This window comes from Paenibacillus sp. 2TAB19 (assembly GCF_052115185.1).
Classification (GTDB): domain Bacteria; phylum Bacillota; class Bacilli; order Paenibacillales; family Paenibacillaceae; genus Pristimantibacillus.
The window spans coordinates 1-42,890 of the sequence record NZ_JBFRGE010000060.1; the positions used below are offsets into that span (position 1 = coordinate 1).

Annotated in this window: 32 protein-coding genes; 7 read left to right on the forward strand and 25 right to left on the reverse strand. The window is 52.4% G+C overall.

Going from position 1 to position 42,890, the window contains the following annotated elements:
* Nucleotides 1-537 (reverse strand): peptidoglycan-binding domain-containing protein (locus tag AB4Z33_RS22510; protein WP_442052032.1); only part of this gene is annotated, 537 nt, incomplete at its 3' end.
* A 386-nt stretch (nucleotides 538-923) separates the two neighbouring features.
* Nucleotides 924-2,342 (reverse strand): pyruvate kinase, encoded by a 1,419-nt coding sequence (pyk, locus tag AB4Z33_RS22515; RefSeq protein ID WP_442052033.1) that lies wholly within the window; start codon nucleotides 2,340-2,342, stop codon nucleotides 924-926.
* A 125-nt stretch (nucleotides 2,343-2,467) separates the two neighbouring features.
* Here pyk and AB4Z33_RS22520 point away from each other — a divergent pair, with 125 nt between their 5' ends.
* The 3 genes from AB4Z33_RS22520 to AB4Z33_RS22530 all read left to right on the forward strand — a co-directional run bounded on the left by AB4Z33_RS22520 (nucleotide 2,468) and on the right by AB4Z33_RS22530 (nucleotide 5,582).
* Nucleotides 2,468-3,247, forward strand: coding sequence for a helix-turn-helix domain-containing protein (locus tag AB4Z33_RS22520; RefSeq protein ID WP_442052034.1), 780 nt, complete (start codon nucleotides 2,468-2,470; stop codon nucleotides 3,245-3,247).
* A gap of 122 nt (nucleotides 3,248-3,369) precedes the next feature.
* Nucleotides 3,370-4,062: a response regulator transcription factor gene (locus AB4Z33_RS22525; protein WP_442052035.1), complete on the forward strand. Its 693-nt coding sequence runs from the start codon at nucleotides 3,370-3,372 to the stop codon at nucleotides 4,060-4,062.
* A gap of 23 nt (nucleotides 4,063-4,085) precedes the next feature.
* Entirely contained in the window at nucleotides 4,086-5,582 is a 1,497-nt protein-coding gene (locus tag AB4Z33_RS22530) for a sensor histidine kinase (RefSeq protein ID WP_442052036.1), read from the forward strand.
* Nucleotides 5,583-5,760: 178 nt separating this feature from the next.
* Here the strand turns inward: AB4Z33_RS22530 and AB4Z33_RS22535 are convergent, their stop codons facing one another.
* Nucleotides 5,761-7,008: a metallophosphoesterase gene (locus tag AB4Z33_RS22535; protein WP_442052037.1), complete on the reverse strand. Its 1,248-nt coding sequence runs from the start codon at nucleotides 7,006-7,008 to the stop codon at nucleotides 5,761-5,763.
* 163 nt (nucleotides 7,009-7,171) lie between these two features.
* On the opposite strand from AB4Z33_RS22535, the gene AB4Z33_RS22540 reads away from it, so the two are divergent.
* Genes AB4Z33_RS22540 through AB4Z33_RS22550 form a run of 3 tightly spaced genes read left to right on the forward strand, consistent with a single transcriptional unit; the run spans nucleotide 7,172 to nucleotide 10,182 of the window.
* Nucleotides 7,172-7,885: a polyphosphate polymerase domain-containing protein gene (locus AB4Z33_RS22540; RefSeq protein WP_442052038.1), complete on the forward strand. Its 714-nt coding sequence runs from the start codon at nucleotides 7,172-7,174 to the stop codon at nucleotides 7,883-7,885.
* A gap of 2 nt (nucleotides 7,886-7,887) precedes the next feature.
* Nucleotides 7,888-8,595: a DUF4956 domain-containing protein gene (locus tag AB4Z33_RS22545; protein WP_442052039.1), complete on the forward strand. Its 708-nt coding sequence runs from the start codon at nucleotides 7,888-7,890 to the stop codon at nucleotides 8,593-8,595.
* A 24-nt stretch (nucleotides 8,596-8,619) separates the two neighbouring features.
* Nucleotides 8,620-10,182 (forward strand): CotH kinase family protein, encoded by a 1,563-nt coding sequence (locus AB4Z33_RS22550; RefSeq protein ID WP_442052040.1) that lies wholly within the window; start codon nucleotides 8,620-8,622, stop codon nucleotides 10,180-10,182.
* 88 nt (nucleotides 10,183-10,270) lie between these two features.
* Here AB4Z33_RS22550 and AB4Z33_RS22555 read toward each other — a convergent pair whose 3' ends face one another.
* The 17 genes from AB4Z33_RS22555 to AB4Z33_RS22635 form a co-directional block, all read right to left on the reverse strand.
* Nucleotides 10,271-11,692, reverse strand: coding sequence for a response regulator transcription factor (locus AB4Z33_RS22555; RefSeq protein ID WP_442052041.1), 1,422 nt, complete (start codon nucleotides 11,690-11,692; stop codon nucleotides 10,271-10,273).
* Between the two features lie 173 nt (nucleotides 11,693-11,865).
* A complete protein-coding gene (locus AB4Z33_RS22560; RefSeq protein ID WP_442052042.1) occupies nucleotides 11,866-13,662 on the reverse strand; it encodes an extracellular solute-binding protein in 1,797 nt (598 codons plus the stop codon).
* Between the two features lie 116 nt (nucleotides 13,663-13,778).
* Nucleotides 13,779-14,678, reverse strand: a complete 900-nt coding sequence (locus tag AB4Z33_RS22565; protein WP_337099401.1) for a carbohydrate ABC transporter permease — start codon at nucleotides 14,676-14,678, stop codon at nucleotides 13,779-13,781.
* A 19-nt stretch (nucleotides 14,679-14,697) separates the two neighbouring features.
* Nucleotides 14,698-15,651, reverse strand: coding sequence for an ABC transporter permease (locus tag AB4Z33_RS22570; protein ID WP_442052043.1), 954 nt, complete (start codon nucleotides 15,649-15,651; stop codon nucleotides 14,698-14,700).
* Between the two features lie 571 nt (nucleotides 15,652-16,222).
* Nucleotides 16,223-17,215, reverse strand: coding sequence for a carbohydrate kinase family protein (locus AB4Z33_RS22575; protein WP_442052044.1), 993 nt, complete (start codon nucleotides 17,213-17,215; stop codon nucleotides 16,223-16,225).
* Entirely contained in the window at nucleotides 17,206-18,702 is a 1,497-nt protein-coding gene (locus tag AB4Z33_RS22580; RefSeq protein WP_442052045.1) for a glycoside hydrolase family 32 protein, read from the reverse strand. Before AB4Z33_RS22580 ends, AB4Z33_RS22575 begins: the two co-directional genes overlap by 10 nt.
* Nucleotides 18,703-18,712: 10 nt before the next feature.
* Nucleotides 18,713-20,188 carry a glycoside hydrolase family 32 protein gene (locus tag AB4Z33_RS22585; RefSeq protein ID WP_442052046.1) on the reverse strand — a complete coding sequence of 492 codons (1,476 nt, stop codon included), beginning with the start codon at nucleotides 20,186-20,188 and terminating at the stop codon, nucleotides 18,713-18,715.
* 22 nt (nucleotides 20,189-20,210) lie between these two features.
* Nucleotides 20,211-21,785, reverse strand: a complete 1,575-nt coding sequence (locus AB4Z33_RS22590; protein WP_442052047.1) for a family 43 glycosylhydrolase — start codon at nucleotides 21,783-21,785, stop codon at nucleotides 20,211-20,213.
* 86 nt (nucleotides 21,786-21,871) lie between these two features.
* Nucleotides 21,872-23,227, reverse strand: a complete 1,356-nt coding sequence (locus AB4Z33_RS22595) for an ABC transporter substrate-binding protein (RefSeq protein WP_442052048.1) — start codon at nucleotides 23,225-23,227, stop codon at nucleotides 21,872-21,874.
* Nucleotides 23,228-23,334: 107 nt separating this feature from the next.
* Nucleotides 23,335-24,282, reverse strand: a complete 948-nt coding sequence (locus AB4Z33_RS22600) for a carbohydrate ABC transporter permease (protein WP_442052049.1) — start codon at nucleotides 24,280-24,282, stop codon at nucleotides 23,335-23,337.
* Nucleotides 24,283-24,314: 32 nt separating this feature from the next.
* A complete protein-coding gene (locus AB4Z33_RS22605) occupies nucleotides 24,315-25,217 on the reverse strand; it encodes a carbohydrate ABC transporter permease (protein ID WP_442052050.1) in 903 nt (300 codons plus the stop codon).
* A gap of 15 nt (nucleotides 25,218-25,232) precedes the next feature.
* Entirely contained in the window at nucleotides 25,233-27,461 is a 2,229-nt protein-coding gene (locus AB4Z33_RS22610; protein WP_442052051.1) for a DUF5696 domain-containing protein, read from the reverse strand.
* Between the two features lie 31 nt (nucleotides 27,462-27,492).
* Complete coding sequence (locus tag AB4Z33_RS22615; protein WP_442052052.1) at nucleotides 27,493-28,128, reverse strand: Yip1 family protein; 636 nt, start codon at nucleotides 28,126-28,128, stop codon at nucleotides 27,493-27,495.
* The gene (locus AB4Z33_RS22620; protein ID WP_442052053.1) at nucleotides 28,125-29,597 is read right to left on the reverse strand and encodes a hypothetical protein; all 1,473 of its coding nucleotides are present in this window, start codon (nucleotides 29,595-29,597) and stop codon (nucleotides 28,125-28,127) included. Before AB4Z33_RS22620 ends, AB4Z33_RS22615 begins: the two co-directional genes overlap by 4 nt.
* A gap of 20 nt (nucleotides 29,598-29,617) precedes the next feature.
* Nucleotides 29,618-30,487 (reverse strand): carbohydrate ABC transporter permease, encoded by an 870-nt coding sequence (locus AB4Z33_RS22625; RefSeq protein WP_442052054.1) that lies wholly within the window; start codon nucleotides 30,485-30,487, stop codon nucleotides 29,618-29,620.
* 16 nt (nucleotides 30,488-30,503) lie between these two features.
* Nucleotides 30,504-31,403 (reverse strand): carbohydrate ABC transporter permease, encoded by a 900-nt coding sequence (locus tag AB4Z33_RS22630; protein ID WP_442052055.1) that lies wholly within the window; start codon nucleotides 31,401-31,403, stop codon nucleotides 30,504-30,506.
* A complete protein-coding gene (locus tag AB4Z33_RS22635; protein WP_442052056.1) occupies nucleotides 31,400-34,261 on the reverse strand; it encodes an extracellular solute-binding protein in 2,862 nt (953 codons plus the stop codon). Before AB4Z33_RS22635 ends, AB4Z33_RS22630 begins: the two co-directional genes overlap by 4 nt.
* Nucleotides 34,262-34,678: 417 nt before the next feature.
* Here AB4Z33_RS22635 and AB4Z33_RS22640 point away from each other — a divergent pair, with 417 nt between their 5' ends.
* Nucleotides 34,679-35,215 carry a hypothetical protein gene (locus AB4Z33_RS22640; protein WP_442052057.1) on the forward strand — a complete coding sequence of 179 codons (537 nt, stop codon included), beginning with the start codon at nucleotides 34,679-34,681 and terminating at the stop codon, nucleotides 35,213-35,215.
* 10 nt (nucleotides 35,216-35,225) lie between these two features.
* Here the strand turns inward: AB4Z33_RS22640 and AB4Z33_RS22645 are convergent, their stop codons facing one another.
* From AB4Z33_RS22645 to AB4Z33_RS22665, 5 genes are all read right to left on the reverse strand, one after another.
* Entirely contained in the window at nucleotides 35,226-36,842 is a 1,617-nt protein-coding gene (locus AB4Z33_RS22645) for a response regulator transcription factor (RefSeq protein WP_442052058.1), read from the reverse strand.
* A gap of 7 nt (nucleotides 36,843-36,849) precedes the next feature.
* Nucleotides 36,850-38,616, reverse strand: a complete 1,767-nt coding sequence (locus tag AB4Z33_RS22650; RefSeq protein ID WP_442052059.1) for a cache domain-containing sensor histidine kinase — start codon at nucleotides 38,614-38,616, stop codon at nucleotides 36,850-36,852.
* Nucleotides 38,617-38,676: 60 nt separating this feature from the next.
* Complete coding sequence (locus AB4Z33_RS22655; protein WP_442052060.1) at nucleotides 38,677-40,029, reverse strand: ABC transporter substrate-binding protein; 1,353 nt, start codon at nucleotides 40,027-40,029, stop codon at nucleotides 38,677-38,679.
* A 184-nt stretch (nucleotides 40,030-40,213) separates the two neighbouring features.
* Nucleotides 40,214-41,713, reverse strand: a complete 1,500-nt coding sequence (locus AB4Z33_RS22660) for a malate:quinone oxidoreductase (RefSeq protein ID WP_442052061.1) — start codon at nucleotides 41,711-41,713, stop codon at nucleotides 40,214-40,216.
* 254 nt (nucleotides 41,714-41,967) lie between these two features.
* Entirely contained in the window at nucleotides 41,968-42,519 is a 552-nt protein-coding gene (locus AB4Z33_RS22665; RefSeq protein WP_442052062.1) for a guanylate kinase, read from the reverse strand.
* Nucleotides 42,520-42,890 lie beyond the last annotated feature (371 nt).

Consider the following 42,890-nt stretch of genomic DNA (forward strand, 5'->3'; position numbering starts at 1 on the left):
AGCTCCGCCGCCTGCGCCACCACCAGCTCCGCCGCCTGCGCCGCCTCCAGCTCCGCCGCCTGCGCCACCACCAGCTCCGCCGCCTGCGCCGCCACCAGCTCCGCCGCCTGCGCCGCCACCAGCACCGTTACCTGCGCCGCTGCCGTTTCCGATCGACTTCGCTTTGCTTTGCGATTTGCTCTTCGATTTGCTAGGCGACTTCAATGTCGTATAAGAGTAAGTAATGGAGTTGAGCGTCTTCGCGTCAACCGCACCAGTTACAGGCAGTCCATGCTTCTTCTGAAAATACTTAACGCCGCGAACCGTGTCTGCGTTATAGTATCCATTAATTTTGCCGCTGTAGCTCCCCAATGACTTCAGCATCCCTTGGATGACGTATACTTCCGGCCCTTTGGCGTTTTTGCCAACCGCGAGACCCGTATGCGGCATACTGAACGTCAAGGTAACCCCAAGAAGCGCTGCCCCCAAAAACTTGCCTATGTTCCGGCCAAATGTACCCTTTTTGCGCGGACGGGCCGCTTCCTCATGATGTTGCATCCAACTAGACACCTTCCTTTTTGTGAAATTATTTCTCGTGATCCCTCAATTACTATCCCCAATAATTCAAAATGCTTGCATGGATCGATAACTATTTTCAAAATAAAAAATACGATCTAAGCAACGAATCTCAGACATCTTAATGTCCATTTTTCACCCCTATTAACGTCGATAAGGAACCCAGACATTCTTATTTCCCTCAAATTCATGAATCCCACCGACATCGCGATGACATAACAATACTACGATTCGTTACATAGCAATTCACCTTTGAAATTCATGAATAAGCATGTCTAGATTCGTTAGGCGAGAGATAATGCCTATGAGCTGCCAAACAAAAAAACGAGAAAGCATCCGCCCTCCCGTTTTCCCTCAACCTTATATAATTAGTCCGCTTGTACGATCTTGATCAAGTTAGTAGCACCGGTCTTGCCGATCGGTACGCCTGCTGCAATGACCGCAAAATCTCCGGATTCAAGCAATCCGCCTTGGCGCCCCTTCTCAAGCGAAGATTGGAACAACTCATCCGTAGATGCTGGACGATTGCCCTTCACCGGTATAACGCCCCATACGAGCGAAAGCTTATGCAGCGTCTTCTCATCCGTCGCAATCGCCATAATCGGCGCTTCAGGACGGTACTTCGATACCATGCGCGCCGTGAAGCCGCTCTCCGTAGGAGCGATGATCGCTTTCGCACCCAACTCGCGAGAGGAGCTGACAGCCGCTTGCGAGATCACTTCAGTAATCGAAGTTGCTTGGCGTTCCGCTTGCTTTTGGAAATGGCTGGAGTAATCGAAAATGCTCTCCGCGCGTTCGGCAATGGATGCCATCTTCATCACCGACTCAATCGGATATTTGCCGGCAGCCGTCTCGCCCGACAGCATAATCGCATCCGTGCCTTGCAATACGGCACTTGCAACGTCGCTTACTTCCGCGCGCGTAGGGCGCGGGTTCACTTGCATCGAATCAAGCATTTGCGTCGCTACGATTACCGGCTTGCCTGCACGATTGCTTTTCTCGATCATTTCGCGCTGGATAAGCGGCACGTCTTCGACCGGAATTTCTACGCCGAGATCGCCGCGGGCAACCATGATACCGTCCGAAGCTTCGATAATCGCGTCAAGATTGATGACGCCCTCTTCATTCTCGATTTTCGAAAGCACTTGAATGTGGCTCGCTCCCGATTCTTCTAGAATTTGCTTGATCTCATATATATCTTCTGCTTTGCGAACGAACGAAGCGGCGATCATATCGACGCCTTGCTCGATCCCGAAGTTAATGTGTATAATGTCGCGTTCCGTAACGCCTGGAAGCGTAGTGCGTACGCCTGGAAGGTTAACGCCTTTTCTCGGCTTAATGATGCCGCCGTTGATGATCGTGCAGACGATTTCGGTCCCTTCCACCGATTCGATCTCGAGTTCGATCAAACCGTCATCGAGAAGGATTTTGCCGCCAATGCTTACGACCAAAGGCAGTTCCGAGTAATTAACCGAGATGCGCTCGGCTGTGCCGAGAATCTCTTCTGTTGTCAGCGTCAGCTTATTGCCTTTGACAAGCTCGTACGAGTCGCCTTGCAGCTTGCCGATGCGAACCTCAGGTCCTTTAATATCCATCATGATGGAAACGACGCTGCCCGTAGCTTCCGCTGCTGCGCGAATCGTTCTAATCCGTTCACTGTGATCTTCAAGCTCGCCGTGTGCCATATTGAGCCGGGCAACGTTCATTCCCGCTTTGATCATTTGTTGCATGACTTCGCCGGATTGGCAGGCTGGTCCCATTGTGCATACAATTTTTGTTTTTCTCATCTGTCTATCCTTTCAAGTTCACGTAGTTTTTTATTTAATTATAAAAGGATAGGTATCCCATTGAAATAAACTATAGTACACTACATGTAATATAGTATTGTATCCGAAAGAAGGTTAGCGTGCCGATGCTTGAGCTACAGACCGTACGTCGCGACCAAGGCATGGACTGGTATGAGGATTATAACGGCGTGGAGTCCTCGTTCTCCATCGTGCTCGTTACTTATGGCAAAGTTGTGTACTGGATCGAAGATGAGAAGGTCATCGTCGAGAAGGGCGAAATGCTTCTGCTGCCCGCGGGCATCCGTTATTACGGCAAAACAATCCCAACCGTCTTCCATGAAAAATATGTCGTTCGATTCAACACGCTGGCTGATGAAGAAGCAAAGCTTCCAATACTAGCTGGCAGACAGCGGCTGAAATCCAAAGTAGGTTATTACGAGCTCATCCTTGATCTGCTCAAAGTAACTTATACCGAGTGGATAGAGGAGCTGCCCTATGCCGCGATTAGAGGTCAAGCGAAAGTAACAGAGCTGCTTGCCCTTTGGAGCAGAGAGCTGGAGCAAAGCGCCTCCTCCTTGGGCGCCAAGGCTAATGTCGAGCGAATGAAGACTTACATCGCCGAACACTATCGCGAGAAAATAACGAAGGAGCAGCTGGGCGCCTGCATCCGTGTAACGCCTAACTACGCCGCCACCCTGTTCAGCAAAATGACGGGCCAAACCATCAGTGAATACGTCCATTCGGTACGCATCCGCACGGCGATCTACATGCTGAACGAGTCATTGCTTAACGTGAGCGAGGTCGCGGCTTATTTGGGCTATAACGACGTATCCTATTTTCATAAATTGTTCAAAAAAACGACCGGAAGCACACCTGCGCAATTCGCGCATAACCGTCCAAACTGATCGCGCTTATAGCCGGCCGTACTCACACACCTTAAAGTTTGCTGAAAGAACAACGAAAAAGATGCAACAATCGTCCACATATTCGATAATGATCTTAGGTCCTTGGAAAGGGGTATTGATCGATGCCTGCTGCGAATAAGAAAGGAATCAGGATTTTGCTCGTCGATGACGAACCGCATATTTTGGAGTTTCTAGAGCTTGGACTTATGAACGAGGGGTTCGAGATCTATACGGCGCCTGATGGTGAAAGCGCGTTGGAGCGCTATCGGGAGCATCAGCCCCATATCGTTGTCTTGGACGTCATGATGCCGGGCATGAACGGCTTCGAAGTATGCGACGCGATCAAACGTTCAGGCAATCAAGTAGCCGTTATTATGCTTACGGCCAAGGATGAAGTAGAGGATCGCGTGAAGGGGCTAACGCTCGGCGCCGACGATTATTTGGTGAAGCCGTTCAGCTTCAGCGAGCTGCTGGCCCGAATCGGGGCAAGACTGCGTAATCAATTCCCGAATTTGCTAAGCGAAGTAACATATGGCCCGTTCCGCATCGATGACCGCCGTAAGGAACTTATTTATAATGATCATGTGCTTGAGTTATCTCCTACGGAATACGAGCTGCTTAAGTTTATTGTCATGAACAATGGCGTCGTTCTAAGCAAATCGCTTATTTTGGACAAAGTATGGGGCTATAACTTCGGCGGAGAAGAGAACATTGTCGAGGTGTATATCCGTTCGCTTAGAGACAAGCTAGGCGACAAGGAGCACCGGCTAATCCGCACGCTGCGCGGTTCCGGATACCGGCTCGACTTGCCATGAAGCAGCCGTTGATGAGCCGAATCATGCGTTTCGCTGCCCCAAGCTCCCTTCGTTACCAGCTATTAAGCAGAACGCTTCTCCTGCTCGCAGCGCTGCTGCTATTAATCGGTGTCTTGCAATATGTGTTGATGAAGGATTTCGTCTATGAAAATAAAGCCAACACGCTGGGTGCCCAGCTCCTATCGATGCCAATGGACTGGTTTGGCGTGAGCGTAAGCAAGCCTGACGATAGGGAGGGCAAAGGTGCTGCTCCTCGCATGGAACCGCCTAAGCAGCGGCCTCAAGCGCCCGTCTTCTATCAACCGGGCATGTCGTTCGCTTTCGTCGGCAACGACGGGGTCGTGGACGACTTAACCGATAATCCAGAGCTTGCTTCGCCTCAGTTGACCGCGCTGCAATATGCGGATATAAAGGCAGAGCTCTTGAGTCGCAAGTCGATTAGCTATCGCATTGCGACTGACATCAACGGTCATGAGCAGCTTGTTGTGCTCAGGCTCGCCGATCCTCGCAACCGGGCGGCCGGCATGGTTCAAGCCGGAGCAGAGACAGCCTCACTGCAAAAGCTGCTATTTACGCAGCTTGCGATCTTCATCTCGCTCGCCGTCCTAGCACTGGCGGCTGGTCTATCGCTTTATTTGCCGCTTCTTCGCAAGACGTTGACGCCGCTGTCGCGAGTGGTGCAGGCAGCGTCGGACACCGATGCCGGCAATCTAGACATCCGATTGCCTGCGCACCAAGGACAGCTGGAGATCGATCGGCTGTCCGAAGCGTTCAACGGCATGCTCGCGCGGTTGGAGCTGTCGTTCGAAGCCGAGCGGCGAACGACGGATCGGATGCGGCGCTTTATTGCCGACGCGTCCCACGAGCTGCGCACCCCGCTCACCTCGATTCACGGCTTCATCGAGGTGCTTCAGCGCGGCGCGGCAGTGAGTCCCGAGCAGTTGAACCGCGCGCTTGCGAGCATGGGGCTCGAATCGCGGCGAATCAACAAGCTCGTAGAGGATTTGCTCACGCTCGTGAAGCTAGATCAGGCGCCGAAGCTTGTCCTTGCTCCGGTGCGGCTCGATCTGCTCATTACGGAGATGGAGCCGCAGCTTCGATTGCTCGCCGGTAGCCGTTCGGTACAGATCGAGACTGGCGGCAATCCGGTTACAGGACGTTATCATGCCGACAAGCTGAAGCAAATCGTGCTGAATCTGTTCTTGAATGCCGTCCAGCATACAGACTCCGATACGGGCAGCATCTCGCTTTCCCTCGGCGTAAGCGGCAGCCATACGCAACTTACCGTTTCAGATAACGGCACAGGCATTGCCGCCGAGCATATTCCGCATCTGTTCGAGCGGTTCTACCGCAGCGAATCGTCGCGCACACGCAAGAGCGGTGGCGCCGGACTCGGGCTATCGATCACGAAGTCGATCGTCGATGCGCATAACGGCTCGATCGACGTCGCAAGCGAGCCCGGCGTCGGCACGCAATTCCGCGTGCTGCTGCCGCTTGAGATCACTCAGGGTAAGAAGTGAGTTGGTTGAGGCTTAAGTTGCTGGAGGCTGAGTTGAGGGAGTACTTGAGGGCTGAGGTGCTCGGTTACTTGGATATTGTATTGCTGTAGGGCTGAGTTGCTAGGGTGCTGGGGTGCTCCATGGTTCTGTTGCACATTCTGCAACGGAACCATAATCCGCCACGCGCCTATTCCGATCCTCAACGAACAATAACGAACGAGTCCAGCTTCGCACCGTCCACGTCATACGCCTCATACGTCAGCTTATTCCCGTCGACCGTAATACCAGCGAACATCTGCTTATTATTTTGGAAATGAACCTTGTGGTAGAACTGGTCATCCTTTTTCTCGTTAAACTTCTGTCCTGACGTATTCGTAACGACGTAGACTGTACCTTCGCGATTCCCGTCCTCGCCGTCACCTGTTCCGACAATTTCCCCGCCCTTTAGCGGATACGACCTGGAGTATTCGTGATTATGGCCTTGCAGAACGAGATCAACGCCGTATTCGTCGAACACTTCCGCCCAATCGAGCGTCTTCTTATAAGAATTGCCGCCATACGGCCCTTGATGAATCGAGGCCACAATCCATTTTTTGTCCGTTGCCGCAAGGTCATCTTGCAGCCATTCCGTCTGCGCCTTGCGATTCGACTCCGAGTTCAGCATCACGAAGTGGACAAGTCCATAATCGAAGGAATAGGTTGTTCCTTCAATGGAGCCTTCCGCGCCGTTGCCCGGCAAGTTAAAGTGCGAGATAAACATATCCGCATTTCCTTCGACCTCGTCATGATTGCCAGTTACGGGCATGAACGGCACGCTTCTCACCCATTTAGCCGCCTTCTCGATCAAATGCGTCCAACCGCTCTCCTCGTCGGGATTTTCGGTCAAGTCGCCATTATGAACGATCAGCTTCGCTTCCTCGAACGTAGCGAAAGCCCGATCAAGCGTGTTGCCCCAAAGGTCAAAATCCTGCTCCGTCTCGCCTTGCGAATCCGTTACGTTAATGAACGTGAACGACTCTTGGTCCTCTTCCTCTGTACCTGCAGACTCCGTCACGAAGGTTGCCGCCTCGCTCCAGCCGCCCTTTTCTCCGCTCCCTACCCGGTACGTATAAGTAATCCCTGGTTCGAGACCGGTTGCCTCCGCTTTGTGCACGCCCCTCTTCTCACTGCTGCCAAGCTCCATAACCGTCGTAACGCCAGTTACCGTCATGACATCTTTGCCATCGAAATCAGCATCGGTTCCCTTTACAAGCTGCAGAACAGCTTTATCCCCGGCTTGCTTTGTATGCCAAGTGAACGCGCGGCTCGTCTGCGGGTCACCCTTGAATGTAGTCACAATTGCATAAGGCTTATCTCCATCCACAGCTCTCCACTTCTCGAAGCCGTACATGGCGGCAACCAAAAGCAAGCAGAACAGCAGCAACAGCCAAGTATCTCTACTTCTCATCGATCGTACCTCCTTTCTCTCCCTTCATCTTAACAAAAACTTTACATAAAGCGCATTCAGCAATCTTTCAGCCGGCATTCAGTTAAGAATCAGTAAAGGCGAGTACAATTGCTCCAGTAAGTAACACAGGCCACGCAAACCGGAAATGAAACGAGGTGTGAACATGACAACCACATTAAAATACCGCAATGAATTGAAGTTTTTCATCAACCAGCATCAATACTTTGTTATTCGCCAGCGCTTGAAAAACCTGATGAAACAAGACGATCATGTCGGCCCGACTGGCGAGTACCATATCCGAAGCCTATATTTCGATGACGTTAACAATAAAGCGCTGCATGAGAAGCTCGGCGGCATTCGCGATCGTTCCAAATACCGCATTCGCATATACAACGTAAGCGACAAAGTCATTCATTTTGAGAAAAAAATCAAATTCAAGGACTATATCGCCAAGGTCAAGGTGCCCCTTACGAGAGCGATGTACGATGAAATCATGGCCGGCAATTACGAGGTGCTCAACAATCCTTTAAAGCCGCTCATGCTGGAGCTGTACAACGAGATGAAACAGAAGCTGCTAAGGCCCAAAGTCATCGTCGATTACGTCCGCGAGCCCTACGTATGCGAGAACGGGAACGTTCGGATTACGTTCGATAAGGAGCTGCGAACCGGGCTGCATTCACATGATATTTTCGATAAGAATCTGGAACCGGTAAGAGCGATCGACGAGAATCTCATTATTCTTGAGGTCAAATACGACGAATATATTCCGGCTTATATCCGAACCGCGCTGCAGCTTGAAGGCTTGAACAGGCAGTCGGCGTCCAAATACGTCATTTGCCGCAAGTTCCTGAAATACAACACTTGGGAGGATTATTAAAAATGGAAACAAACACAACAACATCCGATACTACAACTAATTTTACCGATATTCTCAAAAAATCAGTACTCGAAAACGTCAGCTCGGACATTAGCATTGCGAAAATATTAATTACGCTCGCAGTCGCTTTTCTAATCGGCTTCTTCATTTTCGTCCTGTATAAACGGATTTTCAGCGGCGTGCTCTATTCGAAGAGCTTCAACGTCTCCCTCATCGGCATGACGATGATTACAGCCGTGGTCATTATCGCGATCAACTCGAACCTCGTCCTGTCGCTCGGCATGGTCGGCGCGTTGTCGATCGTCCGCTTCAGAACGCCGATCAAAGACCCGACCGACCTGATCTTCCTGTTCTGGGCGGCAGTCGCGGGTATCGTAACGGGCGCAGGCTTCTTCACGTTAGCCGTCATCGGTTCCGTAGTTGTCGGTCTTATTCTGTTCTTCTTCATTAAAGGCGGCTCTGTAGAAACGCCTTACTTGCTTGTTGTTAACTGCGATGGAGACGATACCGAGAAAGAAATTCACAGCCGCATGGGCAAGCTGGTCAAACGTTACAACGTGAAGCAAAAAACAGTTACGGCAGGCAATATCGAAATGACGCTCGAAGTGCGACTGCGCGACCAAGAAGGCAAATTCGTGGGCGAGCTGTCAAGTCTTGGAGGCGTCAAGAATGCCGTGCTTATTAGCTACAGCGGGGATTATGTTTCCTAAGGAGAGGAATAGGAGGTAACACGTATGAATGCGAAGTTCCACAGCTTCCTTCTCGTGCTGTTCTCTCTGCTCCTCATAATCGGATTGACGGGATGCGCGGCCGGGTCTAACACCGACTTCGCCTCCCTCATCGGTTTAACGGATTCAGATTCCGAGGCAACAGCAACGAAGGAAGAGCAACAGCTTGATGAAAAAGTGTTCCCGAAGGACGAAGTTATCGACGTGAAAATTACGATTGACGAGGATGAGTTCCAGAACATGCTGGACAATGCCAGCGCCGAGGAGATGCATGAAGCATCGATTGATTATAACGGACAACACTTCGACAATGTCGGTATACGGACGAAAGGCAATCTGAGCTTGAACAGTGTCGTCAATATGGCCGATTCGGATCGATACAGCTTCAAGCTGTCGTTCGATGAATATGTGAACCAGACATTGGCCGGCGTTAGCAAAATCAATCTGAATAACAATTACAGCGATGCCTCTTATATGAGGGAGTTTCTGTCGTATGAGCTTGCTGAGAGTATGGGCTTGCCCACGCCAAAATACAGCTACGTTAACGTCTATGTGAACGGCGAGTTATGGGGCTTCTATCTAGCAGTCGAGCAAATCGGCGACGCGTACCTGGAGCGCAACTTCGGCAACTCTTACGGCGCGTTGTACAAAGCAAACGGCGGCAACGGCAGCGAGTTGAACTCGCTGGAGACGATTGATGCTTACACGGGCCTTGATCTGAAGTCGGACAAGTCGAACGATGATATTTTGCTGACTATGCTGGATGAACTGAATAACGGTACCGATTACGAGAGTGTTCTGGACGTCGAGGAGGCGCTGAAATTTATTGCCCTTAACGCCGTGGCGGGCAATATGGACAGCTACTTATCGGAGAAGAAGCATAACTATTATTTGTATGAGGATGAAGGCATTTTCAATATTCTGCCATGGGATTATAATATGTCATTCGGCGGCTTCGGGGGATCGGGAATTTTGATCGACGAGCCGACCTCCGGCACACTCGCGGATCGGCCGCTAGTCGCTAAACTGCTGGAGAATGAAGCATATTTGGAACAATATCACTCGATAATCGCAGAGATGCTGGACGGCTATTTATCCGAAGCCGCGTTTGCTAAGCGAACAACAGAGCTCTCTGCATTAATCTCTGAATCGGTGAAGGCCGATCCATCAGCCTTCTATACCTATGAGCAGTATGAGCAAGGCGTAGCACAGGTCGTTTCGTTCAACTTAACGCAAACGGCATCCATCGCTCAGCAGCTTGACGGAACGATTCCCTCTTCGGGAGACGGCTCGGGCAGCGGAAGCAGCGGCATGGGTGGTGGTCAAGGCGGTTTCGGCGGCGGAGGTTTTGGTGGCGGAGGTTTTGGTGGCGGAGGCATGCAGCCGCCTGACGGTCAGGGCGGTGGCATGGGTGGTCCTGGAGGCATGGGCGGCTTCGGCGGCCAGCCCGGCCAACAAGCCGCTGCGCAGCAAGGAACTGCCGAAGAAGCTTACACAGCAGGCATAGCCATCGTTATCTTATTGCTCTCATGTGTCTTCGTCGTATTCTACAAACGCAGACGCCTCTAATAAACGAATCAAGGAGAGGATGCCATACGCATCCTCTCCTTTTTGCTTTTCACATACCTATACCCTGCCAACCTTCCACTCCGCCTTACTACCGCGTACCGTTCAGCGCGCCATCGGCACGGTACTCACTCGGCAGTCTGCCGACGAGCTCGCGGAACAGCTTGCTGAAGTACTTGTCGTCCTCGAAGCCGATGGCGAACGCGATCTCGTACACCGGCGTATCGGTCTCCAGCAGCAGCGTCTTCGCGCGTTCTATTCGCATCCGCCGCAGCATAACGCCGAACGGCTCGCCCGCAAGCTTCGCGAAGCATTGACTGAAGTAGCTGCGGCTCATCTTCACATAATCGGCGACATCGGCTTGGCTCAGCTTGCCGCTGGAATGCTGACGCATATATACGATTGCGCGGATTAAGCAGAGCATAACCTCCTTCGAGAAGCCCAGCTCCATCATGCGCCGTTGAACATGATCGGAGAATCGACGCAGCCACAAGCGCCATTCCGCCCACGTATGATTGCGCCGAATATCGCTTCGTATCGCCAAGCTTTCGCTCTCCTTCATCAGCAAACCGCGCCAATCCGCGCATAATCCTTCTCCGAAAGCCACGATACATTCGAAGGACGGGCGCTGCTGCTCAATCTTCCCTATGAAATGCTCCCAGTCGGGCGCGCTAAGCATCCATTTCATGCTCATACCATCACTCGAGGAAAGCTCATTTCCTCCCAATCCTTTGCGTCGCTCAGCTGCCGTATCCTTCAACTCATCGTAGCGAAGCTCCAGCGGTTCATCATTTGGACGCTGCTTATAAAACAATTCATCCGCCATCGACTCGGCCAGCTCCCGCTTCACTTCATCAAGAGGTTGTCCATACAAGCCTGTAATCCATACCGGCTGCCAGCGGCTGCTCAAGCTATGAGCCAGCTCCCTATTCATCTCTGCTCTAGACAAGGAATGCATGATCGGTACGAGCCACATCTCCTTAACCGCAAGCAGCGGATTACGCTTCACGACGGCAAGGCGCAGTAATTCATTGCTGTTCTCTTCACGATTCGAAGGATAGAACAACAACGCTTCCGACGCTTGCAGCTTCTCCTCCTCCGATCCCAGCAGACGCTCGCCTAGATTCCCGATCTCCCATTCCAGCCGAGCGACGATCCGGCTCATCACCTCGTCCGCGCTTTCCGGCTCAAGAAGTGTCTTTACTATATAATCAATAGCGCCCAATCGAAGCGCTTCTTGGACATAATCGAATTCATGATGGCATGTGAGCACGACCGAGCGCACTCGCGGATAACGCTGTCTTACCTGGCTAATAAGCTCGAAGCCCGACAGCCTCGGCATCGTAATATCGGTGAAAAGCAGATCTACCTCCGTCTGCTCCAGCAGCTCAAGCGCTGCTTTCCCGTCGGCCGCTTCGCCTACGATGGTGATCCCGAACGAGGTCCAGTCGAATAACGCAATAAAACCTTTGCGAACCAGTCTTTCATCGTCGACGACGATCGCTCTAATCATCCAAGCCCTCCTTCGTAATGCGCTTACATCTCCATTTTGGTCCAATAACAAGTTATGGTCAATATGCGATTCCGACTATGTCGGCTGCAGTAAAACAAGAGGAAGGAAAGCCTGCTCGCAAGCAGGCTCTCCTCTCCCTTTCCTTTGCCAGCTCTCCAGCCGTGCGAAACCAACTATTGCTTGCGGTATTCAAACACTTTTTTGTTCTGCTCTACGCCCCAAGCGAGTACTTCTTCATAGCCAAGACCTTTCGCTTTGTCGATCATTTCCGTGCGAAGCTTCGTGAATTCACCGTCGTTTTTCGCGAATACCATTTTCCACGAATATTGTTTGATCACGTCTGCCACTTGGCCGCGTTTTTGCTCCAGCTCATCGCTTCTGACTGCCGGCGCGGTGCCTGTAAAGATTGGCTTCAGGACAGCGAGCTTGTTGTTATTGATCAAATAATCCTTAGCCGTCAAAGCGCCGCCGTTCGCTGCGCGCCAGTTCTGATCCAGCTTCGTCGGCGACTTCTCGAGCACCGATGTCCACAAGTTGTAGTCGTACGGCTCGTTCGTGTTCGGGTTAATATTCGTCAACTTGAACGAAGTGTTGTTGATTTGGCTTTTGCCGTCCTTGAACGAGCCGCCGCCGAATTCTTCAGGTACGGCCGTATCGTTAGACGGAAGCGCCTCAACGCCGAAGTCCGTCAATACCGCTTTGCCGTCCTTCATCTCCCAGGTGAGTCCTTCCGGACCGTTGTTGCTGACCATCATACCCTCTGGACTGTACAGCCAGTCGAGGAATTCAAGGACGCGCTCCGGATGCTTCGCTTTCGAACCGATCGCCCATACCCGGCTTCCGCCATAAGGGTCAAAGCCGTATGAGAATGTACGCTCTTCATCGAACGGCACAAGCGCGAAGCCTTTGCCTTCGTTCAGATGCTCTTGCGTGTTGTACGTATCGTCAAGCCATGGGAACCAAGTGAAGAGCAGCTGTCCGTCTTTCATTTTGTTCACGACGTCTTCGAACTTTTGCGTTACCGAATCCGGATCGAGCAGACCCATTTGGTTCGCGTCATAATACAGCTTCAGCGCGCGGAGATAGTAGCCGTCCTCGTCCAATACGCCTTGGTACTCGTCGGAATCCGCGGATACGAGCGAGAATCCGCCAGGGTTGAAGCCGTCGCCTTCGTCGAATCCGTGCAGACCTGCCCAAGCCTTCGCGTTCATCATCATGTTGCCGTCCCAATCCGCCCACAAGGAGAAAGCGTACGTCGGACGACCGGAATCGCTTTTTGGCTGCAGCTCCTGCATCTGCTTAAGTACCGGCAAGTAATCTTCCATTGTCTTAATCTGCGGACGACCGATCTGATCGTACAGATCCCAGCGCAGGTTCGGGTGATACGTCAAGTCTTGGCCTTCGGATGGGCCGTCCTTGTTGTCGCCGACGTCGAAGCCGATGCCGTATACGCTAGAGCCGCCGCCGAAGTTGGCTTTGTTTTTCTCGATCGCTTTAGGCGCATATTGCAAAATATTTTTGCCGTACGTATCCAGCAAACCGTCCTTCGTCCAGTCTACTAGCATGCCAGCCTTAATGGCATCGAGATACTTCTGGCCGTCATCGCCGAATACGACCAGATCGCCGAGGTCGCCCGAAGCCATCATCGTCGCGAACTTCGTATCGCCGCCGCCCTCTAGGTTCGATGCGATAATGTTCAGCTTAATGTTGAACTTATCTTTGATCAGCTTCGCATACCAGCCGGATTGCTCGCCCGCGAAGTTCGAGAGCATCGAGAAGACGTCGATCGTAATTTCCTCGCGCTCTTCCTTCGGAGGAGCCGTTTCCTCTGCCGCTTTGTCCGTGCTGGCCGGCTTATTGGTCGCAGTATTATTGCCGCTTTTGTTGTTGTTCGAGGAGCAAGCTGCCGCCGTGCTTACGATTAAAATAATCGCCAGAAATACTGCCATTGATCTACGAATGGGTTTCAATGAGATGAGCCTCCCTTTTTTTGTCCAAAATGATTGGTTACCCTCGTCTCTGACTGCCCTTGATGTCGACACCGTTGCCGCGCTCACCTCCCTTCAGCATTTCCTCCTCTAGCCTGCTACCCTTTAACAGCGCCAATCATAATGCCCTTCACGAAGAAACGCTGGAAGAACGGGTACACGAACAGAATAGGCAGGACGACGATCATCGATACGGTCGTTCGTACGGAAGTAGCTGTCTGCATATTCGTCAAATCGATGTTGCCGCCCGAGCCCTGCGAGTTGCGGATGATGGCCGCAAGCGATGTCGATTCGTTCAAATATTTGTACAAGACGAATTGCAGCGTGTAATACTTGCTGTCGGTCATAAGGAACAGCGTATCCACGAATGAATTCCACTGGCTGACGGCCGAGAAAATCGCGATTGTAGCGGCTATCGGCGTGATAAGCGGCATAATGATCCGGCTGAAAATCGTCAGGTAACCCGCTCCGTCCATTTCCGCCGACTCCTGCAGCACTTCGGGAATCGATTCAACGAACGTCTTCACGAGAATGACGTAGAACGGCGAGACGATGGCCGGAAGAATATAGGCCAAGTAATTGTTCGTCAAGTTCAAGTTCATCATGATGATGTACCATGGAATGATGCCTGCGTTGAAGTACATCGTGATAACGACGAATCGGTACCAGAACCGCCTGCCCCACATCTTCTGCTTCGTGAACAGAAAGCCGAGGAACGCCGACGCCACCACCGTCAGAAGCGTGCCGACGACCGTTCTGCCAACGGATACGAGAGCCGCCTGCGACAGCCCTTTCACCTGCAGCACCTCGACATAGTTGGTCAGATGAATCATTTTCGGATAGAAGGTAACGAGTCCCCGCGAGCTTAAATCATTGCTGCTGATCGTATTGATGAACAAGTAGTAGAACGGAAATATACAAATGATCGTGAACACTGCAAAAAACGTATAGTTCAAGACGTTGAACAACACATCGCCGTACTTGCGCCGTGTTAGCATAGACTGCCTCCTCCCCCGGTTAGATGATCGACTCTCCGCGTACCATTTTGGACAGACGATTGGCTACGAATAATAAAATGATGCTAATAATCGACTTCAGCATGCTAACCGCAGTCGCGAACGAGAAGTTAAAGCCGAGCAGCCCCGTATTGTACACGTACAAGTCGAGCACCTCGATTGTGTCCCGATTAAGCGCGTTCTGGAACACGAAGTATTGCTCCATCCCGTTATTAATAAGATTCGCGATCGAGAGCAGCAGCAAGACGAAGTAGGTCGGCATAATGCCAGGCACCGTAATATGCCAGATCATGCGGAAGCGTCCCGCGCCATCGACCTTCGCCGCATCGTACAACTCCTGATCGATCGAAGCGATCGCCGCTATGTACATGATTGCGCCCCAGCCTAGCCCTTTCCAAAGTGCCCAAAACGTCATTTTCAGCCAAATCCATTCCGAGGAAGCCAAATAATTAATCGGCGCTTCCTGCAAGCCGATGGCCATCATGAACTTGTTGATGATGCCGTTATCGACGGAGAACATCATGAACGCGATCGCATACACGAGCACCCAGCTAATGAAGTTCGGCAGCGTTGTAAAGATTTGCACCGTCTTCTTGTACCAGGTCGTCTTGATCTCCGTTAGGAAAATCGCGAATAATACCGGAAATACCGACGTAATGATACCGAGTCCGCTCATCGCCAGCGTATTACGCATGACACGAAGAACTTCCTGCGTTTGCGTTGGATTGGAGATGATCGATCTGAACCATTGGAGACCGACGAACTGCGTATCGAATAACGAGAAGCCCGGTCGGTAGTTATAAAAAGCGTAGAGCCAGCCGTACAATGGAAAGTAACTGAATACGAGTATGAGCAACAGAAACGGCAGCGCGAACAGAAATAACCGGAACCGGTCAGAGATGAAGCTGCCGCTGCTTCGCGCAAGCGAACTCTGCCTTCGGATAGCCGTCTTCATGCAATCCCTCCTACTTAAGTGTGACAATCCGCTGCCCTGTCCATTTGTAGTAAGCGCTTACTACCCGCTGAACTTGAGAGCTTCTTCTTGTGTTTCCCTGCTAATAGTGTATAGGCTAGGCGCTTTAGCACGGGAGTGGTAGCGGTTTCAAGATTGACGTTTCCTGTTGCCTTCTAGCGAACAGGATTCGTACCTGTGTGAACGTTTTTCGTACTATGGCTGCATTACGGATAGCGGACACCAGAGGTCTTTACAGGCTTGATTGACGATTTTAGCTGTTCTTACGGACACATAAGACTCTATCAGGTGTGTTGGGCAGCGAAATCGCTTCGATTAGCGCAGTAAGGGTTTGTGGTGTCCGTTACGTTGCAGCAACGGCGGAATAATGGCCATTAGCGTCCTAAATGTCCGTTAGCCATACAAACAAAACGACGACTGGACAATCTGCATACGAAAAAGGTACCTTGAACAAATCCCTTTGCTTCAATACAAAGAAATCAGTATGTTCGTTATATGAGCCGCTTTAGAAAAAAAACAGGGTTGCCTCCATAGAAAGAGGCAACCCTTGTTATCATTCAGCTTGCAGGGCAAGCACTTGCTCGATCGCAGGCATGGACGGGATCGCGCCTTTGCCCGAAGCGGCTAGAGCGCCCATGGCATTGGCAAATGCGAGCATCGCTTCAAGCCGATCCCTCGTCCATTCGAACGGCGGTGCATCAGGTGCGCCATTCAGCCACTGATAAAGAATGCCCGCCAAGAAAGCATCGCCAGCACCAGTCGTATCCGCAACGTCAACCTTGTAACCGGCGTGATTGGCGGTTGCCTTCCCCGTACGGCAATAGCTGCCCGCAGCCCCTCGCGTTACGAGCAATAGATCTAGCGGATACTGCTCCATGAGCAGCTTCGTTCCCCGCTCCAGCTCGTCGGTGCCCGTCAGAAACAACAGCTCTTCCTCCGACAACTTCACGATATTCGCGAAGCGCATTCCTTCGAGGATCCGCTCCTTCGCCGTATCGGCGCTGTCCCATAGCGACAGCCGCAAATTCGGATCGTACGAGACGGCAACGCCGCTGCGCTTCGCATGCGATGCCGCTTCCAGCGTCGCCGTGCGCGAAGGCTCATGCGTCATCGATAGCGAGCCGAAGTGAAAAACGCGAGCCGATGCAATCCGACTAAAGTCAATGTCGGAAGTGCGCAGCATATGGTCCGCGCCAGGCTGGCGATAGAACGTGAACGAACGGTCGCCGGACTCATCCAGATGAACGAAGGCAAGCGTCGTCCCCGCCTCGGCAGTATGAACTAGCCCATCTGTATCGATCCCGCTAGAATCGAGCACCCCGCTTAAGTATCGGCCGAAGGCGTCGTCGCCAACAGCGCCGATGAATGCCGTCCTGCGGCCGAGCTTCGCAAGCGCAGCAAGCACATTGGCAGGCGCGCCGCCCGGATTGCGTTCGTACAGCGGCAGCCCCTGCTCCGATAAGCCATGCGGCGTAAAGTCGATCAGCAGCTCGCCCAGCGCAACGACATCAAATGTACTGTCATTAGCGTAGTTTCTTACTCCCATATCGGCGCAAGCTCCCAAGCGTCAAGCGTCTCGATAACGGCTGTTCCTCCACGGGCGAAAAAGCGGATGCCTGCGTCTGCCGGATTCGGATACAGGCGATTCGTCATCGCCATGCGGCCGTCATTCGCGAACAATTCGACCGAGGAGCGGTCGATGAACAAGCGAAGCCGGACGCGGCCGTCCTCCATCGGGGCAAGCGGCGCGGCGCTGACGCCGCCGTCTCCGGCCCCACCTAACTCGCGGTCCATGAACAGCTTTTGCTCCCGAGGCACATAACGGATTTCCGTATAAGACGAGCTGTCTTCCGAGCATCGGATGCGCAGTCCGAATTCTGCCGCATCCGATTGTTTGGTATCCCACACGACTGCAAGCTCTATCGAATCGCCTCTCACGCCGTCAACCTCGACATACACACCGTCTTCCAGCGCAAGACCAGACTCTGCTGCATGCTTGCCTCGCAGCGACTCCAGCTCCGGAACCGGCTGGCTGCGAACCGTGCCGTCCTCCGCCAGCGTCAGTTCGCGCGGCAGCGTCATCGCGCCGTACCAGCCATGCTCCTGCTCCGGCATCGTTGCGCCCCATATGTTCATCCATGCGATCATGATTCTGCGTCCTTGCCCGTCGATCAGCGTCTGCGGCGCATAGAAATCGAAGCCGTAGTCGATCTGCTCGGAGTAAGCATTCTCGAACCGGCAACTCTCGTAATCGAACCGTCCCGACAAATACAAGTTTTTGACCGGTGCGACGTTCATCGGCGAAATAAGCAGCACATGGCGGTCTTCACCGCCAAGCGGGAACAGGTCCGGGCATTCCCACATATCGCCCATCGTTCCATTGCTCTCTACCGCAGCGCCTTCGTATTGCCAGCTCAGCAGATCGGCGGACGTGTACATAATCGCTTTGCCCAAGCCGTCCTTGCCGTAGCCGACGACCATATGCCATCTTTCGCCCTGCTTCCATACCTTGGGATCGCGGAATCCAAAGCGCTGAGCATCCGGTGAATCGCCTATAATCGGATTAGCGGCATGTTTATGGAACATCACGCCATCCTCGCTCGTCGCTAGACATTGCACCTCTTCCGGCGTTTTACCATCCACATGCCCGGTATAGATAAGCTTCAACACGCCATTATCGTCAACTGCGCTGCCCGACCAACAGCCTTGGCCATGGTCGCCGCCTTTGTCGTACGGCTCCGATGGAGCCAGCGCTACCGGCAGATGCTCCCAATGAACTAGATCCTTGCTGCGCGCATGTCCCCAATGCATCGGTCCTTGCTTAGCCTGATAAGGGTCATGCTGATAGAACAAATGATATTCGCCTTTAAAAAAAATCAAACCGTTCGGGTCATTCATCCAACCTGCGGGAGGCATCATATGGTAATGAAGACGATATGCCGTATCCATCGCTTTGACGTTCTCCTTCAGCGCCTCTCCGGCCATCGCAATAAATGACTGATGTTCCTTATAATTGCCAGCGGTATGCTCCAACTCGGGTCACCTATCCTTTTCTAACGTTTTCACTCCAAATAGATTTCATCCTATACACGTCCACGAAACGGAACAGCGCCGTCCCGCCAGTCGCGAACAATTCAAGTCCTTCGCTGTCCGCGGCAGGGTAGATCAGCGTCGTAAATACAGTCTCGCCGTTATCGACGAACAGCTCAATTAGCGATTCGTCGACAAATAATCGCAGCCGGATTCGATTGCCTTGCGGCGGATGGTTCGCTTCGAACCGTTTGCCGAAATGGAACGGTTCGCCAACGCGATTAACGAACCGGCTCTCGCCGGAACGATGCCGATCGACGTAAAGGCTGCCCGTAGCAGGCTCGTATCCGATCTCCGTCGCTTCGGTGCCATCCTTCGAGCATCTTGCGCGAATGCCGAATACATCGGCATCGTTCCACTCGATCTCGGCGTAAAGCTCGTAAGCGGTCCCTTCATAGTCCAGCTTTACCGTCTTATCATTCGCGACCACGGGAGCGAAGCGAAGCGCGTTCTCCCGCAGCTTCTTGAGCTCCTCGACCGGCTGCTGACATAAGACGATCTCTCCGCTGCTAGAGGTTCTGAGCGTAAGTGACCGAGGGATCGACATGCCTCCCTTCCATGGGGAGGTCGGCCCTTCGAACGGATATTTCCAATTCGACGTCCATCCGAGCCATATCGCGCGGCCGTCCTCATTCGGGATATCCGCATACGTGACCGCCGCGTAGAAGTCTTGGCCGAAGTCGGTCCACTTCACGCTTGTTCCAGACATGTCGTCGTTCACGAATCGTTTGCCGTCGAACTCGCCTATGAAATATTGCGCATGGGATCCGTCCGTCTCCTCGTTATCGCCGATGCTGACATGCAGCACCCATTTCTGTCTCGACTTATCACCGTCGACTGGAAGTTGAAACAAATCGGGGCATTCCCAGACCGCAGCCTGCGAGCCTTGTCCATCCCCGAATTCGCTCTCGAACGTCCACTGTGTTAGATTAGCCGAGGAATAGAAGTAGACCCGTTTATCAACCGATACGATCATGATCCACCTGCCGGTTGGCTCATGCCACAGCACCTTCGGATCGCGGAAGTCGCGAATGCCCGGATTCGGAATGACCGGGTTGCCCGCGTATTTGATCCAGCTTCTACCCGCATCGCTGCTGTAGGCGATGCTTTGCGACTGCAAGCCGTCCTTGAAATGCGTGAAGATGGCAACTAAACCGGCCTTCCCACCGAACAATCCGCTCGTATCGCGCTTATCAACCACGCAGCTGCCCGACCATATGTCCCCAAGCTCGTCCCCGACAAGCGCCAGCGGAAGGTGCTCCCAGTGTATTAGATCGCGGCTGACCGCATGCCCCCATCTTCCCGTGTATTGATAGAATTGATGATATTCGCCTTCCCAATAAACCATTCCGTTCGGATCGCTCATCGGACCGCTCGGCGGCGTCAAATGATAGCGAGGCCGATAAAGCTCCTTGTACAACTCCGTCACGTCTTCGCCTCCCATTGCCTCGTCACTTAGTCGGGACGAACAGCTTGAGACCGCTCAGCGTCGTCTCGCCGCCGCGCGAGTACCAGCCCCATGCCTGTCCCGGCATTTTGTATATGCGCGTCGTGAGCGCGGAATCGCCGATATACAATACCGCAACGTCATTCTCAATGACGATCGTAAACGAATAATCTGTATTCGCTTCAAGCTCCGCCGACACCTGCACGTCAGGCTCGACCGAGGACAGCGTGTCGCCCTTCACCGCATCATAACGTACGCGGTCCTTGGCCGGCTCGAGCTGAATGCCATACGCCTTCTCCGGCTCGTCGCCGGCGCCGACGACGAAGCCGCTGTATTCCACCTTCTCGTCGAATCGCACGCTACCCGTAATCTTCGCCGTCTGCGGCAGCTCGCCGAAGACGATTCCGGCCACCCCTCCTGCGGCGGCGGACAGCTTCCACGCCTTGCTATCGCCCGCTGCCGCTCCGATCTTCTTCGGCTCAGCCAGCGCTTCCTCCTTCGACAGCAGCGCATCGATCTCGTCCGGCACCTTCACCCCAAGCGAGCCGTCCGCTGACAGCGTCATTTGGTGGGCGACCATATTGCCCGCCCAGTCCCACTGCATATAATCCTTCTCGAGCTGCCTCGTCGGCACCCAGCCGTACAGCATCCGCCGGTCGCCTAACGTTTCCGTCTTCGCCGCATAGAACGCCCTGCCGTCGAACATATCCGACTCCGGCTTCTTCCACGGCCCGTCCAGCGAGTCGCTGACGCGGTAATGCGTCGCCTTTTTGTCGCTGAATTCCGAGAACACGAGATACCATTTGCCATCCATATAGAACACGTCCGGACATTCCAACATGAAGAAATTGTCCGTCGCCTCAATCGTTAGCGGCTCGCGAAGCTCCCATTTGCTAAGATCCTTGGAGGCGAACAAGGCGATGACGCCTTTGCCGCTCTTCCTCGCGCTTTGCAGCATCCAATACTCGCCCTTCTCCTCGTTGTACAGGACGAAGGGATCGCGGAAATCATGGGTTTCATAGCCGTTTGGAGCATAAAACGTATCTTCGGGAACCTTCGTCCACGTCTTCAGATCGACGCTGACCGCATGCATGACCGCTTCCTTCGGCTTGCCTTGGTCAGGGAACTGCCAGTTATGGCCCGTATAGAAAGCATGATACGTATCATTGGCCTTAATGACGCTGCCCGTACCAAGCGCCAAGTCCTGATCCCGCTCTACGCCGAACGGAATCGCTTCGCCTGCATACTCGTAATCTGTCAGGTTCGACGTCGAAGCCATATGCCACGGATGGAAACCCGGCGCGCCGTCGCGCCAATCCTGCAAATAAAACAAATGAAGCTTATCGCCTTCGCTGAACGGCATAATATCGCCTACCCAGCCTACAGGCGGCTTCCAAAAGATACGATCCTCCGCCGCCAGAGACGTTTCCAGCGATGGCTCGGAAGAAGCCTTTCCGGCATTTTCCGTGCCGCTCGGTTGGTTAGCTGACTCGTTATTGCTGCAGCCGCTGATCAGCGCCGCGGCGGCAATCCCGACTGCCGCCGCCAAGGTCGCGAACTTTTTTCTCGCGTCCATCATCCTTTTCCTCCGTTCTTGCCCTTAAACGCTACCCGCCGCCATGCTCGCATGACGGCGGATAGAGGGACTAAGCTATTGGCTATTGATTATTGGGTGAGCGTGATTTTGATGCCTTCCTCGGCCATGGCCTTGGCTGTAGCCGCGAACGTGCCCACCGGCGTGCCGTCCTTAATGCCCGTCAGAGCAGCCGTATTCGCGTCCCAATACTTCTCGACGCCGATCGGCGCGAACAAAATTTTGCCGGCCAGCTCGTTCATTTGGTCGACCTTCGCTTGGCCGAACATCTTGACGTTGTTGTCCGTCGCGACTTTCAGCTCGTTCTCGGACAGCATTTTGATGAAAGCGGCCGCGCCTTGCGGGTTTTTCGAAACCGTTGGAATCGACCAGCCGGACATGCCGCCTGGGCCAGCATCCTTCGTGCCCTTCGGACCTGTCGGAACCGGTACGAAATCAAGCTCGTAATCGCTCTTGAATACGGTGAAGCCGCCGAAGCCGTACTCGGCCGTCATCGCAAGCTTGCCGTTTTTGAACTCCGCGTTGAAGTAGTCGCCTTCCTTGTCCTTATCAATGAACTTATCCTTTAATAGCGCATCCTGCGTGAATTGCATCGCTTCCTTCACATTGTCGGACTCGTAATTCGAAGCGATCGTGCCATCCTCGTTGTACGAGAGCAGCGTCAGCCCATTGGAAGCAACCATCAACGCATAACCGGCATCCCACCAGCCGAAGCCGAATTGATCGCTCGCGCCATCGCCGTCCGTATCCTGCGTCATCTCCATCGCCGTGGAACGGAACGTCTCCCAGTTCCAGTTGCCTTCGCTGTACAGCTCCCCTGGCGACTTCACGCCGTTGTTGTCGAACAGCGTTTTGTTGTAGTAGATAACGATCGGAGCTGCGCCTACGCCTGCTGCATAAGGCTTGCCGCCGAACGTGAACGCCTTCGTAACGGATGCGTTCCAGAACGAATCCGTCATGTCCATGTATGAATCAAGCGGCTGAACGATTTTTTTGAGCGGATAGACAGGGAAGTTCTGATCGTTCGCTTGCGCAACGTCAACTTGATCGCCGGCGTTAACCATCGAGATGAGCGTCGACTTCTGGTCGCCCCAAGGAACGGCAATGACGTTTACCTTGCCGCCGTAAGCCTGTTCGAACTGCGGCACGGTTTCCCACACCGCGTCGTAAGCAGCCGGATTCGCCGCCTTATTTTCCTCGTATTGCTCCTTGGACGTATGATAAAGAATCGTAATATTGCCGTTATCGAGCTTTGGCGCTTCTTCTTTAGGCGCTTCCGTTGCCGCCGCTCCGTTGCCGCCGTTAGCAGTGGTATTTCCTTCGTTGTTAACCTTGCTGCCCCCGTTGCTGGCACAGCCGGACATGACCGTAACACTCATTACAACTGCAGCAAGCATAAGCGCGAACGATTTCCTATTAGTCATCATCTGAGTATTGCCTCCCCTTATTTGCGTTCGATAATTATTGCAAAACAACTGAGCGGACTAAACCATATCTCGCCTCGCATCGCCTCCCTTCATGCAGCTCCGTCATCCTACTTGACCGCAACATGCTCAATGCTGTCCGCGAAGTAACGCTGCGTCACCAAGTACAGAATGAACAGCGGCAGGATAGCAAGCAAAGCGCCGGCTTGGATCCGCGTTACGATAACGAGAGGATCGCTGATTGTCTGCACGTTCACGACGGACTGCAGATCGACGCGCAGCGACGACAGCGCGATGGCGAAGTTTTTCTTCATATTGCCGAGCAGCAGGTTCGACATATAGAATTCGTTCCAGTGCCAGACGAAGGAGAACAGAAATACCGTTATCATCGCGTTTTTGGCATTCGGAAGCATGACGCTGAAGAACGTTTTGAACGGGCCGCAGCCGTCCATATAAGCCGCATCCTCCAACTCGCCCGGCATTCCGGCGAAAAATTGGCGGAAGATGAAAATGTACAGCCCCGACCGCAGTCCCATCGCAAGCAGCGACGGCAGGAAGAAAGCGTTGTAGCTGCCGACGAGACTAATCGTTTCCGGTCCGCCGGTCATCATCGAGGTAAGCTTCATGATGCCGAAAGCATCGAAGTATTTCATATCCGCATAGAGCGGAAGAATGATTGTCTGAACCGGCACGACCAGCGTCATAATGACGAGCGTGAACAGCAGTCCCGAGAACCGGAACTTGAATCTGGCGAAGCCGTAGGCAACGAAGGCGCAGGACAACACGTCCAGCAGCCCGCAGCCGATGCCGATAATGACACTGTTCTGAAGCGCATCCCAGAAGTCCATAACGCGAAGCGCATCTGTGAAATTGCTCAGCGTGAGCGACTTCGGCAACCAGATGACGCTCGGGTCCATCGCTTCCTCGGGGCGGCGCAACGCCATGCTCAGCATATAGAGGAGCGGATACAGCAGCTGATAAGCCAGCGCCGCCAAGAGCGAGAAGCGAATGACGGACGTAAGCGTCTTCCTCGTCTTGTTCATAATCTTTTTATTCATGATTGCGTTCACATCTTGTTCCTCGCTTTCCGTTAATCCTGCATGTAGACAATGCGTTTCTTAAGCAGCATGTAGACGACGCCGAGGAACACGGCGATCAGCAGACAGTACAGCCATGCCAGCGCGCTGCTGTAGCCGAACCTGACCTGTGAAAAAGCCGTATTGTAGATCATCAGAATGACGCTGTTGCCGTAATCCGTGAACGTGTCGATGATCGTGTAGACGATATTGAGCAGCATCATCGGCATCAGCATCGGCAGCGTAATTTTCCAAAACTGCTCCCAAGGCCTCGCCCCTTCCACCTCCGATGCTTCGTACAAATAGCCGGGTATCGAGTGAAGGCCAGCCATAAACAACAGCACCTGCACGCCGGAGCGCCAAGTCAGATCGAAGATTCTGGCAATGACGTTGTTGAATACTTCGATAAGCTGCGCCCCTAAGCCAAGTTCCTGCAAAATGCCGTTAATGCCCGCTCCCGTGAACAAATAGACGCTTTCCGCCCCGCCCCGCATGCCTTGGGAGAACACGTCCTCCTTCAAAATTTGCATCAGCACGCCCGAAGCGATAATGACCGGAAGGAAGGAGACGGCTCGCATGAAGCCTCTTCCGCGGAATTTGTTTTTGAGCATCACGGCCACGAACAGGCTGTACACGAGAATGAGCGGAACGCCGTACAGCATGTTAACGAATGAATTCGTCGCCTCGCGAATGAACGCCGGATCCTGGAAAAGCGCATAGCGGAAATTATCTAGGCCGATAAAAGTGCCGGCCAGTCCCGTTGGCGTCATCTCCATGTTCTTGAACGAGTAGATAAGGGACGTGAATAAAGGCTTCGCGAAAAACAAGATAAAGCCGAGTATCCATGGCAAAACGAATAAATAGCCGTATAGCTGCTTTTTCTTCGTATAGGGCAATGCCCGTAGTTGTCTGATCATGCTTGCTTTCACCCCCTATCTTAAGAGATAACCAAGAGCCGGAATGCTGTCGGTGCCGACCCTCACGCTATTCTCGTTATAATTGACAACGACGCTCTTGCCGTTCTCGTACGTCGTGCGGAATACGCCGTCTTGAAGCTTCTCGTGATCGGAGATGGATAGTCCCATTACATCGCCAAGCGCTTCGTTCAATTGGTCATATTGTTCTATCATCTCATCGTAGAGAAGCTTGAACTCCGCGCTATATAGCGAGTCGTATTCCGTAGTGGCCAACAACGCCGAATCTCTGACGATTAGCTTGTAAGCCGGATAAGTCCCGGTCTCGATAAGCTTCAGCACATATTTCCGAGGGTTGCTTGAGAGATTGATAGGCTCGCTGTAAGCCGGTATGAGACCGCTTATCGCAATGCTGTAGAACGGAACCGATTCATCCTCGATGTCGAATCCGCTTGAGCTTAGCGGCACATCCGACAAGCGCTCTGCCGTAGGAAAGACGTAGGCGTTGGGTCGGTCGTACATGAAGCCCCCGCCTAGATTACTTTTGCCTTGCGCGAGCCCGGTCTCCCAATCGGCACCGGTCGCATTTTTCGGTTGCCCGTTCCGGCCAAAGTCGGAGTACAGCATCGAACCAATCGTCTGCAGCGAAACATGTTTCAATCCGTTCTTCTCTGCTGCCGAGGTGAACCTATCGATCGCTTCGGTTGCAGCGTTCGGCTTAAGCAAGTACCAGCGCTTCAGCTCCTTGTTCTTCGCGCTGTCGCTTAACCGGTATTCGTACTTAAGCACCGGCGCGCGGCTTATTCCTTTCGCGGCGTCCGAGAACTTGCTGAAGCCGTTGCCGCCTTCGAACAACCGGACCGGATCGACGACCGGATAGAAGGCTACTCCCATCTCCTCCAGCTCCTTCGCCAGTGATTTGAGCCCTTTGTCACCGCCAAGCTTTCCTTCCGCGTCAAGCGTTACCGGCACCTCGTCCTTCGCTCCGCCCGCCGTCCAGCCTTCGAGACGCAAGGAGAGACTGTCCACGCCTCCCGCCAGCAAGCGATCCGCCGCAGCTTTCGCATCCTTGAACGAGGTCAGCACTTCGACCGTGTTGTATGGGATACCGAGGAACGTCGCTTTCTTCTTCACGCCGCCTACAAAATCAACGAGCATTGGAAGCTTGCCTTCACCTTCGCCCTGCTCGGCGACAATCAGCTGCACACCTTGCTCCGACTGCAAGTAGCTGCGATATTTGACCGCCATTCCTGCGTAATTCGCGTCTTCTCCGCCTAGAAAATAGTATTTGACCTCAAAGTCGGTGCCCCCGGTCATCGATTGCGACGCGCGGGTGACCTGCTTCTCGTTCAAAGTCCCTTCCAGCAGCACGTTCGTTTCGAATTCCATCAGGCTTGCGTAGCTGTAGACATTGTTGTAGCTATTGTTCTTGCCGCCTGCTTCAGCCGTAATGCCTGCTTGATAAGCGCCTTTATGAATGACGGCAAGGAAAGCGGCCGCGGCCTTCTTCATGCCGAATACCGGCATTCGGATCGTTTCCTTGTCCTCGGTTTTGCTCGCGAGATCGAGCGCTTGATCCTGCCCGTAGACCCGCTCGCTATAGCTTCGATACATGCTTTTGTTGTTATTGAAGTTAATGAGAGCCCCGCTGCCGTCCGGAACGAATAGATACCCTTCGTCATCCGCACCGGCAGCGCCGAAGAAAGGCAGCAGGCTAATGCCGACGAGCTTGAACTTGCCGGACTGCTTAATTCCCTCCGACAGGATGGTTGCCGACATCGAATCATCGTTTAAGGTATACCGAACAGGAACGGTGAAGCCGGCCTTCGGAAATTCATATACAACCTCGATGCCGCCTTCTACCTTGGTCCATACCGGCGCCGCTTCCTTCACGCTGCCCGTGAAGCTGTTCAGCTGGAACGGCTTATTCTGATCATCTACATAATCGAGCAGCAGCTGCGACGACAGATCCATCTTCTTAGCGCCTTTGGCTGTCTGATCCGATTCCCTGTCCTGCGGATTGCTGGCCCATGATGCCCCCGATGCGTTATCGGTAACGATAATTTCCGCCGTAACCGGATTATAATCAAGCGTCAAATTGCCCTTCGCCGCTGCTCGGACGAATCCGCCGCCGGTCTGTAACGCTGGTGTAACTTCATCTGCCAATATGGTTGGCGCAAAGCCTCCGGCAGCTGACATTACAAGCAGCATCGCCGCCATAACGACTGTCATGATTCGTATTTTCATGCTGCCTCCCCTTCCCGTTCCGCCCGCTGCCTCATAAGCGGAACAGCCATTCGTTATAAATCGTATAGATGAACACGTACACCTGCTGGAACAACGTGTAGAACAGCATGACCAGGAAGACGGCGATCCCCATCGCGGCGAACGTAAGCGCGATCGACTGCAATGTCTTCACGGCTCCGTAATCATGGATAATGAGCAGGCCGATGAACATTAGAATCGCGCTCCAGATCATCGCCACCGTCGTCACATAGCCGAGAAACATCCCCTCTTCTTGCACGAGCGCCTTGCTGAGCAGCGTTGAGAGAATGATGGCCGCCACATAAGGGATCATGGCGTAGGCGCTGACGATGCCGATCTGCCTCGCCTTGCCCTCGCCGTCCATCCACGTCGCTACCGCCCAATTGCCGGCGACCCACAGTCCGTATAAAGCGATTGTTCTAGCCGCCATGATCCACACATTAAGCGCGCTTAGATCAACTCTGTTGAACGTATAACCGGTGCTTTGCCTTTGATAGATGGTCGCCAGGAAAAACACGGCAACGATAACAGCCGAGGCGATAAGTGAGCCTTTTCCTTCCTCCTTGACCGCATAGAAGCTGTCGAAAGGATGGAGCAAGCAGCGAAGCGGATTCAGCTTCTTGCCGCCGGAAGCGGTAAGCATGCTCATTGGATGACCCCCTTTCGTTTCTTGCTTCTCGCCGCCTTGACTCCCTTATAGCCGTAGTAGGCTGCGAACAGGGAGATGAATAGCGTCATAATGATCGGAAGATTGTCGCGCACCGTCTGCATTCGGATTTGCCCGAACGTATCGGAGTAGCCCGAGCGGTCCGTGCCTTGCTTGTAGTAGGAAAGCGCCTCATCGTACTTGCCTTCCTTCTCAAGCGCCTTCGCGATGCCGATATAAGCGATGCTGTTATTGGCGTTGCGCTTGGCTACCTCCCGCCAGACGTCTGCTGCTTCCTCGTATAGACCTTGGTTGTAAATGACCGTTGCCTTGCGAACGAGACTGCCGTACTCGGTCATCGCGAACCTTGTAATGTTGCGTTTCGCCGCGTCCAGAACGAGCACTTCGCCTCTCCAGTAGGACACGGCCGAAGGCTGAAGGAAGGTTCCCTTCTGATTGCCGAGCGAGCCGAATACCGCGACCGGGTTACCTTCCGAATCGTATTCGAAGATGCGTCCCCTCGTCCGGTCAAGGCCCGCGATAAAGCCGTCCGTGTCAGTGGCCAGGTCGAGGAAAGACGTATCCTGCTTCACGCCCTGCTTGAACGAGTATTCCTTATCGCCGAAATCCGAGCCGCCTTGCGCGCTGGCCAGTACGTTATTGCCGAGCGGATTCAGCTTCTTGATCTCTTCTCTCGAGTTTTTGGATATGATCGTCGTCGTGTAGACGAAGTTGTCGATCCCAATATCCAGATTGGAATATTCGATCGGAAGCAGCTTCATCATGGCCGACCTCTGCTCCTTGGACAGGATGTTCTTCCAGAACGTCTCCAGCACGACGGCCGGCGTCACTTCAACCTTATTGCTGCCGTAATAGCCGGTGAATCGGCCATTGCTGTCGAACTGCATCAAGCCGTAGAATTGCCCCTCGGATAGGACGTAAATCCGTCCCGCATTATCGGCGGCCACCTTCGTCGGCTTGAATTGGAAGCCTTCGGGAATGAGCGGATCGTTAGGCTTCTCGATCACGAGATCCACCTTGCCGTCCGCTCCCGCGCGGATAATGCGGCCGCCGTCTTTGTCCGCGATGTACATGACGCCTTCGCTGGATACGAACAGCCCGGTTGGCGCCGACAACGTCAGCTCTTTGCCGTCCCAGTCGAGCTTGTCGATCACCTCGATCAGCTCGAACTTATCGTTTAGCTTCACGATTCGTTTGTTGCCCGTGTCCGCAACATAGATCGCATTGCGACTATCGACGAACAGGTCCTGCGGCTCATTGAACGAGCCTGCCCCTACCTCAATGCCCGAATAGGTGCGTTCCGGCAAGTAGCTGGCCGGCGCCGCCTTCGACTTGTCCCATTCGTTGTACACGTATGACGGATAAGGCGCTTCGGCATGAACCGCCGTCGCCTGCGCCGCGGCGAGCAAGGGAATAAGCAACGCGGCAGCCAGCACCGTTTTTATTTTCATGGCGTAAGCTCGCCCCTTCCTTATTTGATCCCCGCGAAGGTCATCGTCTCGACAACCTTCCGTTGCAGCAGGATGAATACGATAATCGGCGGAATCATGAGAATGACTGCGGCGGCCGCACCGGCACCCATCCTTGCGATCGGGTCTCCGGCCATAATTTGCTCGAGCGCCATGCGGAACACCTTAAGCGATTCCCCGTAGATGAGCTCCTTCGGCGCATAATTCCACAGATTGATGAATTGAAAGATAACGACGGTCATAATCGCCGGCGTCGAGTTCGGCCAGATGATCGTGAAGAACGTTCGGAACTCGCTTGCCCCGTCGATCCGCGCAGCCTCCAGGATTGCGTCGGGCAGCTGCTCGATGAATTGCTTCATGAGGAATAACCCCAGCGATGCCCCGATCCATGGCAGGATGAGCGCAGCGTACGTATTCACGATGTTAAGCTGCGACATCAGCACGAATTGCGGGATGAACGTCACCTGCGGCACGAACATAAGCGCCATGACGATAATCGAGAACAATACATTTCGGCCCGGAAACTTATGTTTGGCCAACGGATAAGCGGCCATTGCCGCAAACAGCACATGAAGCGCCGTTCCGACGACCGATATGATCGCCGTGTTGAAAATATAGCGCGACAGCGGCACCCACATATTCGAAGCCAGCTGGAACAAGTCCGTAAAGTTGTCGAGCGTCGGCCTCATGACGACGAGTCGCGGCGGAAACTGCAGCAGCTCGTCGATCGGTTTAAGCGACGTAATGATTGCGAACAAGAACGGAAAAGCGGAAAATAAACCGAGAACCGCCACGAATCCGAATATCGCGATGTTGCCGGCAAGCGAGCGTCTTGCTTTCATGCCGGATTTTCTTCTGTGTATCTTGAACATGCAAGTCCTCCCGCGATCAGATTCCGACCTTATTCAATAGTTTCGTAACGAGCCGGTTCGTGAACACCATCAAGAAGAACAGCACGACCGCCATCGCGGACGCATACCCCATCTCGTAACGGATGCTGCCATAGTCCATAATGTGGGTCACCATCGTCTCGCCCGCATACTCCGTACTCGGAAAGCCGGCCAATTGAATCGATACGTCTGCGACGCTGAACGAAATGACGATTTGCATGACTGCCCCGAATATGAGCTGGGGAATCATCGACGGAAGCGTGATATACCACAGCTCTTGGAACCGATTTTTAATGCCGTCCATGACGCCCGCTTCGTACAAGCTGCGATCGACCGTCTGCAACCCCGCCACGAAAGCGAGGAAACTGATGCCAAGACTCATCCATAGCTGAACGACGATCAGGATGAGCAAAATATGCTCTTTATCGAGCAGCCATGCGACGGGATCGCTTATGACGCCGAGCCCCATTAACAGACCATTCAAGTAGCCATAAGCGTCCGGGCTGAAAATCAGCTTCCACATCGGGAATACCGACACCCCGATAATGGTCGGGATATAGAACACGGTCGTCGCGATCGAACGCAGCGTCTTGGACAAATCGTTGATCATCCAGGCGACCAGGAAGCTGAGCAGGTAGCTGACCGGTCCGGTGACGAAAGCGAAGAACAGCGTGTTCTTCACCGCGATGATGAAGATGTCGTCGTCGAGAAACAGCCGGACGTAGTTGTACCAGCCGACGAAGCGCGGCGGCTCGATCATGTTGTAGTAAGTAAAGCCGAGCACGATCGACAGAACGACCGGCAAGATGGTGAAGAGCAGAAAAAATATCATGTACGGCGTCATCAATAAGTAACTTTCCTTATGCCTGCCGATCGTCTGCAAGATTGAAGGTTTCATTGCTCCACCCCGAATTCATACCTTTTTCGTTTTATTTCCTCGTTGATATCCTTGTTCCAATAGAACAGGCTTTCTCTTGCGTTACCCTTCTGGAACACAACCTCGCGGAAAGCATTGTCGATATTGCGCGAGGTATAGTAACCCCCTGGAAGCTCGGGAATTTCTTCCACCTGCTTCCATTGCTCCGTTAGACTCGCCTGCTCAGAGCGGCTCCAGTTCGTACCGGGAAAAGCAAGCTGATTCGCCGGCAATCTCCGGCCGAGGATGCCCATTTCATTCTCCAGTTCGTTAGCGAACTCGGTCTGGATCTCGGGCTGGTTGAACCATTTCAGGAATGTCCATGCCGCATCCTTGTCCGCCGCATCCTTCAGAATAATAGCGGCAGTTCCGGTCGCCCCCGTCGAACGGTCTATGGAGCCGTCCTCGCGCTTCGTCCCCGGTATGGGAACCATCTCCCAAGTGCCGGCAATCTCAGGCGCTGCCGCCGCAAGTCTCGTATACAGCTTGTAGGTTGAGATCACGATCGGCATCTCCCCCGTCCGGAAGCGGTTGAAGTCATCTTTGTAGAGCGGATAATCGTATAAATTATAGAAGTCCGTCCATTGCTTGAAGGCGGCAAACGCCTGCGGCTCATTGAACCGCGTGCCGTCCTGCGCTTCGTTATAAATGCCGCTCCCGCCTTGCATCAGCAGCGTCGGGAACAGATTAAGCGAGCCTATGCCTTTGGTCAGAAGCTGGAAAGCATCCAAATTTTCATAAGGCAGGCCGATTTGCATATTGTTGTTTTGCAGAACCGGTGCGATCTTCAACAGCTCTTCCCAGGTCTGCGGCATCGCTATTCCCAGCTCCTCCAAAACGTCCTTTCGGTAGAACAGCATGAAAAACTCCTGATCATCCGGAATAGCGAAGTTTCTGCCCTCATATTGATAAGGCAAGAAAGCGGTGTCCGTATATTCCTTCTGAATGGCGCTGAATCCGTTCATCCCGTCGAGCGGCGTCAATGCCCCGCGTACGGCCAGATTCATCGCATCGCCGCGGCTTGTAAACAAGTTAATATCAGGGCCTTCGCCCGCCATAACGGCTGTTACAAGCGATGTTCCGACGAGGTTCAGATTAACGCTGATTCCGGTTTCCGGTATGAACGATTCGTCGATCAGCCGCTTCAGTACGTAAGCCTGGTCGCGGCCGAGTCCCGTCCACACTTGGATCGATCGGCCGCTGTCTCCGTCTCCTTGCATAGAGTCGTAATTTTGCAGGAAGGAGCCGACAAAGGCACGAATCTCATGGATGCCTTGCGCGACAAGGCCCGCTTCCGCTTTCGGCTTCTGCCGATCCTCCGAGGCAACGTATACGTAATCCATCTCAAGCGGCTGCTTCTTCACCGTAAGCATCCAATCAGCCAGCGCCGTAATGTTCGTTTTGTACGTTTCGAGCCGCTTCGGAATTTGATCGGGACGATCGATGAAGCTGTCCAGCTGCAATGCGAGCAGCCGCAGCGTTCGCGAGCCCGCGTTCTTCTGTCCCGACATCTGGTCAAGCCGGTCTGCTTCCCCCGTCATTCGTGTAGAAAGCGCTCCGAACTGCTCTAGCAATCCTGGAATACTCTTATCGATTTCGTAATCGCGGTACGCATCCGGATTCGTGCCTGTAATCATGACGATTTTGCGATACATTTGATTCAGATCGTAGATGATTTGCTGCACTTCGCCGATTGACGGAGCGACCTCTCCAAGCGTCACCTCGAGCTTCAGCTCATGCTCGCCTTTTTTCAAATAAAACAAATACGGATCGCCCGTCTCGTCACCCAGCTCCTTTACCTTCCACTTCAAGTCATAAGAGAATGGAACGGCGTTCAATTGCCGGAAAGGCACGCTTCCGTCGAGCATCACCTTGCGTGAAACGAAGCTGCCCTTTACTTTGTTCTGATGATAACGGAAGCCGATTTTGTACCAGCCATCCTCCGGCGCTTCGAACTTCCAGCTAATCCATTGGCCGGGCAGATCCCAATTGCTCCCGCCGATTGTATTGATCCGAAGCTCCGAAGGATGGTAAGGCGTCGTCAGAGGCGAGGTGCGGTCCGTCGTCGGATATAGTCCCGATGCCGACTTCGCGTATGCATGCTCCGCTTGAATCGTAATGAAGGCGTCCTCGCCTGCCTTGCCTGCCGTCCCAGCTCCTGCTCCTGCCGCAGAAGCCTGTTCCGCTTTGTAATCGGCATACGAAGGCAGCTCGGCAGCTATCTTCAACTGCACATAATCAACTGCTGCCGACTCCCTCACGTTCTCTAGACGTATCGTATGCTTGCCTTTCGAGAGCGCAAGCTTGAGCGGACCATCACTTGCTTCGCCCGGCTGCGCAACCGTCGTATGAAGCCAAACTCCGCCCTCCAGCTGCTTCGGACGAATCTCGTTGCCGCCGCTTTTCTTGAGAGGTCCAGGTTCGTCGTAGAACAATCGGTTCAGCTCGAGAGGCGTGTAAGCTTCGGATGTGGCTTTGCCGTCAACAATGAGTTGAAACTCGATCGGTTGACCATTGCCCTCAAGCGGGTAATAACCGACCGCCAATTCGTAGTCCGCTTCATCCGCTATGTCAACCGTCCACTCCAGCGTCTGTCCCTCTTTCCACTCGGCAACTTCGTTCCGTCCATTCCACTCGGAGAGGAGAGACGCGTTCGCGGACAGTCCGTCCATCCCGCTGGCTTGCAGCATGATGCCGTCCGCGGGACGCGGGGCATCCGCTAGCTTGTATGAAGCAGCAGACACTGCCGCTTCCTCTTTGTAAGACGCTGCCGCCGTCATTACCAACGTGACGATCAAGAGCGTGCACATCACCGTATAAAACATCCATGATTTCTTCATGAGAAGCCCCCGAATTCGTTTTTTCCTAACTTCGCCCGCTTGCTTTCGCGTGTCGATAGTCTACTGAATTGCTGCTGCATGAACACTATATCAAAATGTTTTCCGCGCGAATTTCACTATTCTTAGGTTTCGACTTTCAATGTTTTTGGGTCATCCGCAGACTTAGCGCAAACGGCGGTCGCCAACGTTTATCATTGGCTGTCACTGACTTTTGAATGGAATCCATCCATCCAAACCCGCCTAAGTGCAGAAAGGATGGATAGATTTTCTGACAAACGCAAAAAAAGCCCTGCCGCTCCAAAAACCGGACGCTTAACACCGGTAATGAAAGGCAAGGCTTTTTTGAGGGATTGACAACATTATCCTCTTGATACAAAATAATCTGAACTCAACTCATAGGAAGGTGCGTACTCAAAAATGTTTATTTTGCAATTATTGCGCATAATCGGTTATTTGGGAGCATTTCTATTCGGCGCTGCGTCCATCGGGTTATTGGACGACAACAACATTGCGGCTCTCGTTGTCGGCTTGCTTATCACGCTCGTATTCGCAGCGGTTATTTTTGTAACATCCAAAAAAATCAAAGGCATGAAAAAAGCGAGACTGGCAGAAATCGAGCGCAAAAAACCGAAGCCGTTCTGGCTTATCGTCATTATGAAGGATGAGAATGACGACATCGACGATGATCTGCTGGATTCGTTTTACGAATACGACAATGTCCGCGATTATTTCATGCTCACAATCGATGAGGCGCGAGAAGACGTATGGAGCTTTAACGTTGCTGCCTACCCCACTTACATTCTTGCAAATATCGACCCGACAGACCCGATCGGCGAGAATACCGCCGACATGCTGAACGCTCCGCTAATCAAAACAACCGATCCTTCGGCCATTCTCCGTTTCCTTGAACAAGAACGTAGGAGACATGATGAATGGCTCCGATTAAACCCGTAATTGTCTCTTGCTATTTCCCTTTGGAATGCCGCTCGCGGTATTCCTTCGGGCTCATTCCGTGAAACTTTTTGAACGACGTGCTGAAGTAGCTCGAACTCGATATACCGACAAGCATCGCGATATCAGTTAACTTCAAATCGCTGTCCAACAGCAGCGCTCCCGCCTTTTTCATACGCAGGCACGTCAAATATTCGCTGAAGTTAACGCCAACATGCTGCTTGAACAGGCCTGACAAATACGTTTCGTTCATATGGAACATGCCCGACAGCATTGTCAGCGTCAGCTCGTAGGCGAAGTTGTCGTCCACATACTTCCGAACGGATTCCACAACCGCCTGGCCGCCGCTGCTCCTCGACTTCATCGCTTCTTCCATGACAAGGCGCGCCAATTCCTCCAGCCTTCCCATAATGTCCTCGCGCGAATGAAAGTCGCCGATCGTCGTTTGGCAATCCCATAGTCTCTTCTGCAGCGCTGTTTCTCCAACCTCGACCTTCTTGGCAATGGAATGAAACAAGAGCAATATGCGGGACGCCATGAACGTGAACGAAAACATCGGCAGGTCGGCATGCCTCGGTATAATCTTCTCCATTAAAGCGGTATAAGTCTTATAGTCCCCGTTCTCTACCGCAACGGCAAGCTGTCTTTCCAGTTCCGGTGAAAAAGATGCGATCAACTGCCGAATTTGGCGCTCTCCCGCTGTATTCGTCCCGTGGATCGTGCTTTGGCTCCAGGAGAGCATGCTCGAGGAATAGCCGTTTTTGTATTCGCCAAAGCCGCGTACCGCTTCCCCGATGCCGATCACGCAATCCAGCCTTAAGTAATGCTTCAGGTGATGTCGCAGCTGCTTCATGAATCGTTCGGCCAATTCTCCCGCAGCGCCAGCTTCCGCTGCCAGCACGAGAAAATGAATCATCGTCGGACGGCTTGCGTCATAAAACGGATAGATCTCGTCGTATGCGCTTGCCGTCTCTCTGCATAGCATCTGGTAAGCGAGGTGCATCAGATCGGGATGCTCGCGATCCTCTCCCCATCTGCCTTCAGGCACTCTCATCTCCGCCGTGACGAACCGAACATAGCGACGCTCGTCGGCCAGCGAAGACATATGAAGCTGCTCCAGTCTTTCTCTAATCATCGACTGACCGAGGAACTGCTCCTTTACGAGCCTGAGCAGCAGCTGCTCCTGCAGCTCTTGGAGCTGCTGTTCGCGCTGCATTCGGTCGGCATAACGCAGCCTCTCGCCCGCTCGCTCCGTCTCGATCTCCGCTGCGAGCTTCGCTAGCAGCTCAGAGAGCTCCCTGCGCCCGACCGGCTTGAGTAAATAATCTTTGACTCCAGCTTGGATGGCTGCCTGCATATAGACGTAATCGGAATAACCCGACAATACGACGATTTTGAGCGACGGGTACAACCGCTTGCACGCATCGATAAGCGCAATACCGTCCATCTGCGGCATGCGAATATCGGTTAGAAGCACATCCGGCAGCGGCCTGTTCATCAGTAGCGCAAGCGCCTCTTCACCGTTGGAAGCTTCTGCATCAATTCGAAAACCTGCCGCCTGCCAATCAATCTTAGCTTTAATACTGCCTCGCACGCCAGCCTCATCGTCAACGATCATAATACGGTTCACGTCTGAATCACCCTCTTACCGCCGGCAGGCTGAGCCGAATGTCGGTTCCCTTGCCGCGTTCCGATTGTATCGTTGCCTCTAGCTGCTCTCCGTAATAGAGACGGCAGCGAGACAACACGTTGCGGAGACCGATACTGTCCCCTCCGCTGTTCAATATATCAACGCCATCCGTCTGGTGAAGCTCCGCCATCAGATGCCGGATCAGCTCGGCTTCCATTCCGATCCCGTTATCCGATACACGCAGCACAAGCCGCGATTCCTCCATTTTGACCGAAATCGCAATTCTCGCAACGCCGCCCTTCTCCAAGCTGTACTTAACGGCATTCTCTACAATTGGCTGCAAAATAAATTTGGCAATCATAAGCTGACCCGAAACGAGATCCTCTTCGATCTCGACCTGAAGACGCTCCTCGTACCTTAGCTGTAAAATAAACAAATAATCGCGAATGTAACTCATTTCCTCTTTAACCTTTACCAAATCGCTGTTTAAATTCAACGAATAACGCATCATCTGGCCAAGAGCCTCGGTTGCATCCATGACGACGTCATTGCGTTTCATAGCCGCCAGCCCTCCGATGATTTCTAGCGTATTATTAAAGAAATGCGGATTGATTTGCAGCAGCAGCGCCTTATACTCTGCGTTTTTGCGGCGCAGATTCGTCTCGAACTCCGTCTCGATCAAATAACGAAGCCGGTTCGTCATGCTTTCGAATATGCGCGTTACATAGCCGACCTCGCTGTGGCCGGTCCGGACAGACGGCATCATCGTCAGCGCTTGCGCAAACTCGCCGCGCTCTACATGCTTCATGGCTCTAGCCATTCTTGTCAAAGGCCTTGTAATACCCGATGACAGCCAATAGGCGACCAATATGATGAGCAGCAGCAGAATAAGGCTGACGAGCAGCATCGTTCGGCGGATTTGCTCGATTTTTACGAATAGCTCGCTCTCGGGAACCTCGCCAATGACGTACCAATTTTGCGCTTCGAAATAACGATAGAACAGCAAATGTGTTTCTCCGCTGCTCGTAATCGAGAAAAATCCATTATCTTTGCTTTGTGCGGGCGACAGAACGCGTTGAATACGCGCGAGTCCTTCCTTTAGGATGGATTCCCGGTCTGATGGGAGTTGTTGATCTAAGATAACGCTTCCGTCAGCGGCCAGCAAATAGGCGCGTCCCGACTTTCCGAATTGGATTTTATCAATCGCGTCCCTCAATACGGAGGTCGGATAATTGACTTTGACAAAGCCTGATTTCGTGAACGATTGCAATTGGACGAGCGGAAGCAAATAACTGTTCACCAGCCGTGACGTCATGATCACATCCGCCTGATCGGGATCGGAGTGGGCCTTTGTCCAGCGTACATCCGATTCCCCGAACCGCTTGTACCACTCCTGCTCCAAGTAAGTCCGGTCCTGTGCCCATATTCCGCCGCCATAATCGGAGAAAACGCCAATCGAGATGCCGCTGGAATTGTTGATGGAATAAGAAGCTACGAATTCGACGAGCTTTTGCTTCGCGATCATCCTCTCTTCAATCGTGCTATCCTGACTCATCTGCGCCGTTATCCACTCCTGCGTCACGCGGTTGCTCATGACCTGATTGCCGATTTCCTCGATCTGCGTCATCGACGTATGGACATGCGAGCTGAACTGCTCAATGGTTTGCCCCGTTGATGTTTCAATCGAAGCACGGATGAGTTTTGCCGACTCTTCGGTGAGCAGGAAGACAAGTAGGGTGAACGGCACGATCAGCAGCAGCGAGAACGCCGCCATAAGTCGTGATCGCAATGAGAAAAACATAAGCAGCGCCCCACCTTTCGAATTGAATCTGAGTTATTGCATTAGAGACTCGGAGTCTGTATACGCTTTGTCGATCATATCGATCGCGTCTTGAACGGCCTCATCCAAATCCCGTTTCTCCAGCGTCACTTCCTCGAACATGTTTTTGACAGCCTCCGACACTTGCGGGAACACCGGCGTTATCGGCCGCGGACGGCCATATTTCTGATTCTGGGTTACGAAAATATTTTTCGGATATTCGTTCAGCTCGCTGAACTCCTTGGCGACCGAGTATCTCGCTGGTATGTCATGCGTTATGCCACTGTAAATTTTAAGCCCTTCGTAGCTGGTCATCCAGTTAATGAACAGCCACGCCTCATCGGGATACTTCGTTTTGGAGGATATGCCAAGCGCCCAGCTTCCGTTCGCTACCGCTTGCCGCGTGCCTTTCGGAAGCGGCGCAACGTCGAAGTCTTCGCCCAGCTTGAAGTCGGGATACTTCTCGGCCATATAGGTAAGCGACCATGTGCCGTCAATCGTAATGCCGAGCTTGTGGTTAGGGAATGCATCGACAGGATATTCGAAAGCGGCCACCTTGGAAACCGTGAACAGGTCGCGGTAGAAGGCAATCGCTTTCTTCGTTGCCTGCGAATCCAAGTACCCTTTCGAGCTCGTCCCCTCCGGGTTCATAACCTCGCCACCGAATTGCCAAATGATCGGATACTTGAAATAGGCGGTAGCTCCCGCGTTTTGGAAACCTTGCGCAGGGTCGATGCCATAGATGCCCCTAGACGGATCATTAATTCGGATGGCAGCGTCCAGCACCTGCTCCCACGTCCATGCCTCATCCGGATCACGTGAAGGCAGCGGCAAACCCGCTTCTTCGAACATTTTTTTATTATAAAACATCGCAATCGACGACTCCGTCATCGGTGCCAAATAAATATCATCTTTATACTTGTACCCTTCGATCGTCGTTTGCGGAATATCATCCAAATGTCCGTCCTTCTTAAAAGACTCCGTTAACGGCAATAAAGCTCCTGCCTCTGCGTATGACGCCAAATTAGGCGCGTCGATCGCCATCACATCGGGCGGCTTACCCGCCGCGACCGACGTACGAAGCTTCGTATCGTAATCGCTGTACGGGAATGGTGTCATCTGAATGCGAATCGTCGGATGCTGATCCATAAATGCTGCGATGAGCTTCTCGTAAGCCATGTTTTCGGCGCTGTTACCCGAGTTACGCCAAAAAGTAAGCGTCACCATTTCTTGGTAAGGAATCGAATCGTTTGCGTTCTCGGGTCCGATATTCGCTTTCCCGTTATTGTTTGCAGCACAACCTGCAGCAACCAATACCACAACAACGAAGAAGACAACAAATTGCGTTAGCCGCATGCCTCCTTGCATCCCGCTATCCCCTTCCATGAATCTTGGATTCTATTTCTAATCCTTATAGGATAAACGACGTATCCAAAAATATCTTTTTATTTTTTCTGATCTTTCTTTTAAATATTCTCTGATCCAGCAGGCGGCCTTAAATAAACAACGGCAGCCCTGGACAAGATAATCATGTCCCAGACTGCCGTTTTTCTTAATTATAAGCTAGTTCTTTCTCGCTTAGTCCAAGCGCTTTTGCGGTAGAAGTATGAACCTCTTTCAGAAGCTCCGGATTTTTCAACAGCGACTGGCCGTAAGAAGGAATCATTTCCTTAATCTTAGGTTCCCATTCTTTCTTATGCTGCGGGAAACATTTGTTAATGACCTCGAGCATGACATGTACAGCGGTCGAAGCACCTGGCGAAGCGCCAAGCAAAGCAGCAACCGAACCATCACCGGCAGTAATAACCTCGGTACCGAATTGAAGCGTGCCTTTGCCGCCAGCTTCCGTATCCTTAATCACTTGAACACGCTGACCGGCTACGACCAAATCCCAATCCTCGATTCTCGCGTTAGGGATAAACTCGCGCAGCTCTTCCATGCGCTTTTCTTTCGACAACATCACTTGCTCGATCAAGTATTTGGTCAACGACATGTTCTTGGCGCCTGCCGCGAGCATGGTGACGAGATTATCCGGTTTGACGGAAGTCACTAGGTCGAACATTGAACCCGTCTTCAGGAACTTAGGCGAGAAGCCGGCAAACGGTCCGAACAGCAACGACTTTTTGTTGTCGATAAACCGGGTGTCCAAATGCGGGACGGACATTGGAGGAGCTCCTACCTTCGCTTTGCCATAAACCTTCGCATGATGCTGTGCAACAACCTCTGGATTTTTGCACACCATGAATATACCGCTGACTGGGAAACCGCCAATATGTTTTCCTTCAGGGATGCCGGATTTTTGCAGCAAATGCAGGCTGCCTCCACCGCCTCCGATGAAGACGAACTTAGCAGCATGGTTCTCAACGTTGCCCTTGCTGTTGCGAACTTTCAGTTTCCACGAGCCGTCAGAGGCACGCTTCATATTAGAGACGCTATGATTGTATTTAATCTCAACGTTTTTGCTTTTCAAGTGATTGAACAACATGCGCGTCAAAGCGCCAAAATTGACATCCGTACCCGTGTCGATTTTGGTCGCCGCTATAGGTTCATTCGATGAACGATCTTTTATAATAAGCGGGATCCATTCCATCAATTTCTTAGGGTCATCGGAAAACTCCATACCCTTAAACAGAGGATTTTTGGTCATCGCTTCATAACGTTTTTTAAGAAAAGCAACATTCTTCTCACCCAGCACCATACTCATATGAGGCAAAGGCATAATGAAGTCCTGCGGATTGCCGATCAGATTGCTGTTGACGAGATAAGACCAGAACTGCATGGAAAGCTGAAACTGCTCATTAATGTTGATAGCCTTGCTAATATCTACAGAACCGTCCTGCTTCTCAGACGTGTAGTTAAGCTCGCACAGCGCCGCGTGCCCCGTACCTGCATTATTCCATTCGTTGGAACTTTCCTCACCCGCGCTCTCGAGCTTCTCGAACACTTTAATATTCCATTCCGGTACTAGTTCTTTCAGAAGTGTCCCTAAAGTCGCACTCATGATTCCGGCGCCAATTAAGATGACGTCTGTTTTCGTTTCTCCGTTGCTCATTTTTACCATCCTTATATCCTAAAATTTACAGAAAGGATGTAGCGAACCTGCTTAAGCGCAGCACAATAAGCGAGCAAGCCAGGACGCGACCTAGTCACACATCTTTTCTGAATCTACAATTATTAATCTATTATAGTGTATCACTAATAGTCATAGATTTAAATAATCGTACATTTCCATGAACCTTTTTTTCGGCTATTTTGCCTAGCCAATTTAAGGATGCCATCCTTTATTATCCTATGCGGCTCGTGAGCTCAATGTTTCCTTGCTAACGAATCCATAAGCCAACCCGCGATATGGTCAATCTTGTTCTTATTTCCATCCGTATTGTTCAACACAAGGTCGCAATGGGACAATGCGCTGATTTCCTTCTCGAATGAACCGAGACGCTCGTTAACCTCCCTGGCGCTATGACCGCGAGCTTCAAGTCGGCGCGCACATTCATGGCGTTCCGCTTTCACACCTATTAGAAGCACCTTGTCGCTGTATAGCTGTTTGATTCTTTTTGCGCCGGCTTCATCCAAAATAACCGATCTGCGTTCCGAATTCCGGATGATTTCTTCAATTAACTGCGTCGGTGTACCATATAGGTTTTCATGGTACTTAGTCATTTCGATCATTTGACCTTGCTCGTAAAGGTTTTGCATTTCTGCTTCTGTTTTGAAAAAGTAATCGACTCCGTCCACCTCGCCGGCGCGTGGCGAGCGAGATGTCCAGGTTACAATGCGCTGAAGTCCCAGCATGGACTGAATGGTGCTTTTGCCAGAAGCGCTTGGCCCCTGAAGAACTACTAATGATAGATTCATAATGTTTGAACAACCTTTTCATATGAGATTCCAAAATATCGATACTTAATAATAACCTGTTGTATCTCTTCGTCATGATTAATTGTAATACCATAAATCTTATCCCGATCTGAAGCCGTTCCATTATTGACTTTGTTTAATTGCGATTGTGGATCCGAATTTTCACAACTATAGGCTTATTATTGCTGTTAACAAGTACTTCTTCAATATTAATCTTTGCAAGACGACTCTTATTCCCGACTCCAACTATTAAAATGTGCTATTCCATGGATGATCCAATAGTTTCAGCTACTAATTAGATATGATATCAATTTATATGATTTTTCACACAAGACCAGTTAAACAAGATGTACATTGTCACAACTTATACG

What these genes read in the sequence shown, in the direction of transcription:
- AB4Z33_RS22575 (WP_442052044.1), bottom strand. Translation starts at nt 17,215, where the DNA reads ATGGGAGTAAGAAACTACGCTAATGACAGTACATTTGATGTCGTTGCG.
- AB4Z33_RS22660 (WP_442052061.1), bottom strand. Translation starts at nt 41,713, where the DNA reads ATGAGCAACGGAGAAACGAAAACAGACGTCATCTTAATTGGCGCCGGA.
- AB4Z33_RS22655 (WP_442052060.1), bottom strand. Translation starts at nt 40,029, where the DNA reads ATGCAAGGAGGCATGCGGCTAACGCAATTTGTTGTCTTCTTCGTTGTT.
- pyk (WP_442052033.1), bottom strand. Translation starts at nt 2,342, where the DNA reads ATGAGAAAAACAAAAATTGTATGCACAATGGGACCAGCCTGCCAATCC.
- AB4Z33_RS22595 (WP_442052048.1), bottom strand. Translation starts at nt 23,227, where the DNA reads ATGATGACTAATAGGAAATCGTTCGCGCTTATGCTTGCTGCAGTTGTA.
- AB4Z33_RS22540 (WP_442052038.1), top strand. Translation starts at nt 7,172, where the DNA reads ATGACAACCACATTAAAATACCGCAATGAATTGAAGTTTTTCATCAAC.
- AB4Z33_RS22605 (WP_442052050.1), bottom strand. Translation starts at nt 25,217, where the DNA reads ATGATCAGACAACTACGGGCATTGCCCTATACGAAGAAAAAGCAGCTA.
- AB4Z33_RS22545 (WP_442052039.1), top strand. Translation starts at nt 7,888, where the DNA reads ATGGAAACAAACACAACAACATCCGATACTACAACTAATTTTACCGAT.
- AB4Z33_RS22640 (WP_442052057.1), top strand. Translation starts at nt 34,679, where the DNA reads ATGTTTATTTTGCAATTATTGCGCATAATCGGTTATTTGGGAGCATTT.
- AB4Z33_RS22650 (WP_442052059.1), bottom strand. Translation starts at nt 38,616, where the DNA reads ATGGCGGCGTTCTCGCTGCTGCTGATCGTGCCGTTCACCCTACTTGTC.
- AB4Z33_RS22555 (WP_442052041.1), bottom strand. Translation starts at nt 11,692, where the DNA reads ATGATTAGAGCGATCGTCGTCGACGATGAAAGACTGGTTCGCAAAGGT.
- AB4Z33_RS22600 (WP_442052049.1), bottom strand. Translation starts at nt 24,282, where the DNA reads ATGAATAAAAAGATTATGAACAAGACGAGGAAGACGCTTACGTCCGTC.
- AB4Z33_RS22550 (WP_442052040.1), top strand. Translation starts at nt 8,620, where the DNA reads ATGAATGCGAAGTTCCACAGCTTCCTTCTCGTGCTGTTCTCTCTGCTC.
- AB4Z33_RS22635 (WP_442052056.1), bottom strand. Translation starts at nt 34,261, where the DNA reads ATGAAGAAATCATGGATGTTTTATACGGTGATGTGCACGCTCTTGATC.
- AB4Z33_RS22665 (WP_442052062.1), bottom strand. Translation starts at nt 42,519, where the DNA reads ATGAATCTATCATTAGTAGTTCTTCAGGGGCCAAGCGCTTCTGGCAAA.
- AB4Z33_RS22565 (WP_337099401.1), bottom strand. Translation starts at nt 14,678, where the DNA reads ATGCTAACACGGCGCAAGTACGGCGATGTGTTGTTCAACGTCTTGAAC.
- AB4Z33_RS22615 (WP_442052052.1), bottom strand. Translation starts at nt 28,128, where the DNA reads ATGAGCATGCTTACCGCTTCCGGCGGCAAGAAGCTGAATCCGCTTCGC.
- AB4Z33_RS22520 (WP_442052034.1), top strand. Translation starts at nt 2,468, where the DNA reads ATGCTTGAGCTACAGACCGTACGTCGCGACCAAGGCATGGACTGGTAT.
- AB4Z33_RS22590 (WP_442052047.1), bottom strand. Translation starts at nt 21,785, where the DNA reads ATGATGGACGCGAGAAAAAAGTTCGCGACCTTGGCGGCGGCAGTCGGG.
- AB4Z33_RS22620 (WP_442052053.1), bottom strand. Translation starts at nt 29,597, where the DNA reads ATGAAAATAAAAACGGTGCTGGCTGCCGCGTTGCTTATTCCCTTGCTC.
- AB4Z33_RS22535 (WP_442052037.1), bottom strand. Translation starts at nt 7,008, where the DNA reads ATGAGAAGTAGAGATACTTGGCTGTTGCTGCTGTTCTGCTTGCTTTTG.
- AB4Z33_RS22610 (WP_442052051.1), bottom strand. Translation starts at nt 27,461, where the DNA reads ATGAAAATACGAATCATGACAGTCGTTATGGCGGCGATGCTGCTTGTA.
- AB4Z33_RS22530 (WP_442052036.1), top strand. Translation starts at nt 4,086, where the DNA reads ATGCGTTTCGCTGCCCCAAGCTCCCTTCGTTACCAGCTATTAAGCAGA.
- AB4Z33_RS22625 (WP_442052054.1), bottom strand. Translation starts at nt 30,487, where the DNA reads ATGTTCAAGATACACAGAAGAAAATCCGGCATGAAAGCAAGACGCTCG.
- AB4Z33_RS22570 (WP_442052043.1), bottom strand. Translation starts at nt 15,651, where the DNA reads ATGAAGACGGCTATCCGAAGGCAGAGTTCGCTTGCGCGAAGCAGCGGC.
- AB4Z33_RS22630 (WP_442052055.1), bottom strand. Translation starts at nt 31,403, where the DNA reads ATGAAACCTTCAATCTTGCAGACGATCGGCAGGCATAAGGAAAGTTAC.
- AB4Z33_RS22525 (WP_442052035.1), top strand. Translation starts at nt 3,370, where the DNA reads ATGCCTGCTGCGAATAAGAAAGGAATCAGGATTTTGCTCGTCGATGAC.